We start from the raw sequence: 57,671 nt of genomic DNA on the forward strand, positions 1-57,671 counted from the left end.
GAAAAACAATTAGTACTAGAAGAGTTAGGATTTGATAAAACATTGCCAACTATTTTGATGATGGCAGGTAGCTTTGGTGTAACTAATGTTTTTGATGTATATGAAAATATAATAGATATTGATTTAGATTTTCAAATTATTTTAGTTACAGGGAGAAATCAAAAACTATATAGCCATTTTGAAAAGGTAGTAGATGATAGTCCTAAAAAGACTAAATTAATATATTTTACTGATGAAATCAATAAGTATATGCAGGCCTCTGATATAATCATTACTAAACCAGGGGGATTAACTGTTACAGAAGCTTTAGCATGTAACATACCAATGGCTGTGTTTGATGCTATACCAGGTCAAGAAGAAGAAAATGCAGAGTTCTTATTAAAGCATAATATGGCAGTAAGAATTAAGGATGGAGATAGCTGTAGAAATTCTATAGTAGAATTGTTAAAAGATGGAGGGAAATTAGAAAATATGAAAGAAGCTTGTAAGTCTTTTGACAAAAATGATTCTACTAAAAATATATTCTTGTTAATAAATGAACTTATAGAAAATAATAATTTAATAGAAAATGATGATTTAATAGAAAATGATAATTAGCTTATATAAATTTAATATTCCTCTGTTGAGCAAACAGAGGAATATTTATTTTTATATTATTTTTATAAAATATTTAAAAAGTTTATTTTAGTTTTATTTAGATTGTAACTTGTTTGAAATTAATATTTTGATAAAAATAAGATTAGGATAGTGGAAAAGTTAAAAAAAGAAGATAAATAAATATATTTATATGGGAAATATAAGTAAAATAGTGTAATATTATAATTGGTAGTAAAATTTTAAGGGGGTAAACTTATGACAGGAAAAGAATATGTTTTAAGTGTATTAGAACAAGTAGAAAAGAGAAATAGTAATGAAAAGGAATTTTTAGATGCAGTAAAAGAGGTTGCACTTTCTTTAGTACCAGTATTTGATAAACACCCAGAATATATCAGAGAGGGTTTACTAGAAAGAATTGTAGAGCCTGAAAGACAAATAATGTTTAGAGTACCTTGGGTTGACGATGCTGGAAATGTACAAGTAAATAGGGGATATAGAATTCAATTTAATAGTGCAATAGGGCCTTATAAAGGTGGATTAAGATTCCATAAAAGCGTTAATGCAAGTATAATTAAGTTTTTAGGGTTTGAACAAATATTTAAGAATTCATTAACTGGTTTACCTATAGGTGGAGGAAAAGGTGGATCTGACTTTGATCCTAAAGGAAAATCAGATAGAGAAGTAATGAGATTCTGTCAAAGCTTTATGGCTGAATTATATAAACATATTGGTTTAGATACGGATGTACCAGCAGGAGATATTGGTGTTGGTGGTAGAGAAATTGGTTATATGTATGGATATTATAAGAAGATAAGAAATGCAAATGATCAAGGTGTTTTAACAGGAAAAGGATTATCTTATGGTGGAAGTTTAACAAGAACCGAAGCGACTGGATATGGTTTAGTTTACTTCACAGATGAAATGATGAAGGATAATGGACTTTCTTTAGAAGGAAAAACAGTTGTAATTTCAGGATCAGGAAATGTTGCTATATATGCAACTCAAAAAGCAACAGAATTAGGGGCAAAAGTTGTTGCGTTAAGTGATTCAAATGGATACATTTATGATGAAAATGGAATTAACCTTGATGCTGTGAAAGAAATCAAGGAAGTTAAAAGAGGAAGAATAAAAGAGTACTTAGATTATGTTCCTACAGCAAAATATACTGAAGGATGCAGAGGAATTTGGACTATTAAATGTGACGTGGCTCTTCCTTGTGCAACACAAGGCGAAATAGATGAGGAATCAGCTAAAATATTAGTTGAAAATGGAACTAAAGTTGTTGCTGAAGGTGCAAATATGCCATCAACATTAGATGCTATTGAAGTATTACAAAGCAATGGGGTATTGTTTGGACCAGCAAAAGCTGCTAATGCAGGTGGAGTTGCTTGTTCGGCTTTAGAAATGTCTCAAAATAGCATGAGAATGTCTTGGACATTTGAGGAAGTAGATGCTAAGCTTAAGAATATTATGATTAATATTTATAATAATTCTGCAGCTGCAGCTAAAGAGTATGGGCATGAAGGCAATATCTTAATGGGAGCTAATATAGCAGGATTTAAGAAAGTTGCTGATGCTATGATGGCACAAGGAATTGTATAATAATTTGAGTTTATAATATGTTTTTAAAAATCAAACTTTCATTTAGTGAAAACTATAAGAAAGTTTGATTTTTTGCGTAAATAAAAAATATATTAAATTGAATGAGATAGAAAAAAAGTAAAGACATATTAGAAAAATGAAAATAAAATTTTTGAAATATTTATAATAAAAGAAAAAAGATTTTATGGGAAAGCCTGATTTTAATTTTAAATTATTTACTATAAAGTTTGTACTTATAGCTTTTTTGAAATATAATGCATTAGTGTAAGTAAAATGCGTTGTATTTTTAAATAATAAGGATAATATATAAATAAGTTAAGCAAATGAATTAAATTAATTTTTTGTAATGGCTAATTACTACATAATAGATTATAATTAAATACCGTAAAATATAAAGGATTTGAAATTAAATAAATAAAAAATTTCTTTTAAATAAGAAAATATGATAAAATTATAGGGTTAATAAAGAACATTAGTTTGATTTTGATATTAGGAAACTATATAATTATATCTAAATTATTACTTAAATGTGAATAGGTTATAATTTTGGAGGTTTATATGAATAATGAAGTTAATAGTAAATATGATGTAACAGATTTGACATCTTTAGAAAAACTGGAACCTGTAAGAGTGAGACCAGGAATGTATATAGGGTCAACTGGAACAAAGGGATTACATCATTGTATATGGGAAATTTTAGATAACTCTATAGATGAAATATCTAATGGGTTTGGAGATAAAGCAACTATAATTATAAATAAAGATAAAAGTGTAACTATTATAGATAATGGTAGAGGAATACCTACAGGAATTCACCCTGTTAAAAAGAAATCAGGGGTTGAAATGGTATTTACTGAATTACATACTGGTGGTAAGTTTGATAATAAAAATTATAAAACTTCTGGTGGATTACATGGTGTAGGTGCCGCAGTTGTAAATGCATTATCTAAATGGTTAGAAGTTGAAGTTCATCAAAATGGGAAAGTTTATAAGCAAAGATTTGAATATGCTTATGATAAAGAATTAAAAAAAGATATGCCAGGTACAGCAGTTACAGCATTGGAAGTTGTAGGAAAGTCTAGAGATACAGGTACAAGAGTAACATTTAAGCCAGATAATGAAATATTTTCAACAACAGATTTTAAATTCGATATCATTGATGAAAGATTACAAGAATTAGCATTCCAAAATAAAGGAATAAAATTAGAGCTTATTGATAATAGAAAAGATGAAGAAGTTAGAAAGGAATATTATTCAGAAAGAGGATTACTTGATTTTATCGATTATTTAAATGAAAGTAAGACACCTATTCATGCAACTCCTATTTTATTTGAAGGAGAAAGAGCAATAAATAATATTTCAATGTATGGTGAAGTTTGTATGCAATTTACAGACTCTACAACTGAATATATTGCAAGTTATGTTAATAATATTCCAACAACAGAAGCTGGAACTCATGAATCAGGGTTTAAGACAGGGATGACTAGAGCATTTAAAGAATGGGCTAAAAAGTTAGGGCTTGTTAAGGAAAAAGATAAAGACTTTGAAGGTGATGATTTAAGAGAAGGTATGACAGCAATTGTTAGAATAAAAATAACTAATGCTGTTTTTGAAGGGCAAACTAAAACTAAACTTGGAAGTTCTGAAGCTTATACTATGATGAATGATTTAGCTTATACTAAGCTTTGTGAATGGATAGAAGATAATAAAGAGGTTGCTTCAAGTCTTATAAATAATGCACTTGCAGCTGCGCAAAGAAGAGAAAAAATTAAGAAGATTAATGAAGCTGAAAAGAAAAAAATAGGTAAAGGTACTGCACCATTAGCAGGAAAAGTTGCTGTATGTACTTTAAAAGATAATACTGTTAATGAATTTATCGTAGTTGAGGGAGATTCTGCGGGAGGATCGGCAAAGCAAGCTAGAGATAGAAGATTCCAAACTATTATGCCTTCTAAAGGTAAGATAATGAATACTGAAAAGCAAAAGCTTGAAAATGTACTAGCATCTGAAGAACTTAAAATATTTAATACAGCTATTGGAACAGGAACTTTAGATAATTATAAAGAAGAAGATTTAAAATACGATAAAATAATTATTATGAGTGATGCCGATGTAGATGGATTCCATATTAGAACTTTATGGATGACGTATATTTATAGATATATGAGACCTTTAATATCAAATGGTCATCTTTATTTGGCACAACCTCCTTTATATAAAGTTTATAAAACTACTAAAGGAAAAGAAATATCTAAATATGCATATAGTGATGAAGAACTAGAGAAAGTTAAGAAGGAAATAGGAAAAGGTGCTTTAATACAAAGATATAAGGGATTAGGAGAAATGAATCCAGATCAGCTTTGGGACACAACTTTAAATCCAGAGACAAGAACACTTTTCCAAGTTACTATTGAAGATGCTGCGAAAGCAGAGAAAATGGTATCACTTCTTATGGGAGATGTAGTTGAGCCAAGAAAGAATTATATGTATAAGTACGCAGAGTTTTAAGGCAAGGAAGGAGATAAATTATGGCTAAGAAGGTACATAATATACCAAAAGATAATAATATTTTACGAATACCAATTGAAGAGGCAATGCCAGACAATTATCTTCCATATGCTGTTGAAGTAGCAAAAGATAGAGCACTTCCAGATGTAAGGGATGGGTTGAAGCCTGTTCATAGAAGAATTCTTTATGGATCATATTTACTAAAAGCTTTTCCAGATAGACCATATTATAAGTCAGCTAGAATAGTTGGGGATGTATTAGGTAAATTCCATCCTCATGGAGATTCATCTGTTTATGATGCAATGGTACTTATGGCCCAAGACTTCTCTACTAGAGAGCCGTTATTTGATGGGCATGGAAACTTTGGTTCTATGGATGGTGACGGAGCTGCGGCTATGCGTTATACAGAAGCAAGGCTTTCACCAATAGCTATGGAAATGCTAAAAGATATTGAAAAAGAAACAGTAGATATGGTTCCAAACTATTCAGATAGTGAAATGGAACCAAAGGTTTTACCAGCAAGATATCCTAATCTTTTAGTTAACGGTACTTTTGGAATAGCAGTTGGGCTAGCTACTAATATTCCACCGCATAATTTAGGGGAAGTTACTGATGGGGTTTTAGCATATATAGATAATCCAGAAATAACTACAAAAGAGCTTATGGAGTATATAAAAGCACCAGATTTACCAACTGGTGGTGTGCTGATAGGTAAAAATTCATTATTATCTGCATATGAAACAGGAGAAGGTAAGGTTACATTAAGAGCAAAGACAGAAATTGAAAAGCTTGAAAATGGACGATATGGAATTGTAATAACAGAATTCCCTTATAGAAGAAATAAATCAAAAATTCTTCAAACGATATCTGAAATGACTGGAGATAAAAGACATCAAAAGGCTTTAGAAGCAATTACAGATATTAGAGATGAATCAGATAGAACTGGTATTAGAGCTGTTGTTGAATTGAAAAAGGCAGCAGATTATGATACAGCAGATAAAATATTAAAATATTTATTTAAAAAGACTGATTTACAGTGTAATGTAAGCTTTAATATGGTGGCTTTAGCAAATGGAAAGCCACAAACTATGGGATTAAAGACAATAATAACTCATTATGTTAATCACCAAAAGGATATAGTTACGAGAAGAAGTATAAAAGAGCTTGCAATGGCAGAAAAAAGATTCCATATAGTTGAGGGGTTCATTAAAGCAATTGATGTTTTAGATGAGATAATTAAGACTATTAGAGAATCAAAATCTAAAAAGGATGCAGGAATTAACCTAGTTGAAAAGTTTGAATTTACAGAAATGCAAGCAGAAGCTATTTTAGAACTTATGCTTTATAGATTAACAGGTCTTGAAATAAAGGTGTTCCAAAAGGAATATGCAGAACTAGAAAAAATTATAAAGAGATTAAGAAAAATATTATCTGATGAAAAGACTCTTTTAAATGTTGTAAAAACTGAATTAAAAGAAATAACTGATAAATATAGAAATCCTAGAAGAACTATGATAGTTGAAGATGATAGCGAAGCTAAAATTGATTTACAAGAGCTTATTGTAGTTGAAGATGTTATGGTTACTTTATCAAAAGACGGATTTATTAAGAGAATTCCAGTTAAGACTTATCAAAGATCTAATGCAAAGGCAGAAGATATTGAATATAGAGAGGGAGATGAACTTAAATTCTTATTTAAGTCTAATACTACTGAAAATATTTTATTGTTTACTGATAAGGGAAATATGTATCAAGTTAAAGGTATAAATATTCCTGAAGGTAAGTGGAAAGAAAAAGGAGAAAGAATAGATTCTATAATTAAAACTTTAAATTGTGATGATGAAAAAATAGTTGAAGCTATATCAGTAGGAGTTTTAGATTCTAATAAGAGTGTTCAGTTTATAACTAATAGAGGTATAATTAAAAAGAGTACTTTAGATAAATTCCAAACTAATTACAGTAAAATTCAAGCTATTAAATTAAAAGAAAATGAGTTTGTATTAAATATTGAGATTTTAGATAATAATGAAGAAAAAGAATTCTTAAAAGTAGAAAGTAAGTTAGGGTTAAAATTTAGTTTAGAACTTCCTAAAATAGAAGATACTCCTAGAAATATTTTAGGCACACAATTATTTAACCTAATAGAAAATGATGAAATAATTAAAGTTGAATATGTAAATGAATTTGAGTTTATAACATTCAGTGTTGGGGTAACGGCAAAAGGAAACTTAAAAGGTTTTGCAAGAGCAAAATCTAGTGATAGATTAAAGGTAAATACTGATTCAGTAAGTACATTGTTATTATTCACTAATAAGGGGAATGTTTATAAAATACCATCATTCTTAATATCCAATGTTGTTAAAGAAGAAATTTCGCTAGAAAATATTATTGATGGATATTCAAAGAATGAAAAAATAGTTGATGTACATTCAATAAAGAATTTCGATGAAAGAAAGATGGTTTATTTCTTTACTAAAAAGGGAATGATAAAGAAGACTTCGTTAAAAGAATATGATGGAAATTATTTAATATGGCAAGCATATAAATTTAAATATGAAAATGATGAAGTAATCTCTGTATGTATTGAAGACTATTCTGAAAGTGAAGTATTAATAATAAGTAAAAAAGGAATGGCGATTAGATTCCTAAGTGATAATGTTAATCCAATGGGAAGGATAGCAGCTGGAGTTACTGGAATAAGTTTAAAAGAAGATGATGAAGTAATTTATGGAAAAATAATTGATATAGTATCTAATGAGAGTGATGAAATAGCCATAGATACTAACAGAAGTCTTGAAGTTGTTTTAATTACAAGCAGCAAAGAGAAAAGGACTATTTCTACTGAAGAAATAAGAGTTCAAAATAGGGCAGGAAGAGGTACTAATGTTATGGTCATTAGTTTAGATGATGAAATAACAGAAGTACAATTTAGTTAATAGTTTTGAGTTAGGAGTTAGAAGTTATATATGATGGATACTTGTTACAAGAGCAAGAATTTTTAGGCATTATATAACAAGCAGGTATTCCTATATAACGAATTACATTTATAACTCCTAACTACAAATTAATATAAAGAGGTGTTTTAAAATGAAAAAAGTTGCAGTTTTATTAGCAGAAGGATTTGAGACTATTGAAGCGTTAACAAGTGTTGATATTTTAAGAAGAGCAGGTGTTACTTGTACTACTTTTGGAATTAATGAAGTAGAAGTAACAACATCTCATTCAATCACAATAAAAGCTGATGAAGTTTTAAGTGATGAAATTTATAATTATGATGTAGTTATATTACCAGGCGGTATTCCAGGTGCGATTAACTTAAGAGATAATGAAAAAGTGAATGAAATTGTAAAGAAATTTTATGTTGAAGGTAAGATAGTTGCAGCAATTTGTGCTGGTCCAATTACATTTGGAAAATTAGGTATTGTAAATGGTAAAAATGCTACATGTTATCCTGGATTCGAGGATCAATTAGTAGGATGTAACTATAAAAATGAACTTGTGGTTGTAGATGAAAATATAATTACAGGAAGAGGGCCAGCAGCAGCTATTCCATTTGCATTTGAAATATTAAATAATATAGCACCGGAAAAGGTAGAAGAAATTAAAAAAGCAATGCTTTTTAATAGTTAGCAGTCGAAATTGCAAGAGTAGTAAGTGAAAAATTTCAAGTGATAAGTGACAAGTTAAGGATGAAACTCCTTAGGAAGTTTTTGTAATATGTTTTTTAAAAAAGTCAGCGATAGCTGACTTTATTCATTAACTTGAAAGTTGTTACCTGTCACTTGTCATTCACCGACAAATGGGGGTGTTTTTTTTGGAAAAGTGGATGGTTAGAAATGTTAAGTTTGATTGCGAAGGATTTGCAAGACAACTAGAGGTCAGTCCTATAGTTTCTAAGCTTTTAGTTAATAGAGGGATATATAATGTAAAAATGGCAAAGGAATTTTTAAGTTCTTCTTTAAATGATTTTTATAATCCAAGAGAAATGTATGGTATGGATGGTGCTGTTCAATTAATGAAAAGCAGTATAATCAATAATGAAAAAATACTTATTGTAGGTGATTATGATGTTGATGGAGTTATTAGTACCTATATACTTTATTCAGCTATTAAAAAATGTGGAGGAAATGTTTCTTTCCATATTCCAGACAGAATTAAAGAAGGGTATGGAATAAATGAAAGTATAATAAGAAAAGCAAGTGATGAAAATATTGACATAATAATTACTTGTGATAATGGTATAGCAGCTATAGATCAAGTTAATTTAGCAAAAGAATTAGGATTGAAGGTTATAATTACAGATCATCACGATGTGCCTTTTATTGAAGAAAATGGCGAAAGGAAATATGTGGTGCCAAATGCTGATTTTGTTTTAAATCCTAAGCAAGAACAATGTGAATATAAATTTGATAAGATATGTGGAGCTGGAGTAGCTTACAAGTTTGTAGAATGCCTTTATGATGAGTTTGATATAAATAAAGAAGAACTTTATGATTTACTTCAATACACAGCAATTGCAACTGTTTGTGATGTAGTTGATTTAGTATCTGAAAATAGGATAATAGTTAAAGAAGGATTAAGAAGAATAAATAATACTAATAATATAGGATTAAAAGCATTATTTAAAGAAACAGGATTGGAAGACAAAGAAATAACTGTATATTCATTAGGGTTTGTTATAGGACCTAGTATTAATGCTTCAGGTAGACTTGAACAAGCAGAGTGGGCATTAAAAATGCTTCTAAGTAATAATGAAATAGAAGCTAAAGAGTTAGCAGAAAAGCTTAATGATTTAAATAAAGAAAGACAAGAGCTAACAAAAGAAGGATTAGAAGAAGCAATTGAAATAATAGAAAAAAATAATATGACTAAGGATAAGGTATTAGTTGTATATTTAGAAGATGTTCATGAAAGTATTGCTGGAATAATCGCTGGTAGGGTAAGAGAAAGATATAACCTTCCTGCAATTATTTTAACAAAGGCACATGATGGAGCTAAAGGATCTGGAAGATCTATTGAAGAATATAATATGTTTGAAGAATTACTTAAATGTAAAGATTTATTAGGTAAGTTTGGTGGGCATCCAATGGCAGCTGGAATGTCTATACCAAATGAAAATATAGATGAGTTTAGGAATAGATTAAATAATGTTACGACATTAACTGATGAGGATATAATTCCTAAAGTTTCAATTGATATGGGCTTAAACTTAAGTCAAATAAATTATGAGCTAATAGATCAAATATCATTGTTAGAACCATATGGAAAAGCAAATCCTAAGCCTACTTTTGGAATGAAAAAGTTAAAAGTTGTAGATGCAAAGATATTAGGTAAAAATAGAAATGTACTTAAGCTTAAATTAACAGATGGAAGGCTTTATATTGAAGGTATATATTTTGGAGATATAGAAGGATTTGAAAATTCCATAAAAGATGAGTTAGGTGAAATTGAGTATAATAAAGTCTTTAATGGTATATCTAATAATCTTTACTTAGATATAATTTGCATGCCAGAAATCAATGAATTTATGGGGAATAAAAAAGTTCAGCTGCAGATAAGTAATTATAGAATAGCAAAATAAAAAACTATAATGGTATAGCCATATAATAGAGCAAGATATCTATTATATGGCTTTTTTTATTCAGAAATTAAAAAAGTTTTGTGAAATATTCCAAAAAAAATTTTAATATATGAGCCGAAAAAAAGTTTTGTGAAATCAGACAAAAATAGCTTAAGTGTATTGATAAAAAGTTTTGTATAATATTCCAGTAAGAATGTTAAGTAATATTTTAATCACAAATTATATACAACTAAAGAAATAATTGGAAGATAAGAAAAAATATTTATTATGGAGAAATATAAATTTGATAAAGGTGATAAATGTAAAATTTATTTGGGAGTGTTACTAAAGAAATAGATTAAGATAAGTGAAAAGGTTAGTTTGTCAATAGATATTAATGTATATTGGTTTGGCTATTATTACAAAAAAGTTCAGTGATATGACTTATAAAAGTTTTTTTATAGATTATTCCAAAAATGTTTACTATATATTTACATAAAAATAAATATATGTAACACTTGGAAGTAGCCCGGGTTAAAATAAATTAATTAAAAAGGAGAAGACATTATGAAAAAAAATGAAGAAAATTATTACTACTATGCTTATTGGAGGAATTATAGCTGGAAATGCAACAAATGTATATGCAACTACATGGCAAAATTGTGTGAATAAATCAACGGTTATTAATGATGCTGGAAAAACTATAACAACAACTTCTAGTAGTTCAGGGGAAATCAAAAATGGTAAAAGATCAACGGTTCATCAAGCAAAAATAAAGACATACAATACTTATAATTCATCTCAAGCAAATTATTTTATAGCACCTATGAAGGTTTATGGAGATACATCAAAAGTAACAAAGACAAACAATTATATGAGAAATGTTAGACAAGTATGCTTTAATCTTTAATTAGAAAAAAACACTAAAACTAGATAACTACTAGTTTTAGTGTTTAATTAATGGGGGAAGGAGAAAGTTAAAAATATGACTTTAAAAAGAACAATAGGATTATTAAGTACAATAGGATTATTATTTAATTTAATATCTTGCACAGAAAAGCAGGAAGTTGAAATATATGATATGGCATTAAGAGGCTTTGTTGAGGAAAAAGTTGATTTAAGTGAGGATATAAATATCCAGGATATTAAGATGATTAATGATAATACTATAAAAATGATATGTTTAAATTCAAATTCTCAAGAAATTATATTAATTTCAGAAGATGGATTGGAAAATTGTAGAGAAGAAGAGGTTAAAGCTACTGATTTTAACAGAGATAAAAGCTTTTTTTGTAGTATAACTAATAACGGAGATATAGTGGCAGTTGATGGTAGTGAGAATACAAATAATTTTATTTTAATAAAAGATAATGATTCAATAGAAAATATTAATATAGAGAATGATTATTTTTCTAATATAAAGGTATCGGCAAGTAATGATGTTTTAATATATGATATGAACAATGTTTATTTATACAACTTAAAAGATGGAAATTTAAAAAAAGAAATTTGCTTATATGAAATCATGAATGTATGTACTACTAAAGAATATTTTATTGTACAAACTGTAGATACAATAAAAAAATATAGTTTAGATAATGGTGAATTTATAGAAGATATTAAAGAATTACAACAATTCGTAGATGATGATTTATACGGAAAATTAAAATTATTTGAAAGTAATAAAGATAATGAATTTTTTATTGTAGATTCTACAGGAGTATATACTATAAATGATGAAAACTACAATAAAACCCAAGTAATTGATGCTAATGCTTATTTATTTAATAATAATGAGATGTGTTTAGAGAATTTTTTACAACTAGATGATAAAAATTATTTAGCAGTATATTATAATTATAATGAAGATATTAAGAATATATATACATATTCTTATTCAGAAGAATTGGCTAATAAGGAATTAGAAGAAATAACTATTTATTCTTTATATGAAAACACTAGTATAAGGCAATATGGTGCAAGATATCAAAATGACAATCCACATATAGTTATTAATTATGAAGTTGGAATAACTGAAGGAAGTGGACAAACAGAAAATGATGCTATAAAAACTTTAAATACAGAATTGATGTCGAATAATGGGCCAGATATATTAATATTAGATAATCTGTCATCGCAAGATTTAATAGAAAAGGGAATGTTAGAAGATATAACAGATGTAATTAATAATAAAAAAGAATCTTTATTTGAAAATATTTTAGATTCATATTTTATTGATGATAAAATATATGCTTTGCCTTTAAGAGTTAAAATTCCTGTTGTTTTTGGAGAAGAAAATAAAATAAATGAATTTAGTAAATTAAATAATAGTTTAATTAATAATGAAAATAGCAACAATAGAATATTTGGTGCTTATGGACCTAGAGATATATTAAATTTAATGTATAATATAAATAGTGATAAACTTGCTAATGGTAAGAATATTAACATAAATGAAATAAAATTATTCTTAGAAAATATGAAACTGCTATATGAAAATGAGAGAAATAATATAGGTGAAGATGAGCATAATAATTATTTAGAGCATATGGGACAAATGTCAAGTGATGATGTAAAAGAAATGTCAGAAGGTATGTATTCAGAAAAGAATATTGATCCAATAGAAATTTTAAGACCAGAATATTCTAGCTTGCAGATTGGATATATATCAAGTTTTGATAATATAGCTGAGATATATACTGTTATGCAAGAAGAGGAAAATTTGACTTATAATACTTATGAAGGTAATAATAGATTTTTGGCAAAAGATATTGTTGGAATAGCTTTGAGGAGCAATAAAAAAGCAATTTCAAGAGATTTTATTTCATATTTAATTGATGAAAAAATGCAAAAAATTAATAATGGAACAGGTATTACTATTAATAAAAATGCTCTTTTAAGTATTTATAATAGTAATGTAGGAAATGATAATTTAGGTGGAAAAGGTATAAGTGGAGAAGATTATTATATAAGTTTAGATACGAAATGGCCATCAGAAGATGAATATAATAAATTTTTAAACATCGTTAATAGTTTGACTTCGCCTATTAATATTAATTGGTATATTTCTGAAGTGGTTATTGATGCTGGTGAAGAATATTTAATGGATGAAATATCATTAGACGAAGCTTTAGATAAAATAAATAGTAAGTTAGAGGTGTATTTAGTAGAATAAGTATGAGAAGTGGGAAGTGTAGGTGCTTGCCACTTTATTTTTTTAAAATCAGTTAACTTAAAATAATTTACCACTTAGTAATTATAATTAACCTGTTACTTAAGGTCAGTTTACATAGAAGAATGGTTAGAATATAATTTAACCATGGAGGGCGGAGAGAAGATGAGAATACGAATAGAGTTAGATAATGCAATAGAAGAAAATGAAGTTATTATTAAATGTAGGGAATTAAGCGAAGAAATAACCAAAATTCAAAAAGTTATTTCAGAGTTAATTGCTGAAAAAAAAGAAATGATATTTTATAAGGATAATACAGAATATTATATATGTATAGATGATGTGTTATTTTTTGAAACTGAAGAAAGTTCAATTTATGCACATACATTGAATGAAGTATATCAAGTTAAGTATAAGCTTTATGAATTAGAGGGGATTTTACCAAATAACTTTGTCAGAGTATCTAAATCTACAATATTAAATAGTAATCATATTTATTCAATAACTCGTAACATAACATCTTCTAGCTTAGTAGAATTTAAAAGCACACATAAAAAGGTATATGTATCTAGGTCTTATTATAAGGTGTTAAAATTAAAATTATTAGAAAAGAGGAGATAAGATGAGGGAAAAAAATATATTTTGGGGATTATTATTAATTTTAGGTGCAGTTGGCTTGGTAATAGGAAAATTAGGGTTTCTTTCTGATTTTAATCCTTTTAGTTTAGGATTTTCAGTAATTTTAATTACTATTATTATAGATAGTTTATTTAGATTAAATTATGCAGGAATATTATTTTCAATAGCTTTCCTTTGTATAATATATGATAAACAGCTGGGAATAACAGAACTTACACCATGGACAGTTTTAATTGCAGCCTTATTTGGAAGTATTGGTTTATCAATGATTTTTCCTAAAAAAAATAAGTTTTTTGATAAGAAAATGCAATGGAACGTGGAAGAAGGGGAAAGTATAAATATTGAAGATGAAGGGAATATAAAAATATCAGCAGCTTTTTCAGGAGGAGCTAAGTATATAAATACTGATAAATTTGTTAGTGCAGATATTAGTTGTAAATATTCAGGGCTTGAAATATATTTTGATAATGCAGTAATGGCAGAAGATAAAGCAATTATTAGGTTGAATGTATCATTTTCAGGATTAGAGTTGTATATTCCAAGAAGCTGGAGAGTTGAAAATAGAACTAATGTATTTTTAGGTGGAGTTGAAAATAAAAAGTATGAAGAGAAAGTATATACTAATACTTTAATATTAACTGGAGATATTAGACTTTCAGGGGTAGAGATACATTATATATAGTTTTTTAATAAATAATAGGATGCTTTTTAAAGCATCCTATTATTTATTTCAAAGTTATTATTTCATTCCATTTTCGTATTGTTCAACCATACGTTTAACCATTTCTCCACCAACGCTACCGCATTGTTTTGAAGTTAAATCACCATTGTAATCAGTAAATGGAACTCCCATTTCAGTTGAAACTTGATTCTTGAATTTTGCTAATTTATCTTTAGCTTCTGGAACTAATTGTGCCATTTAAAATCATCTCCTTATATCTTTATGTTAATAGCTTATCCAATAAAAGAGTTTGTATAATATTTAATTGAAGGAAAAGGTGGAAAAATACTGGGTTAGTGGTAGAATATATATTGGCGAATGAGAAAATTAAATATAAATAAAAAAATAAGGAATTAAGATATATAATTTGGTTAAGAATTAAAATAAATGATTTATTTTTTTATTTTATTTCTCTTAAAATATTAATTGTATAAATTTACGAGGTTTTAACAATTAAGATTCATAGTATAAATAATTAATGAGGTGTTTTAATGAGTAAGTATAAAATCATAATGACTGGTGGAGGTACTGCAGGGCATGTAACTCCTAATTTAGCTTTAGTTCCAAAGCTAAAGGAAAAAGGATTTGAAATAAAATATATTGGAAGTTATGAAGGCATTGAAAAAGAAATTATTGGAGATGCAGGTATACCATATTTTGCGATTTCATCAGGGAAATTAAGAAGATATTTTGATATGAAAAACTTCACTGATCCATTTAAAGTTATGAAGGGAATAGCACAAGCAAATAAAATATTATCTAAAGAGAAGCCAGATATTATTTTTTCAAAAGGTGGATTTGTAGCAGTTCCAGTTGTTATAGCTGCATCAATGAAAAAGATACCTGTAGTATCTCATGAATCAGATTTAACGCCAGGTCTTGCAAATAAACTGTCAGCCCCATTTTGTGATAAATTATGTGTTACATTTAGAGAAAGCTTAAATTATGTTAAAGATGGAAAAGGTGAATTAACAGGGACACCAATAAGAGAAGAAATATTAAAGGGAAGTAGAATTACTGGAAAGAAGATTTGTAATTTTGATAATGAAAAAGAGGTGATTTTAGTTATTGGGGGAAGTTTAGGTGCTAAAAGTATAAATGATGAGATACGATATCATATTCAAGAAATATTAAAGGACTTTAATGTAATTCATATTTGTGGAAAGGGAAATTTAGATAAGTCATTAGACGGATTAGATGGATATAAGCAATTTGAATATGTAAAAGAAGATTTACCACATTTACTTCAGTATGCTGATTTTATAATATCAAGAGCAGGGGCAAATGTAATATTTGAATTATTAGCGCTAAGAAAACCTACTTTATTGATTCCGTTATCTAAAAAAAGTAGTAGAGGAGATCAGATATTAAATGCTAATTCATTTGCTAAGGAAGGCTATTCGTTAGTATTAGATGAAGATGAGATGATGGAAAAACATAACTTGCCAGAAAAATTATCAGAATTAAGAAATAGAAAAAGTGAGCTTATAAAAAATATGACAAATAGTGAAATGAAAAATGGTGTTGATGCAATTTTAAATGTTATCATGAAAAGTATAAATAAAAAATAATTTGCTTCTTTAACCGTTTTCAATTAAAATATTTTAAAAATATGAAGGCAAAGAACTTGAAAAAAAAAATCACTGCTATATAATGAGAGTGATGGAAAATTTAACAAAAACAAAACAAAAGTGTAAGAGGTGCTGAAAATGAAAAAAGTTTCAATAATATATTGGAGTAATGGTGGAAATGTAGAAATTTTAGCAAATGCTATAAGTGAAGGTGTAAACTCTAAAGACGTTGATGTTGAAGTAAAACATGTTGCAGATGCTACTATTGAAGATATATTAGAAGCTGATGCTGTTGCATTAGGAAGTCCAGCAATGATAAACGATGAAATAGAAGAAATAGATATGAAACCTTTTGTTAATAGACTAAGTGAATTAAATATTAAAAATAAGCCTTTGGTATTATTTGGATCATGCGGATGGCGTGATTCTAAATTTATTGATAAATGGGCGAATTTAATGGAAGATTATGGATTTAAGGTTTTGTCAAAATTTACTGTTAAAGATTCCGTTGAAAAAGAAGATTTAAAAATCGCTAAAGAACTTGGCAATGTATTAAGTCAACAATAGTTTTATAAATTTTTATTGTGAAATAGTGTTTGGGTATGTGATAGATTTCACAAAGTGCAAACAAAGGATAAAAAGCAGAGTATAGATTTTATCTATTAAGCTTAGGGTATATTAATAATTGCAAGCAACAATGGTATTAAAAAATACCATGATTTATATGCTTAATTTTTTTTTTGGGAAGCGAGGTAGACGAGATGAGAAAAATGAAAACTATGGATGGTAACACAGCTGCTGCACACGTGTCATATGCGTTTACAGAAGTAACTGCTATTTATCCAATTACTCCATCATCACCAATGGCAGAACATGTTGATGAGTGGGTTGCACAAGGTAGAAAAAATATTTTTGGACAACCAGTAAAAGTTATGGAAATGCAATCAGAAGGGGGAGCAGCAGGTGCTGTTCATGGATCATTACAAGCTGGAGCTTATACAACTACATATACAGCTTCACAAGGTTTATTATTAATGATTCCTAATATGTACAAAATATCTGGAGAAAGACTTCCAGGAGTTATACATGTATCAGCTAGAGCATTAGCAACATCTTCATTAAATATTTTTGGAGATCATCAAGATGTTATGGCAGCTAGACAAACTGGTTTTGCTATGCTTGCTGAAGGCTCAGTTCAGGAAGTTATGGATTTATCTGCTGTTGCACATTTAGCTGCAATAAAGACTAGAATTCCATTTATGAACTTCTTTGATGGATTCAGAACATCTCATGAAATTCAAAAAATAGAAGTTTTAGAATATGATGAATTAGCTAAGTTAGTTGATTGGGATGCGGTTAAAGAGTTTAGAGCAACGGCTTTAAATCCAGATCATCCAGTGACTAGAGGTACTGCTCAAAATCCAGATATATATTTCCAAACAAGAGAAGCTGTAAATAGATTCTACGATGATATACCAGAAGTAGTTGAAGGTTATATGGCTGAAATTACTAAGTTAACAGGAAGAGAATACCACTGTTTTGATTATTATGGAGCACCAGATGCAGATAGGATAATTATTGCAATGGGTTCAGGAACAGACGTTGCTGAAGAAACAGTAGATTACTTAAATGCAAGAGGAGAAAAAGTTGGGGTTGTAAAGGTTAGACTTTATAGACCATTCTCAATAGAAAAATTATTAGCTGCAATTCCAGATACAGTAAAGAAAATTGCAGTATTAGATAGAACTAAAGAACCAGGCTCAATTGGTGAACCTTTATACTTAGACGTAGTAAGTGCATTTGCAGGTAAAGAAAATGCTCCTTTAATAGTTGGGGGTAGATATGGATTAGGTTCTAAAGATCCAAATCCATCAGATATAGCAGCTGTTTATGCAAATCTTTCTAAGGACGAGCCTAAGAATGGATTTACAATTAGTATAGTTGATGATGTTACTAATACATCATTAGAAACAGTAGAAGATATTGATGCTACTCCAGAAGGAACTAAAGCATGTAAGTTCTGGGGATTAGGATCAGATGGTACTGTTGGTGCTAACAAGAGTGCTATAAAAATAATTGGGGATCATACAGATATGTATGCCCAAGGATATTTCTCATATGACTCTAAGAAGTCAGGTGGTATTACAGTTTCTCACTTAAGATTTGGTAAGAAACCAATTAAATCACCATATTTAATTGATAAAGCTGATTTCGTAGCATGTCACAATCAATCTTACGTTTATAAATACAACGTATTAGATGGATTAAAGGAGAATGGTAAGTTCTTATTAAATACAATTTGGACTCCAGAAGAAGTTAATGAAAAATTACCAGCAGAAATGAAGAGAACTATAGCTAAAAAGAATATAGAATTCTACACATTAAATGCTGTAAAGATAGCTCAAGAAATTGGTCTTGGGGGAAGAATTAACATGATAATGCAAGCTGCATTCTTCAAGCTAGCTAATATAATTCCTGTTGATGAAGCAGTAGCATATTTAAAACAAGCTGTTGTTACTTCATATGGTAAAAAAGGTGAAAAAGTTGTTAATATGAACAATGCTGCTATAGATGCAGGTGTTGACGCTATCGTTAAGATAGATGTTCCATCAGAATGGACTAATGCAGTAGATGAAGAAGTAGTTGCAACAAAAGAAATTCCTTCATTTATTAAAGAAATAGTTGAACCTATGAACAGACAAGAAGGATTTGGATTGCCAGTTTCTACATTTGTTAAGCATGGTATGGAAGATGGTACATTTATGGCTGGTACAGCTGCATATGAAAAGAGAGGAATTGCAATTAATGTTCCTGAATGGGTTCCAGAAAATTGTATTCAATGTAATCAATGTGCTGTAGTATGTCCACATGCTGCAATAAGACCGTTCCTATTAACTAGTGAAGAAGCTGAAAAAGCTCCTGTAGCAATGAAAACTACCGATGCTAAGGCATTAAAGACAGAAACTCCATATAAGTTCTCAATAGGTGTTACACCTCTTGACTGTACAGGTTGTGGAAACTGTGCTGAAATATGTCCGGCTAAGAATAAAGCTTTGGTTATGAAACCACAAGATACTCAACACGATCAAATAGAAGCTTGGGATTATGCAACAACAGAAGTATCTCCTAAGAAGAACCCAATGAATAAGAATACGTTAAAGGGAAGCCAATTTGAACAACCATTACTTGAGTTCTCAGGTGCTTGTGCTGGATGTGGAGAAACTCCATATGCTAAACTTGTAACTCAATTATTTGGTGACAGGATGATGGTAGCAAATGCTACAGGATGTTCTTCAATTTGGGGAGGATCTGCTCCAGCAACTCCATATACAGTTAATCATAATGGACATGGTCCAGCTTGGGCTAATTCATTATTCGAAGATAATGCTGAATATGGATTAGGTATGTTCTTAGGGGTTCAAGCTATAAGAGATAGAGTGGCTGATAATGTAAAAATTGCATTAGAAAGTGATTTATCAGATGATATTAAGGCAGTTTTAAAAGATTGGTTAGATAATAAAGAAGAAAGTGCTGGAACTAGAGAAAGAGCAAATGCTTTAGTAGCTGCACTTGAAACTTCTGAAAATGAAATAGCTAAGACTATATTAAATGATAAGGAATTCTTCGTTAAGAGATCTCAATGGATCTTTGGTGGAGACGGTTGGGCATATGATATCGGATATGGTGGACTTGACCATGTTCTTGCATCAGGAGACAACGTAAATGTATTAGTATTTGATACAGAAGTTTACTCAAATACAGGTGGACAATCTTCTAAAGCTACACCAACAGCTGCAATTGCTAAATTTGCTGCTTCAGGTAAGAGAACCAAGAAGAAAGATTTAGGAATGATGGCTATGAGCTATGGTTATGTATATGTTGCTCAAGTATGTATGGGTGCAGATAAGAATCAAGTTCTTAAGGCTATGGCAGAAGCTGAAAGCTATGATGGACCATCATTAATTATTGCTTATGCTCCATGTATAAATCATGGTATTAAGGCTGGAATGACAAATTCACAAGCTGAAGCTAAGAAAGCTGTAGATTGTGGATACTGGGCATTATACAGATATAATCCAACATTAAAGGGAACTAAGAATCCATTTACTTTAGATTCAAAAGAACCTAAGGGAGACTTCAAGGAATTCCTAATGGGTGAAGTTAGATATGCTTCACTAGCTAAGGCATTCCCAGAAGCTGCAGAAGCTTTATTTGAAAAGACTCAAGCTGATGCTATGGAAAGATTAGAAAATTACAAAAAACTTGCTAATCAAGAATAATTTTTAAATTTAAAGAGCAATGTATTATGCATTGCTCTTTTGTAATTTTAAAACATAAATTCTAAGATTATGAATATAAAAAATAATTATATGAATTATTAATAAAATTTTTATTAAAATGAAGATTTTTCTTTTATTTTCTTAAGAATAAGAGTACAATTAGAAGGACCACTTAAGTTAAGCAAAATTAAAAATACAGTTTTTTACTGGTGTATTTTAATTAGAAATTGTTTAACTTATTATTAAGGAGGAATGTAAAATGGAAAAAGAATTAAATAAATGCGGTGAAGGCTGCGGATGCGGACACGACCACGATCATGATAGCCACGGATGTGGAGAAAACTGCGGGTGTGGAGAACACGAACATGAACACTTCGTTGTTGATTTAGAAGACGATAACGGAAATGTTTTATCTTGCCCAATAGTTGATGCATTTGAATTTGAAGAAAAGGAATATGTATTAGCTCAAAATCCAGAAGATGAATCAGTATACTTATTCAGATCAACTGAAGAAGGAGAACTTATAGTTCCAGAAGAAGCTGAATTTGATAAGGTAACAGAATATTACACTAATGTTTTAGCTGAAGACTAATATTTTGTGAAGATTATGCAATTTTAATTGCATAATCTTTTTTTTATATGGATTAATTGATAATTAAATTCAATGTTTTCAATTTACATTTTAATGTGAAGATGATATATTTTTATTATGGAAAAAATTACTTGAAATTATAAGGAAATTAGTAAAGTGTCGAGAATAGTTGATTTAAGGAGTTTTTATAGAAAATTTATATAACAATTATACAGTAGAAAAGATTGACTGATTAAATTAAAAATTAGAATTTTGCTTATAATGGAATAACAATGTGCTTAGTAACTTAAACTAAGTAAAAGTGGTTTTATGTTATATAATAAAATTTCACTTATAGAGAAAAGGTGAATAAAATGAAGTATGCAGATTTACATATTCATTCAAGTTATTCTGATGGTTCAAAAAAACCAGAAGAGATAATTGATTCAGCAATAGAAAATAATATAAAATGTATTTCAATAACGGATCATGATTCTATAGCATCGCAATATGTGACAAAAAATAATTATGATAATTTATTAATAATCCCGGGAATTGAACTTAGTACAGAGTATAATAATATGGAACTTCATATGCTTGGATACTTTATAGATATTGAAAATAATGATCTAAAATCACTTGTTAATGAGTTAAATATACAAAGGATTAAAAGAGTTGAAAGTATATTATATAATTTGAGAAGATATCATATAAATTTAGAATTAAAAGATTTAGAAGTAGATAATGAGTCAACGGTAGGCAGAAGTCACATTGCAAATGCAATGGTTAAGAAAGGCTATTTTGACAATTATAAAAGTGCATTTAGAAGTTTTCTAGTACAAGGAAAGCCGGGGTATGTAAAAGGATTTAGATTGAATTATAGAGATTGCATAGACGTGATTAATAACTCTGGTGGAGTGCCTATTTTAGCACATCCTGGACAAATATATAGAAAACTTGAAGTAGAAAATATATTAAAAGAACTAAAATGTTTTGGATTAAAAGGCGTTGAGGTATATCACCCTAGTCATACACAAGGAGATGTTAATAAATTTTATAACTTATCTAAAAAATATAAACTATGTGTAACTGGAGGAAGCGATTATCATGGAAGACCTGTAGGTAATGAATGTATATCTATTGGTAGTTGTGGATTAAATCAAGAGTGTTTAGAGAAATTTATTAAATTTAATAATAAAAGATAATGGGGGCAAACAAATGGAATTATCAAAAAAAGCACAAAAAATTGAACCATCAGTAACTTTAGCAATTACAGCAAAAGCTAAAGAAATGAAAGAAAATGGAGTAGATGTTATTAGTTTTGGAGCTGGGGAGCCAGATTTTAATACACCTAAAAATATAATTGATGCAGCTATCAAAGCAATGAGTGATGGGAATACTAAGTATACTAGTGTAAATGGAATATTATCATTAAGAGAAGCAATTTGTAAAAAGTTTAAAAAGGATAATGGATTACTTTATAAGCCATCACAAATAGTTGTTTCAACAGGAGCAAAGCAAAGCCTTGCTAATACTTTTTTAGCTATATTAAACCCTGGTGATGAAGTAATTGTACCAACCCCTTATTGGGTTAGTTATCCAGAACTTATTAAATTAGCTGATGGAAAACCTGTATTTGTAAAAAGTGATGAGAAGTCGGATTATAAATTTACTAAAGAAAACTTAGAAAAAGTAGTTAGTGATAAAACAAAAGCTATTGTATTAAATACACCAAACAATCCTACTGGAACTATATATAGTGAAAGTGAATTAAAGGTAATTGCAGATTTTGCTAAAGAGCATGACCTTATAATTATATCTGATGAAATGTATGAAAAGCTTATTTATGATGGAGAAAAGCATATAAGTATTGCAAGCCTTTCACAAGATGCATATGAAAGAACTATTGTTATAAATGGTTTATCTAAATCATATGCAATGACAGGATGGAGAATAGGATATTGTGGTACAAGTGAAAAGATAGCAAAGTTAATGACGAGTATTCAAAGTCATGTAACTTCAAATGTTTGCTCAATTACTCAGTATGCAGCAGTTGAAGCCTTAAATGGTCCACAAGATAAAGTAAATGAGATGATTATTGAATTTGAAAAAAGAAGAAATTATATGATAGATACGATTGAAAGTATTGATAATTTAAGTATAATTAAACCTAAGGGAGCCTTTTATATTATGATTAATATAGAAAAGTGTTTAGGAAAAGAAATTAATGGACAAATATTAAATGATTCTATGGATTTTTCAGCTATGTTATTAGAATGTGAAAAGGTAGCAGTTATTCCAGGGAAGGCTTTTGGATTGGATCATTATGTAAGGGTGTCTTATGCCACTTCTTTAGAAGTAATTAAAGAAGGGCTTATTAGAATTAAAAATTTTGTAGATAAACTGAATTCTTAGCTTTAGATGGAACTTTAACTTCAATTGAATGTTAGAATTCATTGCACTTTAAGAGTGAATAAAAATTGTTACCTTTTGTCTTAAAAAACAAGAGTGTTACAACATCTAGCTATCAGAAAAATTAAATTAGATAATTGGGGCTGTAGCAGATTTAAATGCTCAGCCCTTCATATATGATGGAGGATAAACGTGGAAAAACTAGCGATATTTGATATAGATTATACAATAACAAGAAAAGAAACATTAATGGAGTTTTTTAAATATCTTGTTTTGAAGGATATTAAAAATATTAAATTTTTACCAAGGGCTTTATATTCAGGGCTTATGTATGGAATAAAAGTATATGATGAAAGAAGAGTTAAGGAGTGTTTCTTGAAGTTTATAGAAAATATAGATGAAAAAGATTTAGCAAAACTTACAAAATCGTTTTATGATGAAAGATTAAGTAGCATACTTTATAAAGATGCCATTGAGATGATAAAGAAGTTAAAAAATGAAGGATATATGGTAATTCTTATATCTGCATCACCAGAGTTTTATATTAAAGAATTTTATGCTATTAAAGAAGTAGATTTAATAATAGGAACTAAATTTGCTTTTGAGGGTGGAAAATTTGTAAGGAAAATGGATGGGAATAATTGCAAAGGGCAAGAGAAGGTTAAAAGATTAAATGAAGTTTTAAAAGAAAAAAATATTAAAGCTGATTTTAAAAATTCATATATGTTTTCAGATTCCCTTTCAGATAAGCCATTATTAGATTTAGTTGGAAACCCGTATTTAATTAACTATAAAAAGCATCATGAAATTGAAATATTAAAATGGAAGTAAAAATCTTCAAAGGAAGTGAAATTTTTATGGAAGCTATAAATAAGTTTTATTTAAATAATGAAAAAATAGAAGCTATAAATGAATTTACTGAAGATAGTGAAAAAGGTAGTATAATATATGAAGTTCTTAGAGTAATTAATGGAAAAGCTGTATTTTTAAGAGATCATATTGAAAGAATGAAGAAATCTTTTGCACTTATAAACATGGAATTTCCATTTGAGATTGAGGCTGTGGAAAAAAAGGTTAATGAAGTTATTAAAAATAATGATAATGTATTAGGAAATATTAAAATAACTTATAATACTGCTTCAAATAATTTAAAGATATATTATATAAAGCATTCTTATCCAAATGATGAATTATATAATAAGGGTGTAAAAACTATTCTTTATTATGGAGAAAGAGAAAATCCAAATGCAAAAATAGTAAATACTAGTTTTAGAGAAAAGGTAACTGAAGAAATAAAAAAATCAAATGCTTTTGAAGCGATACTAGTTGATAGAAATGGATTAATAACAGAAGGTAGTAAATCTAATATATTTGCTATTAAGGATGGAAAGATTATTACTGCAAAGGCGGAAGCTGTTTTAAAGGGAATAACAAGAGAGAAAATAATAGGCATTGCCAAGTCAATAGGAATAGAAGTAGAAGAAGCTGATATTAAGGCAATAGATATTGATAAATTAGATGCAATGTTTATTTCGGGTACTTCTCCTAAGATATTACCAATATCATTTGTTAATAATATAAAACTTGATGTTAATAATATTACTTTAAGAAAGCTTATGAAAGCATATAATGAGCTTTTAGAAGGAAAGTGATAAAGTAAGTTGGTTTTATATAAAGTTTATTAATGGTCAATACTAAGATATTTAAATAAATTGATATAAACTTTAGTAGTTACAGGTTAGAAGAATTAAGTTAAGAAATAAATTCAGCATTAGGTTGAATAAAAAAATATATTTTTTCAGAAACTCCTTAAGGAGTTTCGTTCTTAACTTGTAATTTATTATTGGTTAGTTATCATTCAAAGAAGGATTGGGCTATGGAATTAAATTTAAAAAAAGAAGTTAATACGTATTTGGTCATTTTATTCAAACTTATGGGAGGATTTTTTTTAGCATCTCTAGGAATAGTATTTATGATAAATGCTAATTTAGGATTATCGCCATGGGATGTTCTACATAAAGGAATAACGAATGTAATTCCCATGACAATGGGACAAGCCAATATAATAGTAGGAGTAGTTGTTGTTATTGTTAGTGTGTTTTTAGGAGTGAAGATAGGAATAGGAACAATATTAAATACTATTTTTGTTGGAGTATTTATAGATTTAATAACAATGAGTAAATTAATACCTGTTGTACATAATTTATTTATAGGAATAATAATGCTTATAATTGGAATGGTTTTATTAAGTCTTGGTACTTGTATTTATTTAAGTTGTGAATCAGGATGTGGGCCAAGAGATGGATTGATGACAGCATTAACTAGAATTACTAAAAAACCAGTTAAGGTAATAAGGGCAAGTATTGAAGTAGGTGCTTTGATTTTAGGTTGGATATTAGGGGGAGATGTTGGATTAGGAACTATAATAACAGCATTAGGATTAGGGTATTTTGTACAAATGTGGTGTAAGCTACTTAAAATAAATATAGCAGATTTAAAACATAGAAGTATAGTATCTGTTTTAAAATACATTAAAGGAAGTAATTTTAAATAGCGGTTTAAAAGTTGAGATGAAAATAGAGTATCAAAAAAATGGTACTCTATTTTTATTTTTTTTATGAATAAAAGCAGAAGAATTTTGATAGTTTTTAAAAGAATTTTGTATGGGTTAAGAATTATGAAAACGTTATAATAAAGTTGTAAAAACGAATACACAAAAAATTATATATTTAGGGGGATTAATATGATTAAATTAAAAAAATTATTACCGATGATTGTTATTGCAACTATGGTTGTAGGTTCTATGGCTGGATGTAGTAGTTCAGGAAGTGATAGTAATAGTGACAATTCTGATACAGCAAAAAATGAATCTACAGATGATTCAAAGAGTGAAAATACTAGCAATATATTAGTTGGGTCTGCAATATATAAATTTGATGATACATTTATGACTGGTGTACGTACTGCAATGGAAAATCAAGCAGATTCTGAAGGTGTAAAAATTGAATTAGTTGACTCTCAAAATAAGCAACCAACTCAAAATGAGCAAGTTGATACATTCATTACTAAAGGGGTCAATGCTTTAGCTGTTAATCCAGTTGATAGAACAGCAGCTGGACCAATAATAGAAAAGGCAAAGGCTAAAGATTTACCAATAGTATTTTTAAATCGTGAGCCAGAAGAAGCTGATATGCAAAGCTATGATAAGGTATGGTATGTTGGGGCAAAGGCTGAGCAATCAGGAACTCAATCAGGTGAAATAATAGCAGATTATTTTAAAAATAATGCAGAAGCTGATAAAAATGGTGATGGTGTAATTCAATATGTAATGTTACAAGGTGAACCAGGGCATCAAGATGCTACATTAAGAACAGAATACTCTGTGAAGGCAATAGAAGATGCTGGATTTAAGACTGAAAAGCTTGCAGCTGATACAGCAATGTGGGATAAAGCTAAGGCTACTGACCTTATGAAAGCATTTATAACTGGACAAGGGTTAGATAAAATTGAAGCAGTACTTTGTAACAATGATGATATGGCATTAGGTGCAATTGAAGCATTAAAGGCTGAAGGATATAACAAAGGGGATGCGTCTAAATATATACCAGTAGTCGGTGTTGATGCAACTGCACCTGCACTTCAAGCCATGAAAGAAGGGTCTTTATTAGGTACAGTTTTAAATGATGCAGAAAATCAAGGTAAAGCGACTGTAAATGTAGCAGTTGCTGCAGCTCAAGGAAAGGAAATTAATAAGGATACAGTAGGGTATGATGTAACTGATGGCAAGTATATTTGGATTGACTATGTAAAGATTACTCAAGATAATTATCAAGACTACATGAACTAGTTAAGAGTTAGGAGTTAGAGGTTAGGAGGTTATTTAGAAATTCAACTCAATTGAATTTATTTATTAACTACTAAATACTTGATTCTAACTCCTAATTAAAATATTGTTTTGTAATATCTTTCGATTATTTGTGTAAGGGGGGGAGTTTTATGGGAGAGTATATATTAGAAATGAATAATATAACTAAGGTTTTTCCAGGGGTAAAGGCTTTAGATAATGTAACTTTAAAAGTGAGAAAAGGTACTGTTCATGCTTTGATGGGTGAAAATGGTGCAGGAAAATCAACTTTAATGAAATGTCTTTTTGGTGTTTATCAAGAAGATGGTGGAGAAATAATATTAGATGGAAAAAAGGAAATTATAACTTCATCTAAGCAAGCATTAGATTTAGGAATATCAATGATACATCAAGAATTACATCCAATTAGATTTAGACCAGTAATGGAGAATATATGGCTTGGTAGATTTCCAATGAAAGGTATAGCTGTTGATAGAAAAGAAATGATAAGAAAAACAGAAGAGTTGTTTAAAGAAGTCGGATTAGATATTAATCCAGAAATATTAGCAGGAAATTTATCAGCATCAACATTGCAATTAGTGGAAATTGCAAAAGCTGTTAGCTATAATTCCAAAATAATAATTATGGACGAGCCTACATCCTCTTTAACAATAAATGAAACTGAGCATTTATTTAAAATAATAAATCAATTAAGAGCAAAGGGATGCGCAATTATTTATATATCACATAAGATGGAAGAAATTTTAAGGATTTCAGATGAAGTTACCATTATGAGAGATGGGCAATATGTTGGAACTTGGCATTCAAGTGAGCTTACAACAGATCTTATTATAAAACGTATGGTTGGACGTGATATGACTAATAGATTTCCAAACAAAGATTATAGTGTGCAAGAAGAAGTGATACTTAAGGTTGATAAATTATGTGCAGGTGACCAGAGATCATTTAAAGATGTAAGTTTTGAGCTACATAAGGGCGAAATATTAGGAATTGGTGGTCTAGTAGGTGCACAAAGAACAGAGCTCGTAGAAGCAATATTTGGGTTAAGAAAAATAGAATCTGGAGCTATTTATAAAGATGGCAAGGAAATTATTATAAATACTGTTAAAGATGCAAAAAAGCAGGGGTTTGCATTATTAACAGAAGAAAGAAGAGCAACAGGGATATTTGGAATACTTTCAGTTTTAGATAATACTGTTATTGCAAATCAAAAGCAATATTCACACTTGGGTATATTAAGTGAAGGTGCAAGATATAAGGCAGCTAAACAATCTAATGAGAATTTAAAGACAAAGACACCGACTTTAAATGAAGAAATGCAAAATCTTTCTGGGGGTAATCAACAAAAGGTTTTAATTGCAAGATGGCTTTTGACTGAACCAGATATATTGATATTAGATGAACCTACTAGAGGAATAGATGTAGGTGCTAAATATGAAATTTATTCTATTATGATTGAATTAGTTAAAAAAGGAAAAGCAATAATTATGATTTCATCTGAAATGCCAGAACTATTAGGAATATCAGATAGAATAATGGTTATGTGTGAAGGTAGGGTTACAGGAGTTTTAGATAAAGATGAAGCAGATGAAGTAAAGATTATGAACTATTCAACTAAATTTATTAAGTAAATAAGGTGGGGTATATATGGAAAGTGCAAAGATTATTTCTAATAAAAAATATTCAGAAATATTTTTAATAATGGGAATAATAGTATCAGTATTAGGAGTAATACTAAAATTTGTTTTGGATAGGGCTGTATTTTATGATTTACCTATTTATATAATATGTGTAGGAATTGCATTATTAATATATGGGGCAAAAAAATTTTTAGATAAAAAAAATCATGGAGTAGAAGTTGAGATTTCTGTTAAGACAGCAAAGAACTTTTTAACTAATAATGCTATTATTATAGCTCTTTTAGCATTAGTAGTAGTTATTATGATAATACAACCAAGATTCATGCAATATCAAGTTGCATTAGATATTTTAACACAATCATCAACAAAAATGATAATTGCTCTTGGAATATGTTTTACACTGTTAATTGCAGGGACAGACCTTTCAGCTGGACGTATGGTTGGTCTTGCGGCTGTAATATCAACATCGATGTTACAGACATCTGATTATGCAAATAGATTTTTTCCAGATTTGCCACAATTAGCGGTTATTATTCCAATAATTGCAGCAATACTTGCATGTATGGTATTTGGATGTATAAATGGATTTTTAGTAGCTAAGTATGATATGCATCCTTTTATTGCAACATTAGCAGTTCAAGTAATAGTATATGGTGTTTGCTCATTATATTTTGATATGGCACCAAATAGATCACAACCAATAGGAGGAGTTAGATCAGACTTTATAGCATTAGGACAAACTAAGTTATTTCAATTTGGAGATTTTCCAGGTATATCGATATTAGTACCAATAGCATTGCTTTTTGTAATATTAGTTTGGTTTATTTTAAATAAGACTGTTTTTGGTAAAAATGTTTATGCTATTGGTGGAAATAGAGAAGCAGCTATAGTATCAGGAGTAAATGTATTTGCTACAATAATGGGAATATTCATATTTGCTTCATTATTATATGGTGTTGGAGGAATTTTGGAAGCAGCAAGAACTGCAGGAGCAACTAATAACTACGGTAATGGATATGAATTAGATGCTATTGCGGCATGTGTTGTCGGTGGAGTATCTCTTAATGGAGGAGTAGGTAAAGTTGGGGGAATTGTAAGTGGTGTTTTAATATTTACAGTTATTCAATATGGTTTACAATTTATAGCTGTAAGTCCTATGTGGCAACAAGTTATAAAAGGTGTAATTATAGCAGTGGCAGTTGCAATAGATCTTTCTAAATATAGAAGAAAATAATTTAAGAGGTATATATAAGTTAAAGCAGTCGTCATAAGACGACTGCTTTTTTATAAGAAAAAATTAAGTTTACTTATTTTTACAAGTAGAGAATAAAATGATATAATAAGTAAAGGATTACAATAAGCTTATAGAAGGGTGATTTAATATATGGAATTATATAAAATTCTTATTGTTGATGATGAAGAAGAAATTAGGCTTGGAGTTATTAAAAAAATTGATTGGGAAAGTTATGGATTTAAAGTTGTAGGAGATGCTGCAAATGGTATAGAAGCTTGGGAAAAGGCTAATATATTGCAACCTGATATAGTGATGACTGATATTAGAATGCCTTTTATGGACGGGTTGGAATTAGGGAAAAAAATACAAGAAGTTATGCCTGCAACTAAAATAATAATTTTTTCAGGATGTGATGATTTTGAATATGCTCAAAAGGCTATACGAATAAATGTTTTTGAATATGTATTAAAACCAATTAATTCGGAAGATTTAATAGAAATATTAAAAAGATTAAAGTATAGACTTGATGAAGAGTATGATGAAAAAAGAAATATTGAAGTATTACAAAAGCATTATTTAGATAGTATACCAATAATGAGAGAACAATTTTTAGCAGCTGTAATTGAAGGTAAGGTAAGTAATGATTCTATAGCTGAAAAGATAAATAGGTTAAAAATAAACTTTAAGTTTGATTATTTTACTGTTGGGGTTATTAGTTTAGAAGTATTAAATAAAGATAGCTCTATATTTAAAGCTGAAAATATGCTATTACCTATTTCAGCAGAAAAGATATTGCAAGATATAATGAAAAATATATGTGAATTTACCAGTTTTTTATATTTGGATAATGTTATAGTTATTGGTAATTTAAAGGATAGGATGGAGATTAAATATTTTATAAATGCTCTTAATGAGGTTTGTAGAAGTTTCAAGAAAATTATTAATGAAAGTATGGTAATTGGATTAGGAAGGGTATGTGAGAAATTTAGCAACATAAGTTTGTCATATAAAGATGCAAAAAATGCATTAGAATATAAGGCTATATTAGGAAGGGAAAAGGTAATTTATATAGAAGATGTTGAACCAGATACATCATTAACCTTAAGCTATGATGAAAATTTAGAAAGAAGATTTGTTGAAGTCGTAAAGGTAGGAAATAATGATGATATAAATAATATTTTAGATGAATTATTTAATATAAGTTATAAAGGGGTATTACCTATAAATCAATATAGACTATATGGAATAGAGGTATTAACTTCATTAATTAAAATTATTAAATCATATAAATTAAATATTTCAGATATAATAGGTGAAAATTTTAGTGAGTATTTATCTTTAGATAATTTAAATTCAATTAATGAAATAAAAGAGTGGTTTAGAGAACGGACAATTAAAGCTAATGAAGCAATAAGAAATGAAAGAATAAATTCAGCGCAAATTTTAGTAGATAAGGCCAAAAGATATATAGCAGAAAATTATAATGATGATGAACTTTCTGTAGATAAAATGTGTTTAGTATTACATTTGAGTCCCGCTTATTTTTCTACAATATTTAAAAAAGAAACAGGTGTAAGCTTCATTAATTATTTAACTGATATTAGAATGGAAGAATCTATTAGGTTATTAAATACAACAGATTATAAGACAAGTATAATAGGGCAAAAGGTAGGTTATATGGAACCAAATTATTTTAGCTATGTGTTTAAAAAGAAGTTTGGGATGTCGCCTACAAGATATAGAAAGAGATAGCTATTATGTTTAAAAAGTTAAATGAATTAAAACAATGGTATAAGTTAAATAGTATAAAAAAGGTTATATCTACATCATTTACAGCTATAGCGGCAATTGGAATACTAACTTTAGGTGGAATATTATATTTAAGATATGTTGAATCTACAGAGGAAGTGATTTCTAAGAATAATATACTTTTTATAGATCAAGTAAATCAAAGTTTAGATAATTATTTACGTAATATGATGAAGGTATCTAATGCAGTATATTATCAAGTAATAAAGAAGGCTAATTTTTCTACAGATGATATTAGTGGAGAATTAAATTTATTATATGAAGCAAATAAAGATTCATTAGTTAGTATAGCTGTATTCTCAGAATATGGACAAGTTATAGCAGCACAGCCATTAACACAAGTGAAAAATTATGTTGATCCACGGCAAAGTGATTGGTTTATAAAAGCGAAAAATAAAAGTGAGAATTTACATTTTTCTACTCCACATGTTCAAAATTTATTTATAGATTCAGATTATAGATATAGATGGGTAGTTTCTTTAAGTAGGGCCGTTGATATAACAAACAATGGAAAGATAAGTTCAGGAGTACTATTAGTTGATATGAATTTTACTGGAATAGAACAACTTTTTAAAAATGTTTCAATGGATAATTCTTCTTATATTTATCTTATAGATGGAGAGGGAGAAATAATATATCATCCAAGGCAACAATTGATTTATGCAAATTTAATTGATGAAAATAATATTAGAGCATCAGAGTATGAAGATGGAAACCATAAGGAAAAGTTTAATGGAAATAGTAGATTAGTTACTGTTAAAACCGTAGGATATACGGGATGGAAGGTAGTATGTGTAACCCCTATGAATGAAATTATTTATAGTTATAGTGAAATGGGTATATTCTCTATATTTATTATATTATTATTTATAACAATAATTGCATTTACAAATATTTTTGTATCTACTAGAATAACTAATCCAATAACAGAACTTGAAAGAAGTGTTAAGAAGCTTGAAAGTGGGGAAAGTAACATAGAAATATTAGTCGATGGTTCTTATGAGGTTAGGCATTTAGCAAAGGCAATAAAATCAATGGTAAACCAAATGCATTTACTTATGGATAATATAGTTAATGAACAAGAAGCAAAAAGAAAAAGCGAGTTAAATGCGTTGCAAGCTCAAATAAATCCTCATTTTTTATATAATACTTTAGATTCTATAATATGGATGATAGAAAATGAAAATTATGATGGAGCAATAAAGATGGTAACGGCTTTGGCAAAGCTATTTAGGATAAGTTTAAGTAAAGGTAAAAATATAATTGCATTAAAGGATGAAATTGAACATGTTAGAAACTATTTAACAATTCAAAGCATACGTTACAAAAATAAATTTGAATATTTTATAGAGTGTGATGAAAATACCTTAAACCTTTGTAGTTTAAAACTAATTATACAACCATTAGTTGAAAATGCTATAAAACATGGTATGGAATTTATGGATGGTGAAGGGGAAATCACAATAAAAACGTATACACGGGAAAAGGATTTATTTATAGATGTAATTGATAACGGGTTTGGAATGACTCAAGAAAATGCTGAAGCAATTTTAAGTGGAATTCCTAATGGAAAAAGTAGGGGCTCTGGAATTGGATTGAAAAATGTTAATGAAAGAATAAAAATATGTTTTGGAAATGAATATGGATTAAGTATATTTAGCGAGCTTGATGAAGGAACGAACGTTAGAATACATATGCCATGTATTTTAGTTGAAGATTATTTGAATGGTGGAGATAGCAAAGATGAAAAAAAGTAAAAAAATAAAGTTATTAGTTTTGATAATATTACTTTTAATATCTTTTATATTGCTTTTTTATGAATTGTTATTTAGTGAAAAAAATAAATCTTATCAAATTTCTGTTATAGCTTCAGGTAAAAGTGATGAAAGTTTTATGATATTAAAAGAAGGGGCTGAGCAAGCTGCATTGGAGATGAATGCCAATATACGATTTTTATTTTTATCTAAAGATAATAATGAAGAGGAGCAAATAGAACTTATTAAGAGAGAAAGTGAAAATGCAGTAGATGCATTATTAATAAGTCCTATAGAATCTGAGGTTGTTGAAGAGGTTATTGAAGAAGCAGAAAAGAAAATACCAATTATATTAATTCAATCTTTATTAAATGTAAAAAGTGATATTAAAAGAGTTGTATGCGATGAATATCAGTTAGGAAAAAGTCTTGCGGAAGGGGCATTAAGCAATGTAAGCAAAGATACGGCTGTAATGGTGATTACCAGTGACAATAATAGCACAAGTAATAATGAGAGGTATAGAGGGATCATAGAAAAGTTAGATGAAGTAGATAGTAATTATTTTATATCAGATATTAAAAATTATATTGATTATACAATTTTAGGCAATGAGATAAAGTTAAATAATATAGGAGTAATAATCTGTGTTGATAGGAATATTACAGAGAAGGTAGCTGAATTAAAAAAGAAAATAATAAGTGAAGGTAGTAGTGACAATGTGTTAATTTTTGGGGTTGGAAATACAAATAAAATAATTTCATTATTAGAAGAAGAAATAGTAAATGCAACGGCAGTTCAAAATGAATTTAATATTGGATATATAGCTGTAAAAAATGCAATTGAACTTAACAATGGTGAAAAAGTCGAAGATGTGAAGATGATAAAATCTACTGTAATAGCAAGTGAGGATATGTACTCGCCTAAAAATGAAAGAATTTTATTTCAATTTATTAGATAAGAGGAGGAATAAAATTTATTGTGTTTAAGAGGGTTAGTGGGATAATTTTAGTTATTGTAGTTATTAGTGTTAATTTAACAGAATGTGCTTATAATATTGGAACTGTGTCTAAAAATAATGATGAATTAAAGATAGGAATAACTGTGTACAAACAAGAGGATAAATTTATATCTTGCATGGTAAATGCAATTGAGGAATATGTAATAAAGAAGGAAAATGAAACAAAATCTAAGATAACTGTAAATATTGTTGATGCAAAAGGAAATTCAACATCTCAAAATAATCAAGTAGATAAATTCTTAAGTGAAGATTACGATATTATATGTGTTAATATAGTTGACAGAACTGCAGCTTCTGTAATAATAAATAAAGCTAAAAAGTATAATACTCCAGTTATATTTTTTAATAGGGAACCTGTAGAAGAAGATATCAACTTATGGGAGAAGGTTTATTACGTTGGTGCTAATGCTGAAATATCAGGTGATATTCAAGGTGAAATAGTGCTAGATAAATATAATGAAGATAATTTTAGTGTTGATATTAATCAAGATGGAAAGATACAATATGTTATGCTTGAAGGTGAACCGGAGCATCAAGATTCACTTATTAGAACTGACTCAACTATAAAAAAGATAACGAATTTAGGAATTGAAGTAGAGAAGTTAGCAAGTGATAGTGGAAATTGGCAAAGTTCACAAGCTTATGAAAAAACAACACAATGGATTAATGAATTTGGTAATAAAATTGAAGTAATATTTAGTAATAATGATGATATGGCATTAGGAGCTATATCTGCATTTGAAAATGAAAATATTAATATTGAGGATAGACCAATTATAGTAGGAATTGATGGGATACCAGAAGCATTAAATTGTATTAAAAATGGTACGTTAAAGGGAACTGTTTTTAATGACTATATAAGACAAGCTAAAATAATAGTAGATATTTCTTATGATTTAAAATACAATGAAGATTCTAAATTGATGGAAGAAGTTAATGAAACACATGAATTTAAGACATCATACAAAAAGATAACAAATGAAAATGTAGATAAGTATATAAAAGAAGCAGGGTTAGAAGAGTTTAAATAAGATTTATAACAAAAAACAATAGTTACTGGATATATATTAAGTGTAATCAAATTTTAGGAGGAGAGTTTATGGATATAAGTGAACTTATTAATTTAATTGCAAATGTTGGATTTCCAGTAGCTATTAGTGCATATTTACTAATAAGGCTAGAAAAACAAATACTTACATTAACATTTTCAATAAATAAACTTAACACTATAATTTCAACTAAACTAGGTGTTGTAATTGATAATGAGTAAAAAATAAGGTGTATCTTTTAAGATACACCTTATTTTCTATTTAAACTATATAAAATTATGTTAATTAAGATGTTATAGCATTAGTTATTGGTGGTACAACTTGTTTCTTTCTTGAAAGAACTCCTGGAAGGAATGCACCCTTATCTTTTAATGTAACCTTGAAAGCTTTTTCAACTATTTCAGGTTTGTTACCAGTAACTAGTATTTCAGAACCTTCGTTTAATATGTCTGTTAATAATAACATAACCATATCTAATCCAGCTTCTTTAGCCTTTTGATCCATGTAGTTTAACATTTCTTCTTTTAAAGGCATGAATCCTTCAATATCCATTGTATTAACTTGAGCTATACCAACTTTAGTATCTTCGATAGTAAATGGTTTAAAGTCAGAGTTAAAGATTTCTTCAACTGTCTTACCTTTTAATGAAGTACCAGCTTTAAACATTTCTTTAGCAAATTCTTCTATGTTTATATCAGCAATTTCAGCAAGTTTCTTGCAGATATATTGATCTTGTGGAGTACAAGTTGGACTTCTGAATAATAATGTATCAGAAATTATTGCACCACATAAAAGTCCTGCAGCTTTTCTTGAAGGTCTTATTCCACTTTCAAAGAAGCATTTAGCAACTATAGTTGATGTACTTCCAACTGGTTCGTTTCTAAAGTAAATTGGATTATTTGTTTGAATATCAGCAACTCTGTGGTGGTCGATGATTTCTAAAACTTCTGCATCTTCTAATCCATCAACAGATTGACCTCTTTCATTGTGGTCAACTTGAATAACCTTTTTCTTATGGTTAGAAATTAAGTGGTATCTAGAAACAGTACCAACAACTCTTCCGTTTTGATCTAAAACAGGGTAGCTTCTAAATCTAGTTTCACTCATAATTCCCTTTATATCATCAACTAAATCATCAGTTGTAAAAGAAACTATGTTTTCTTTAACCATAACATATCCAACAGGGATACTTTGAACTATAAGTCTTGAAGCAGTAAATGAATCATGTTGAGTTACTATAACAGTTACACCATGTTCTTTAGCCAAACTTACTATTTTTTCAGATGGAGCATATCCACCAGTTACTATCATTAATGAAATATTAAGATTTATTAATGCTGCTTGAGCTTCTTCTCTATCACCAACTATAGCAATGTCACCTTCGTCTATATGACCAGACATTGTATCAGGTTGCATAGCTGTAACAACTATTTTACCAGGGAAGTGATTTGTCTTTTCATTAACGTAAGAAACTTTAGCAGATAAAGTATCAATAATATTATCTAATGTTGTATTACTTTTAGCTAAGATTCTGTTATCCCAGATATCCATATAACAAGATGTAAGATTAGATACTGCTAGCACTCCTAAAAGATGATCATTTTCATCTGCCACAGGTAAAGTTTTAATATTTTTATCTCTCATTATACTCCAAGCTGTTTTTAATGAGATTTCAGGAGATACAGGACTTATGTTATCGAACTGTAAGTCTTCTACCTTTAATTTAACAGTTTTTAAAAGTCTTGGAGCTTCAGCATTGAAGTAATCTAATATATATTGAGTTTCTTGATTAGGATTACCTAGACTGCAAGCAACAGTTTCAACGTCACCAATTTTGTTTTTGAATTCAGCATATGCGTAAGCTGCACATATTGAGTCTGAGTCTGGATTCTTATGACCAGTTACATAAATTATATCTTTCATGCAATACGCCTCCTAAGTATATTTAAGTATAAAAGATTTTATCTGATGGCTAGCCGTTGTAAAACTCCTACCTTTTCAGATGGAATATAACAACGTACATGCCCATAGATAACGAATTCTAGTCTTAAAACAGATTTAAAAAGCCATCTTAAGCTAAGAATTAAATTTATACATATTTTCGCATACTACTATTCTATATTTCTGAGGGGAATTTGTAAATAAAAATGTTATGTATAGAAAGTATAAATTTTACTTAAATATTCATAGTATTACATAAACATTAATATATATATACAAGAGTTCTTAAAGAGGAGGAAAAAGGGTGATACAGGAAAAAGAATTTACTAGAGGGTTAAGTACTAGAGAAGCGGAGAAAAGAATTAAAACTTACGGGTTAAACGAACTTAAACATAATAAGAAAAAATCACCGATTTTAATTTTTTTATCTCAATTTAATGATTTCTTAGTATGGGTATTAATAGGTGCAACTATTATATCAGGCTTTATAGGGGACAAGGCTGATGCAGTAACAATACTTATCATTGTAATTGTAAATGCAATATTAGGATTTGTTCAGGAGTTTAGAACTGAAAAGTCATTAGAAGCGCTTCAAGAATTGGCGGCTCCCACTTGTAAAGTTATTAGAGATGGGAATATTAAAGTTATTAATTCAAAAGAATTAACAATAGGTGATTTAGTTGTATTGGAGGCTGGTGATAGAATTCCGGCTGATGGAACATTTATTGATGCAGCTAATATGGTAGTTGATGAATCATTGTTAACCGGGGAATCAGTTGGTATTTCAAAGGATACAGTTAAGGGTAAAAATACTGGATTTATGGGAACGATAGTTCTAAAAGGTAGAGGACTAATAATAGTGGATGCTATTGGAATGAAAACTGAGATGGGAAAAATAGCTAACCTTTTGGATAATATAGAAGAAGAAAAGTCACCACTAAGGGAAAGATTAGATTCTTTAGGGAAAATTCTTGTTGTAATGTGTATTGTGGTATGTGTAATAGTTACTGTTTTAGGAATAATAAGAGGAAATGATATAACAGAAATGTTCCTTTTAGGAGTTTCATTGGCAGTTGCAGCTATACCAGAAGGATTGGCAGCAATAGTTACCGTAGCGTTAGCATTAGGTGTTAGCAGGATGTTAAAGAGAAATGCATTAGTTAGAAAATTACCAGCTGTTGAAACATTAGGATGTACATCTGTAATTTGTTCAGATAAAACAGGAACGTTAACTCAAAATAAAATGACGGTTAAAGAGATATTAGCTAATGGAAAAATATATGAATTAGATAAGGAAAAACTTAGTGATTGTGAAAAATTAAAAGAAGCATTTATTTATTGTAATGATGCAAATTATAATTACGAAATAAAAGATATTGAAAAGGCTGTTATGGGAGACCCTACAGAAACAGCGTTAGTTAAGGCATTTTATAAAGACACTAAGGAACTAGAAAAATTTATAGCAAAAAGTAAGAGAGTTTATGAGATTTCCTTTGATTCTACAAGAAAGATGATGACTGTTATAATGAACGAACATGGAAAAGAAACTTGTTACATGAAGGGCGCTCCAGAAAGGGTATTAGAGAAATGTAACTTTGTATTAGAAGGTGGTAAAATAAAGCCATTAACAGCTCAAAAGAAAAAGCAAATATATAACTATATAGAAGCTATGTCTAATAGAGCATTAAGATGTATAGCTGCTGCATATAAGGAAGAACATATAGTTAAAAATGAATCTGTAGAAAGTAATTTAGTATTTTTAGGTGTTGCAGGTAGCATGGATCCTCCAAGAGTAGAAGTTAAAGATGCAGTTTTAAAATGTAAGATGGCAGGAATTCAACCTATTATGATAACAGGAGATCATAAGAATACAGCTTTGGCTATAGCTAAAAGTATTAATATTTGTAATTCTGATGATCAAGCAATAACTGGTGACGAATTAGAAAAAATCTCTGATGATGAATTAGTTAAAAAGGTAAATAAAATAAGGGTATTTGCTAGAGTATCTCCTAATCATAAGTTAAGAATCGTTAGAGCATTTAAAAAGAATAACAATATTGTTGCCATGACTGGTGATGGTGTAAATGATGCTCCAGCCATAAAGGAGGCTGATATTGGTGTTGCTATGGGTATATCAGGTACTGATGTAACTAAAGAAGCAGCAGCGATGGTATTAATAGATGATAATTTTGCTACTATTGTTTCAGCAGTTGAGGAAGGAAGAGTAATTTATGATAATATAAGAAAGTTTATAAGATATTTATTATCATGTAATTTAGGTGAAGTTTTAACAATGTTCTTAGCTTCATTATTTTATTTACCAAATCCACTTACACCTATTCAAATTTTATTTGTAAATTTAGCTACTGATGGATTGCCTGCTATTGCTTTAGGGGTTGATCCTCCTGATAAGGATATAATGAGACAAAGACCTAGAGATAAAAATGAAGGTATTTTTGCTAGAGGGCTTTGGGAAAAAATAATAGTAAGAGGATGCTTAATTGGTATTTGTACTTTATTATCATTTATGTCAGGAAGATATTATGGTATGGATTTAGCAACTTGTAGAACTATTACATTATGTACATTAGTTATGTCACAGCTTTTACATGTATTTGAATGTAGATCAGAAAGACATTCAATATTTGAAATAAATATATTTACTAATATATATTTATTAGGAGCTGTATTAGTTTCTATAACAATGATATGCTGTATATTATATATTCCTTTATTGAGTAGTATTTTTAATACTGTAGCATTAAATTTAGGACAATGGTTATTAGTATTATTCTTCTCAGGAGTAATTTTCTTAATTAATAGTGTATATTTATTAATTAAGTCTAAGAAATAATAATAGCATACAATTTCCTGATTATATAATTTATAGTCAGGAAATTTTTGCTTAAAAATAATATATTTAAACAAAAAAAGTGAAAAATATTAAAATTAAAATGTTTATAAGAAAAAAACACTTGTACATCATAGAGACACATGGTAAAATTTTCTTATGGTAATTCTTGCTTTAAAATAAAAAATTAAGGGTGAGTACATAAATAAAAAATAGGGGGTGCAAAAATGAATTTTATAAGTACAAGAGGAGAGGAGGGAGCAATTTCATCCTCCAAAGCAATTATAAAGGGTATTGCGAATGATGGTGGATTATATGTTCCCAATGAATTTCCTAAAATATATGACAGATTAAAAGAGAAAATGGGGCTTTCTTATATTGAACTGGCATATGAAATTATAAAAGAATTTTTTGGAGACATAGGAGAAGAAAATTTAAAAGGGGCTATAGACAGGGCTTATAAAGGCAAATTTTCAGTAAGAGAAGAAAATGACTTTTTAGAGTTATATCATGGACCGACATCTGCATTCAAGGATGCCGCACTTCTTTTCTTACCACAAGTAATGAAGGAAGCAAAAAAGTTAAATAATATTAAGGATGAAATAGTAATATTAACTGCAACCTCAGGAGATACAGGGAAAGCAGCATTGCAGGGGTTTAGTAATGTTGATGGATTTAAAGTTGTAGTTTACTATCCAGAGAATGGCGTAAGTGCTATTCAAGAAAAGCAAATGGTAACTCAAGAAGGTAATAACGTAAAGGTAATCGGAATTAGGGGAAATTTCGATAATGCACAAAGTGGAGTTAAGAAAATATTTGGGGATATTGAATTTAAAGAAGAATTAAAAAATAGGGGCTTTTTATTATCTTCAGCTAATTCAATTAATATTGGAAGACTGGTACCACAAATAGTTTATTACTTTTACGGTTACTTTGATTTAGTCAATAAGCAAAAAATAAAAGAGGGCGATGAAATAAATGTAGTAGTTCCAACAGGGAACTTTGGAAATATATTAGCAGCTTATTATGGTAAAAAAATGGGGCTACCAATAGGCAAATTAATATGTTCATCTAATGAGAATAATGTATTAACAGACTTCTTGAATACGGGGCTATATGATAGAAGAAGGGAGTTAATATTAACAGAATCTCCATCAATGGACATTTTAGTGTCTTCAAATTTAGAAAGATTAATATTTGAAGCAAATGATAGAGATGCTAAAAAAACTAAAGTGCTTATGGAAGAATTGAATGAAAAAGGGGCTTATTCAATTTCCAGTGCAAGCAAAGCATTTTTAAGTGATTTTTATGGAAATTATGCTGATACAGATGAAGTGTATGAAGCAATTAAAGAAGTTTATAATAATGAAAATTATCTTATGGATACACATACTGCAGTTGGGTATGTAGTTCTTAATAAGTATAGAAAAGAAACTGGGGATAGCAGACAAGCGTTAGTAGTATCGACTGCAAGTCCTTATAAGTTTCCAAGAAGTATCTGTAAGGCTTTAGAATTAAATGTTAGTGATAAGGATGATTTTGAAATATTAAATTTATTAAATGAGTATACTAATGTTGAAATTCCAAAGAATTTAATGGGGCTAAACAAGAAAAAAGTTCTTCACAGCACTGTATGTGATAAAGAAAAAATGAAAGATAGTTTACTTGAATTTTTAAAGGAGAGTAAAAGTGATTAGGGTAAGAGTACCAGCGACATCAGCCAATTTGGGGCCTGGCTTCGATTCGTTGGGAATCTCCTTAAGCATATACAATGAATATGAATTTTCACTAAAAGATGAAAATAGATTATTTTTTGAAGGTGTTGAAGAAGAATTCCAAAATGAAGATAATATAATTTATATGGCGATTAAAAAAGTTTTTGATAAATATAACTTTAAATTTACGGGATTAGGGATTAAAATAATAAGGCAGGATATCCCAATATCTAGAGGCTTAGGTTCTAGTTCAAGCTGTATAGTAGCTGGATTAATGGGGGCATTTGCATTAATGGGAAAAGAAATAGATAAAGATGAAGTATTAGCTTTAGCTGTTGAAATTGAAGGTCACCCAGATAATGTATGTCCAGCTATTTTCGGAGGACTAGTTTCTACAGTAATGTCTGATGATAAGAAACCATTATATAACTGTATAAATGTTAAAGATGGTGTTAAGTTTGTAGCATTAGTTCCGAGGTTTAAGCTTTCAACTGAAAAAGCAAGGTCAATATTGCCTAAGGAAATTTCATTTAAGGATTGCGTTTATAACATAGGAAGGGCTGCCTTGTTAATATCTGCATTTGCAAATGGAAAGTATTCCTTATTAAGAGAAGCAACTAAAGACAGACTTCATGAAAAATATAGAAGCAAACTTATAGATAATTTTGAAGATTTATACAATAAAGCGATAGAGTTAGATGCATTTGCATGCTTTTTAAGTGGTGCAGGTCCAACTTTAATGTCAATAGTAGATAAAAATGATTTAAATTTTATAAATGAAATTTCAAAATTTATTAATGAAAATAATTTAAGTTGGGATATCAAAGAATTAATGATTGATAAAAATGGGGCAAAAATTTTGAAAGGTGAATAAGCATGAACGGAGACTATTTGGTTATTGATAAAAAGGTTTTGCCAGAAGTATATGAAAAAGTGATTGTAACTAAAAAGATATTACAAGAAGGTAAGGTTAAGGAAATTACTGAAGCTACTAAGTTAGCTGGAATAAGCAGAAGTGTTTATTATAAGTATAAGGATTATGTATTTGAATTTTCTCAAATGTCTAATGGAAGAAAGGCAACTTTTAATATGATAATTGGTCATCAAAAGGGAGTTCTTTCAAATATACTTAACTTTATTTCAGAACACGATGGAAATATACTAACAATTGATCAAGGTATTCCAATTAACAATTTAGCTAATTTAAGTTTAACTATTGATATATCATCAATGAAAATTGAATTAAGTGAAATGCTAGAAGATTTAAAAAGTCTAGAATATGTAGATAGAGTAGAATTTATAGCTATGGAATAAAATATAATAACCTCTTAGGCCATTCTAATTATTGGATTGACCTAAGAGGTTTATTTTGATAGAATGTAAAATTAATATGAAATAACTTTTCCTAATGTCAAAATTGTAAGTTCAATTTATAAACTGAATTCTTATATTAAGATGGAGTGCTACAATAGCTAGCAATGAGATAAAATTAAGATTTTAAATTTTACCTATGATGTAAATACTAAAAGAAAGGAGTGATTGTCAATGAATGTATATTTTGATAATAGTGCTACTACTATGCCTTATGATGAAGTTATAGATGAAGTAAGTAAAGGTATGAAAGAGTACTTTGGCAATCCATCATCATTACATAAAATTGGAATGAAGTGTGAAAAGCGATTAAATGAAGCTAGGGAGTATTTTGCATCTACCATTAAATGCAATAAAGATGAGATTTATTTCACCTCTGGCGGAAGTGAGGGTAATAACCTTATTTTAAAAGGCTTATTAAAGCCAGGTCATCATCTAATAACAACTGCTTTTGAGCATCATTCAATAATTAGTACATGTAAGTACCTAGAAGAAAAAGGTGTTAAAATTACATATTTAGATGTTGATAATGAAGGAAGAATTTCATTAGAAGATCTAGAAGAAGCTATTAATAAAGATACAGTTTTAGTATCAATTATGCATGTTAATAATGAAATAGGTGTTGTCCAAGATATTGAAGCAATAGGGAAATTAATTAAAGAAAGAAGTTCAAGAGCTAGATTTCATGTAGATGCAGTTCAAGCCTATGGAAAACTACCTATTGATGTTAACAAAGCTAAAGTTGATTTTTTAACAACAGCAGCTCATAAAATTCATGGTCCAAAGGGTGCAGGATTTGTTTATATAAAAAGAGGTATTGTATTAAATTCTTTAATTTCTGGTGGTGCACAGGAAAAAGGTTATAGAGCAGGAACGGAAAACTTACCAGCAATAATAGGATTTGAAAAAGCAGCTAAAATAACTTTTGAAAATATGGACGAAAGATATAATCAAACTTTACAATTAAAAGAATATTTCATTAAGCGATTAGAAGAAATAAAAGATATTAGAATAAATAGTAAAATTGATAAATTTAGTCCTTATATTTTAAATGTTTCTTTTTTAGGAGTTAGGGCTGAAGTATTATTACATTTATTAGAAGAAGAAAATATTTTTGTTGCAACAGGATCTGCATGTACTTCCAAAAGTAGTGCAGCTCATGGAAGTTATGTAATAAAAGCTTTAGGGTTAAATAATAGAGAAGTAGAGTCAGCTATTAGATTTTCATTTTCAAATGAAAATAAAAAAGAAGAAGTAGATTATACAATTGATGTTCTGAAAAAGTCATTAATGTTTTTAAGGAGAGTAAAACGATGAATAATAAGTTAATTTTAGTGAAGTATGCTTCAGAAATATTTTTAAAAGGATTAAATAGAGGAAAGTTTGAAAGAAAATTAAAAGAAAATATAGAAAAAAAGCTTTCAGGATTACAATTTGAATTTGTAACGGATCAAGGAAGAGGATTTATAAAATGTGATGATATAGAGGCAGCAGTAGAAAGAGTAAGAAAAGTATTTGGTGTTGCTGAAGTTTGTGTAGTTACTCAAGTTGAAAGAGATTTAACTGCAATTAAAGAAGAAGCATTAAAAAAAGTTAAAGAAGCTAATCCGAAGACCTTTAAAATTGAAACTAATAGAGCAAATAAAAAATTCCAATTAAATTCTATTGAAACATCAAGAGATGTTGGAGGCTATGTACTTCATCACTTTGGTGAAGGTTTAGATGTAGATGTTAAAAATCCAGAATGCTTAGTGAATGTTGAAATAAGGGAACATGCTTATGTATTTACTAGTAAAGATAAGATAAAAGGTGTGGGTGGATTACCATATGGAATGAATGGTAGTACTATGTTAATGCTATCAGGTGGAATTGATTCTCCAGTTGCAGGGTACTTAATGGCTAGAAGAGGTGTAGAGTTAAATTGTGTTTATTATCACAGTCATCCATATACTTCAGAAAGAGCTAAAGATAAGGTTAAGGAATTAGCTCAAATACTTTCAAACTATACAGAAAGAGTTAATTTATACATAGTTCCATTTACAGAAATTCAATTAGATATAATGGAAAAATGCAGACAAGATGAATTAACTATATTAATGAGAAGATTTATGATGAGATGTGCATGTGCTTTAGCAGAAAGGTATGGAGTACAATCAATTGCAAGTGGGGAAAGTATTGGGCAAGTGGCAAGTCAAACTATGGAAGGTTTAATAGTTAGTACTGATTGTGCTGATAGACCTGTATTTAGACCATTAATTGCAATGGATAAGGGAGATATAATGGATATTGCCAAGGAAATAGGCACATATGATACTTCAATATTACCATATGAAGATTGTTGTACAATATTTGTTCCAAAGCATCCTAAAACTAAGCCTCAATTAGAAGCTATGAGAAAAGCAGAGTCTGTTCTTGATGTAGAAGCAATGGTTAATAAAGCTATTGAAGAAACTGAATTAGTAGTATTTTAATTTGCTTTGAATATAAATTTCAATAAGAATAGAAAATGTAGTCATTTGTAAAGTGATAAAAAGAATATATGAATAATATTAAAGGAACTACTTTAGGGTAGTTCCTTTAATATTTAGTAGATATTAAGATATTTATAGCGAAAAGAAAGAAAAAACTATTCAAAAGTATTATATATTTTATATAATAATAATAGATAATGATTTAAATTAATGACGAAGTAGATTTTATAAGATGATTATGTTAGGAGAAGAGCATATGGCTACATTTATAATATTTTTAGTAATAGTACTAATTGTTATGGTTATATATGGAAAAGAAATATTTAGAGGCGGTTTTGAAGTAAAGGTAGTAAAGTTTTTACCTTTGGGAATTTTTAAAGAAGACAAAAAGAAAGATATCAAGGCATATGGTGGAGAAGATAGTAAGATAGGTAATAGCCAAGATAGTATTAAAGAAGAACATATTAATAAAGAAAAAGAGAATTTACATAATAATATATCAAAAGAAAATGAGGTAGAGATAAAAGGGAATGAAATAGAAGTAAAAGAAATTGATAGTGATGAAAGAAACGTAGAAATTCATGAAAAAGAGGAAGAGAAAATTTATGTAGAGGATGAGGCTATCAATATAGCTGATTTAATAGAAGAAAAAGATAATAATTTATTAAATAAAGATGAAATTGTGTATTGGACACCTAATGGAAAAACATATCATTCTAAGAGTACATGTAGAACCTTATCAAGAAGTAAGATAATTAATAGTGGAACAGTAAATGAAAGCGGAAAAGATTTTAAATGTGAAAATTGTAAATAAATGGTTACAAATTGATAACTTCCTTGAAATTATTATGCTATAAAGTTAAAATTAACTTAATATGCCAATATTAGGAGGAAATAATGCTTTCAAAATTTAGTGTTAAAAAACCATTTACAGTTTTTGTTTCAGTAATATTAGTTGTATTACTAGGAGCAATATCATTTACAAAAATGACTACAGATTTATTGCCGAGTATGGACTTACCATATGTTGTTGTTATGACAACATATCCAGGGGCAAGCCCTGAAAAGGTAGAACTTGCAGTTACTAAGCCCCTAGAGCAATCACTTGCAACAACAAGTGGAATTAAAAATATAAATAGTATTTCTAGTGAAAATTCAAGTGTTATAATTTTAGAATTTGAGCAAAGTGTTAATATGGATAGCATCTTAATTGAAATGAATAGTTATATTGATTTAGCTCAAGCACAGTTTGATGATGATGTTCAGTCACCTATGGTAATGAAGATGAATCCAGATATGTTACCTATAATGGTTGCTAGTATAGATGTTAATGGATTAGATACAAAGGAAGTAACTAAGATTGTAAATGAAACAGTTATTCCCGCCTTTGAAAAAATTGATGGGGTAGCATCAGTAAATTCAACAGGATTAGTGGAAGAAAAAATAAAGATCCAATTAAATCAAGAAAAGATTGATTCTATTAATAATAAGGTACTTGCTAGTGTTGATGAAAAGTTAGCAGAAGGAAAGGCACAATTAGATGATGCAAAGAATCAATTAGAATCAGGAAAGAATAAATTAGAGACTCAGGGAAAAGAGCAAACAGCACAGCTTGCAGAAGCAAGTGCAACTTTGGAAAGTGGGAAAACACAATTAATTGAAGCAATTAATAGCTTATTATTAGCTCAAAATGATTTAGAAAATCAAAAGGCTGATATAGAACAGAAAAAGAACTTGTTGGACAAGTTCTTAGAAGCACAACAAGGAGTAGGAATTGAAATATCTGAAAAGGAGCAAGAATTATTAAATGAATTAACTAGTGGGTTAGAGGCAATTAATTCAGGAATTTCAGAAATTACTACTAAAAAGGGTGAATTAGAAACACAACTTACAGGATTAGCTGATAAGGAAAAAGAACTAGAATTAGGGAAGTTAACTTTAAATCAAGAATTAAGTAAAGCTTCTGCACAACTTACAAATAGTGAAACTGAACTAAATAAAAGCATAAAAGAATTCGAAGCATCAAGGGATGAAGTATATAAGAATGCAGGAATAGGAGAAGCACTTTCGGCTTCAACTATATCAAATATTTTGAAGGCAGAAAATTTTTCAATGCCAGCTGGATACATTCAAGAAGAGGAAGAAAAATATTTAGTTAAAGTAGGAGATGAATTAACTTCACTAGAGGAGTTAGAAAATCTTTTATTATTTAATATTGATGTTGAAGGAGTAGGAGATATATATTTAAAGGATGTTGCTGAAGTTTCATATACAGATAACTCGGATGAAATGTATGCTAAGATAAATGGCAATGATGGAATAATATTATCTTTTCAAAAGCAAAGCACCTATTCTACATCAGAAGTATCCAATAAAATTAATGATACTATAGAGGAATTACAAAAAAACAATTCGGATATGCATATTACAGCACTGGAAGACCAAGGAATATATATTAATATTGTTATTCAATCCGTATTAAGCAATTTAATCTTAGGTGGTATATTAGCAATAATTATATTATTACTGTTTTTAAGAAATATAAAACCAACAATAATTATAGCTTTTAGTATTCCAATAAGTTTATTATTTGCATTAGTAATGATGTATTTTAGCGGTGTAACAATGAATGTTATATCGTTAGCTGGTTTAGCATTAGGTGTTGGTATGCTAGTTGATAACAGTATTGTTGTTATAGAAAACATATATAGGTTAAGAAATGAAGGTATGCCAGCAATTCAAGCAGCTGTTAAGGGAGCAACTCAAGTTGCAGGAGCAATTTTAGCATCAACATTAACTACTATTTGTGTATTTTTACCTATAGTATTTACTGAAGGTATATCTAGGCAGTTATTTACTGATATGGGATTAACTATAGCATATTCGTTAATAGCGAGCTTAATTGTAGCATTAACATTAGTACCTACTATGTCATCTACGTTGCTTAAAACAACAGTGGAAAAAGAGCATAAATTTTTTAATAAATTTATAAACATATATAGTAAATCACTTAAATTTGCATTAAGATATAAGCCAATATTTTTAATTTTGGTTGTTGTATTACTTGTTAGTAGTACAGTAATTTCAATATCGCGAGGAAGTTCTCTTATGCCTGAAATGGATAGTACTCAAATTTCTGTTAGTATGACTATGGATAATGATACAAAAACTACTGATTTAAGAGAGATGAGCAATAATATTATTGATAGGATTTCTGAAATTGAGGATGTTGATACTATAGGAGCAATGCAAAATTCAAGTTCTATGAGTTTAATGGGTGGAGGAGATAATAAATCAATTTCACTTTATGTAATTTTAAAAGATGATAAGAAACTATCAAGCAAAGAGGTTGGGAAATTAATTGAGGATAAAACAAAAGATTTAAATTGTGAGATTAATGTGACCACTTCAACTATGGATATGTCTGCTTTGGGGGGATCTGGAATAAGTCTTTCCATTGAAGGTGATGATTTAGATAAGATTAAAGAAATAGCTAATGATATAGCAGATATAATTAGTAAAGTAGATGGTGCAATTGAAGTATCTAATGGTCAAGAAGATACTTCCTTAGAAACAAGGATAACTGTTGATAAAAATAAAGCTATGGAATATGGATTAACAGTAGCACAAGTTTATCAGGCTGTAGCACAAGAGATATCATTAGAAACAACTTCAACTTCATTAAGTATAAATTCTAGTAATTATCCAGTAATAATAGCAAAAGATAGTAATAATACCTTGAAAAGAGATAATATTAAGGAGCTTGAAATTAAGGGAACTAAGAATGGCAATGAAGAGAAAGTTGCATTAAGTGAAATTGCAACAATTAGTGAAGAAAATGGATTATCTTCAATTAATCATATTAATCAAACTAGAGCTATTACTGTAAGTGCGTCTGTTGATGCAGAACATAATGTAGGAAATGTGAGTAAGGCTGTAGAAAAAGAAATAGAAAAATATGAATTGCCGCAAGGATATACTATTGAAATTGGTGGAGAAAGTGATTCAATGAAACAAGCTTTTGGAGATTTAATACTTATGATTGCAATGGCCATAGTATTTATATATTTAATCATGGTAGCACAATTTCAATCTTTACTATCACCATTTATAGTATTATTTACTATTCCACTTGCATTTACAGGAGGATTTTTAGCATTAATTATTACAGGGTTTGAATTAAATATGATTGCAATCTTAGGATTTTTAATGCTTGCAGGGATAGTTGTTAATAATGGGATTGTTTTTGTTGATTATGTAAATCAGTTAAGATTAGGTGGAATGGAAAAGAAGGAAGCATTAATTGAAGCAGGGAAATCAAGAATTAGACCAATATTAATGACTGCATTAACAACTATTTTAGGATTATCTACCTTAGCTATGGGAATTGGAATGGGAGCAGATATGATTCAGCCAATGGCTATAGTTACAATTGGTGGATTAACTTATGCTACTGTTTTAACTTTATTTATAGTTCCAATTATGTATGATATTTTACACAGAAGAGAGTTGAAACCAATAATAATTGAGGAATCAATTTAGTTTTATCAGTGTAAAGGATAAAAGAATATTATAAGAAATAAAAAAAGAGTCGTATATACGACTCTTTTTTTATTATCTAGTTCTCATTTTAGTAGCTTGTTGTCTTGCTTTTTTTATTTGACTATGGTCAAATGGATGAAGGTCTTTTCTAGTAGTTAAGTTAGCAATGTTTGAAGCTATAACAACTTCAGAATTTGATTTACCTTTTTCACCTTTAATACCCATAACAATTATTTTGTGACCTTGGTTTATGTCAATAAATTCTGGCTTTTTAAACCATCTATTTCTTTTGTATTCACATTTAGCTATTTGCTTACCAGCATCAGATTTAACAACTAGCCAAACATGTAATCTATTAAAAATACCAAGAAAGCTCTTAGCTTCAGTTTTAACTGATAAAACTGTACCAGATACACTTGTCATTCTATCTCCATATTTATTCATATATGCATCAGAGTAGTATTTTGTCATTTTATCTTTGAAACCCATTGCAAAAACTCCTTTTATTATAAATTATACTATATTAACAATAATTATATTGTCATTATAGCATAAAAATTATAGATATAAAACAAAAAATAGAATTAATAATTTAAAGAAAGATAATATAAAATAAAATCTAAAAGCCATGAATATGATATTAAAATAAGGGGTAAATTTTTGTATAATATAAGGTGAACATATGTAATAATTAAACAAAAATATAAAAATATAACTTTGATTAAGGGGAGGTGTCTTATGAATAAAATTACAATAGAAGAGATTACTAAAGAAGAAATTATCTCAAAAGTGAAAGAGATTAGAGAAAAGCAGGGTAGATTAGTAGCTATAAATGGATATGTAGATAAAGATAAAAATAATATTGTAGTGTACACGCTAGAATATGATAACTTTAGGAAACATTATTACATTAAAGGTGAGACTATATTACCAACTGTGACTAATATATATAAAGGTGCACAGTGGTTCGAAGAAGAGATTCAAGAAATGATGCCATTAAAATTTGAAGGATTAATATTTAGTGGAAGATTATTCTTGCCTGAAGAGTTTAAAGAAGGTGAGGGGCAAATATTAATAATGCCATTAAATGAATTGAAAAAGTTAAAAGATAAATAAGAGGGGGAAGAAGGGATGAGTTATATTTTGCCATTAGGTCCTTATCATCCAGCTTTAGAAGAGCCGGTTCATGTTAAACTTCTCACTGAGGGAGAACTTATAAAGGATTCTGAGGTATTCATAGGTTATAACCATAGAGGAATAGAAAAATTAACGGAAACTAGAAATTTTATTCAAACAATAACGTTAGTTGAAAGGGTATGTGGAATTTGCTCTCATTCGCATGCAATGACTTATTGTTTAGCTATAGAAGATATTTCAGGTATGGAAGTACCTAAGAGAGGTCAATATATTCGTGTTATTATGAGTGAACTAGAAAGGTTACATTCACATTATTTATGGTTGGGATTAGCTGCACATATAATTGCATTTGATTCCTTATTTATGATGTGCTTTGCGTCAAGAGAAAAAATTATGGATATGCTAGAGGTTATAAGTGGTAATAGGGTTAACTATGCTATGAATATTATTGGTGGATCCCGTAGAGATATAGAGGAAGAGCAAAAACAAACATTAATAAAGATGATAGCTGAATTAAGAAAAGAATATAAGAATATTTATAATATATATGCGAAAGATTCAAGTATAGCAGCTAGGACTAAAGGCGTTGGGATTTTATCAAAAGATGATGCTTTAAATTATGGTGCATGTGGTCCACATGGAAGGGCATCTGGAGTTGATTTTGATGTAAGAAAAACTATGCCATATAACTCTTATGAAGATTTTGAATTTAATGTAGCATTAGCAAATGATGGGGATGTATTTTCTAGGGCTGTAGTAAGGTTAATTGAAATTGAAGAAAGTTTAAAAATTATTGAGCAAGCTTTAAATAAAATGCCTAAAGGTCCTATTAATTTAGGAAATAAAATACCTAAGGTGCCAGCAGGTGAGTATATGAGTGTTACTGAAGCACCAAGGGGCGAGGTAACTTATTATGTAGTAACAAACGGTGGACAAACAAATGGAAGGGTTAATATTCATGTACCGACATTTAAAAATTCAATGACAGTACCGGTTATGTTAAAAAATAATACGATTGCAGATGCTGGGTTAATAGTTGCAAGTATAGATCCATGTTTCTCATGTTTAGATAGATAGGAGAAAAAATATGCATGAATTAGCTGTAACTAAGGGGTTACTTAAGATATGCCTCGAAGAAGGGGAAAAGCATAAAATTGAAAGGATTAATAAAATAAATATTAAGGTTGGAGAGTTAACAGACTTAGTTCCAGATTGTATATCATACTATTTTAGTATTGTAGCAAGAGGAACAATAGCTGAAAATACAGAAATTAATGTTGAAAAAATACCAGTAGAAATTAAATGTAATAAATGTGGGTATAAAGGCATTATGGGTAAGAATGACTATAAATGTCCTAAGTGCAAGGGTTTGAAATATGAAATTACAAAGGGAAGAGAGTTTTATTTGGATACGATGGAGGTTGATTAATATGGAAATAAAAGTTGTAAGACAAATTTTAGAATGGAATGAAGATTGTCACAAGGAAGTTCAAAAAACACTTAATGATAACAATGTAAAAATGATCAACATTATGGGGGCGCCAGGAGCAGGAAAAACAACATTTATATTAAATTTGATTAATGAACTTAAGAAGAAAGAGGTAAGGGTTGCCGTTATTGAAGGGGATATTGAAGGAACTATAGATGCAAAAAGAATTCAAGAGGAAGGAATTCCTGTTGTTCAATTAAATACTCAAGGGGCCTGTCATATTGAAGCTATGTCAATAAAGAATATTATTAATAAATTCGATTTAAATGAATTAGATTTAATAATAGTTGAAAATATAGGGAATTTGGTATGTCCAGCAGAATTTGAGATTGGTGAGGTATTAAAGATTGCATTATTAAGTATTCCAGAAGGGGATGATAAAGTTGTAAAGTACCCGTTAATGTTTTCAAAAGCAGATGCCTTGGTACTTACAAAATATGATATGATAAAATATTTTAACTTTAATGAAGATGAAGTTAGGGAGCAGGTATTATTAAGAAACCCTAATTCCAAGATATTTAAAATAAACTCATTAGAAAAAGGTGAAGCAAGATCTTTTGCAGAATGGGTAGTTAAAAAAATATAATATAGAAGGTGATAATTTATGAAAAGGTGGACAGCGTTTTTAGGAACCTTTATTTTATCATATTTGTTTTGGATTTTATTTTTAATGCAGGATTTTAATATTTTAAAATTAGGAGCACAAGAGATTATTGTAGGAGCTATTGTTGCCGCAATAGTTAGTTTATTTTCAAGTCAGTATTTTGCAAGAGAAGATGGAATGTGGTTGTTTAAAAAGTTTAGAATAATAAACTTAATAGCATTTATTCCGGTATATTTATGGGAATTGATTAAAGCAAATTTTAGTGTTGCAATTAAATCATTATCTCCTAAGATAGATATAAACCCAGGTATTGTAAAAATAACTACAGATTTAAATTCAGATTATGGTTTAGCTATGTTGTCAAATTGCATAACATTAACCCCTGGAACTATAACAATGGATATTTATGAAGATGAAGATAATAAAAATGCAATGTATATTCATTGGATAGATGCGACAACAGAAGATACTAAAGAAGCATCGGAAATAATAAAAGGCAAATTCGAATATTTTGTAAGGAGGCTTTTTAAATAATGAATATTAATTCTATATTTTATATAGTGGCAATATTATTAGCTATCCTAGCATTAGTTTTAGTATATAGAGTTTTTAAAGGACCTAATGTAATAGATAGAGTTTTAGCAGCTGATTCTATAGATATAATTTTAGGTATTGTAATGATTTTATTTGGTGCAATTGAAGAAAGAGCTATGTATTTAGATCTTGGACTTATTATAACTCTTTTAGGCTTTATTGGAACAGTTTTAATTTCTAAGTATATAGAGGGGGAATTATAATGTCTATACTAGAAGTAATAATTTGTATATTACTAGTAATAGGAATCTTTTTTACACTAGCCGGAGTTGTTGGAGTAATTAGAATGCCTGATACTTTTTGTAGACTTCAAAGTGCAACTAATATAGCAACTATGGGAGCAATGCCAATAGCTTTAGCATGTAGTATATATGGCTTTAGTGAATCAAATACATCATTAGGAATTAAGTCATTGATAATAGTTGTATTTTTATTAATAAGTAATCCAGTAGGAGCACATGCCATGGCAAGAGCAGCATATAAAAATAAGGCAGAGTTAAGTGATAAAACGAAGTTTGATCATTATAGGAGGGATATAAATGGGTAGTTTTGAAATACTTAATTTTTTAGTTATATGTGGATTAGTTATTGCTGCTCTTTGTATATTTTTTTTAGACGATATGCTTCAATGTATTATTGCGATGGCTGTTCTTGGTACATTTTTAGCATTAGAATTTTTAATACTTAAAGCACCAGATGTAGCACTTGCAGAAGCGGCAGTTGGAGCAATATTAACACCTGTAATCTTTATAATAACTTTAAATAAGGTTAAGACTAAGGAGGAAGAAAAATGCAAAAAAGAATGACATATATAATTTTAATTTTATTACTTGCAATTTTTTCTTTTGTTGGATTTAAGATGGGGTCAAAGCCGGAAGTATTTGGAGATGCATCACAAATAATTATTGATGAAACTATGAGTAAAACTGGAGCTATAAATTCAGTAACAGCAACAGTATTTGATTTTAGGGGATATGATACATTAGGAGAAGCAATAGTATTGTTCACTGCAATTTGTGGTGTTGCAGCAGTATTAAGAGAAGAGAAGAAAGCAAAGGAGGAGAAATAATATGAAAAAGAGGAGAGACTCAATATTAATTTCTTGTACAAATTTAGTTTTGCCTATTTTGCTTACTTTAGGGCTTTATATTATAATACATGGACATTTATCACCTGGTGGAGGATTTCAAGGAGGTGTACTAATTGCTGGAGCTGTTGCATTGATTTATATTGGATATGGATTTAAAAAGGTTAAGAATGGAATAGCTTCTAATACATTTAAAATTGCAGAAGATTTAGGAGCACTTGGATTTATAATATTAGCATTTATAGGATTAATAGGTTCAGGAGTGTTTTTTGGAAATATACTTGAAAAGGGAACTCCAGGAGAATTATTTTCGTCAGGAAGTATATTTTTAATGAATTTTGCAGTAGGATTTAAAGTTTTTGCAGGAATTTCTTTTTTGATAATCATTATGTTGAGCAATTTAAATAAAAAGGGGGAGGAGTAGATGACAATTAATTATATTGGAGCTTTTCTATTAATAGTTATAGGTTTAGCCATAATTGTATTGAAGAAAAATCTAATAAAGATAGTAATTGGGATGGGAATTTTAGATTCAGGAATAAACCTATTATTAATTTCAATTGGATACAGAACTAATGGAACGGCACCTATATTTAGTGATAATAGTACTTATTTTGTAGATCCTATTCCTCAAGCACTAACTCTTACCTCCATAGTAATAGGAGCTTGTGTTACTGCACTTGCTTTATCAATAGTTATTAAAATTCATAAGCATTATAACAGTATAGAAAGTGATGATATAAGGAGGATTAGAGGGTGAGTACTAAATTTATTAATAGTCTTCCAATAATTGCGATAATGATGCCGTTTATATTAGCTTTTGTACTTGGGCTTTTTAAAGAAAAATATATAAAAGTAAAAAAGGCATTAACAGTTATAGCAACTACAGTATCGTTTATATGTGTATTATTATTAATTAAGCCAGTGTTAGTAGAGGGTGGAGTAATAGTAACTTGGATGGGAAATTGGCTTCCTATAGAAGGAAAAGCTTATGGGATTTGTCTTGAAATAGATTCATTAGGTGTATTTTTATCGTTAATTATTACAGGGGCATCATTATTATCAGCAATTTATTCATTAAAATACATGAGTCACGATAATGGGTTAGAAAAATATTATGTATTATTTTTATTATTAACTTCAAGTATGATTGGTTTTGTATTTACTGGTGATTTATTCAATATGTATGTAATGCTAGAAATAATGACTTTTGCAGCTATTGCTTTAACTGCATTTAGAAATTATAAGGACAAGTCAGTTGAAGCAGCATTTAAATATATAGTAACAGGATCATTAGGATCATCTTTAATTTTACTAGGAACTTGTTTGATATATAGTGAAACTAAAACATTAAACTTGGCTGAAATAGCTGTAAGTTTAAATATATCACAAGGTATGAGTTCTACTATGATAGTTGCATTTGCGCTTATGATGGTTGGATATGCAGTTAAGGCATTTATGGTTCCATGTCATACTTGGCCAACAGATGCTCATATGGCAGCACCTTCATCAATATCAATGATACTATCTGGTGTAATGAGTAAAACAGGAGTATATGCAATTATAAGATTGGTATTTATGATTTTTGGACTAGCATCTAACAAGCCAGTAGGATATTTAATTTTAATATGGGGATTAGTAACAATGGTAATAGGAGTTTCTATGGCATTGTTACAACATGATTTTAAGAGGCTTTTAGCATTTCATTCAGTTTCGCAAATTGGATATATAATTACAGCATTAGGAATTGCAATTATAGAAAGTGGAGAAATAAGCATAATGGCTTTAACTGGTGGAACTTATCATATGATAAATCATGCTATATTTAAAGGCTTATTATTTTTAGTTGCAGGTGCAGTTTTGTATA

50 protein-coding genes (2 of these 50 running past the window's edge) are annotated in these 57,671 nt (G+C 28.9%); 47 read left to right on the forward strand and 3 right to left on the reverse strand.

Annotated elements, in window-relative coordinates:
• The 10 genes from I4V63_RS05240 to I4V63_RS05285 all read left to right on the forward strand — a co-directional run.
• Positions 1-597: the 3' portion of a glycosyltransferase gene (locus I4V63_RS05240; RefSeq protein ID WP_196000245.1), read on the forward strand. Its footprint begins 561 nt before the window's first position; the window shows 597 of its 1,158 coding nt (coding positions 562-1,158); its start codon lies beyond the left edge, outside the window; its stop codon occupies positions 595-597.
• 255 nt (positions 598-852) lie between these two features.
• Positions 853-2,199, forward strand: coding sequence for an NADP-specific glutamate dehydrogenase (gdhA, locus tag I4V63_RS05245; protein WP_196000246.1), 1,347 nt, complete (start codon positions 853-855; stop codon positions 2,197-2,199).
• A gap of 558 nt (positions 2,200-2,757) precedes the next feature.
• Positions 2,758-4,707 carry a DNA topoisomerase IV subunit B gene (locus I4V63_RS05250; protein ID WP_196000247.1) on the forward strand — a complete coding sequence of 650 codons (1,950 nt, stop codon included), beginning with the start codon at positions 2,758-2,760 and terminating at the stop codon, positions 4,705-4,707.
• A gap of 20 nt (positions 4,708-4,727) precedes the next feature.
• Positions 4,728-7,643 carry a DNA topoisomerase IV subunit A gene (locus tag I4V63_RS05255; protein WP_196000248.1) on the forward strand — a complete coding sequence of 972 codons (2,916 nt, stop codon included), beginning with the start codon at positions 4,728-4,730 and terminating at the stop codon, positions 7,641-7,643.
• A gap of 151 nt (positions 7,644-7,794) precedes the next feature.
• On the forward strand, positions 7,795-8,337 hold the full coding sequence (locus I4V63_RS05260) for a DJ-1 family glyoxalase III (protein ID WP_196000249.1): 543 nt from the start codon (positions 7,795-7,797) through the stop codon (positions 8,335-8,337).
• Positions 8,338-8,533: 196 nt separating this feature from the next.
• On the forward strand, positions 8,534-10,288 hold the full coding sequence (recJ, locus tag I4V63_RS05265; RefSeq protein WP_196000324.1) for a single-stranded-DNA-specific exonuclease RecJ: 1,755 nt from the start codon (positions 8,534-8,536) through the stop codon (positions 10,286-10,288).
• Between the two features lie 556 nt (positions 10,289-10,844).
• A complete protein-coding gene (locus I4V63_RS05270; protein WP_196000250.1) occupies positions 10,845-11,177 on the forward strand; it encodes a hypothetical protein in 333 nt (110 codons plus the stop codon).
• A 75-nt stretch (positions 11,178-11,252) separates the two neighbouring features.
• Entirely contained in the window at positions 11,253-13,442 is a 2,190-nt protein-coding gene (locus I4V63_RS05275) for an extracellular solute-binding protein (RefSeq protein WP_196000251.1), read from the forward strand.
• 162 nt (positions 13,443-13,604) lie between these two features.
• On the forward strand, positions 13,605-14,060 hold the full coding sequence (locus I4V63_RS05280) for a LytTR family DNA-binding domain-containing protein (protein ID WP_196000252.1): 456 nt from the start codon (positions 13,605-13,607) through the stop codon (positions 14,058-14,060).
• Between the two features lies 1 nt (position 14,061).
• Positions 14,062-14,760 (forward strand): hypothetical protein, encoded by a 699-nt coding sequence (locus I4V63_RS05285; RefSeq protein ID WP_196000253.1) that lies wholly within the window; start codon positions 14,062-14,064, stop codon positions 14,758-14,760.
• Between the two features lie 57 nt (positions 14,761-14,817).
• On the opposite strand, the gene I4V63_RS05290 is transcribed toward I4V63_RS05285, so the two are convergent.
• Positions 14,818-14,997: an alpha/beta-type small acid-soluble spore protein gene (locus tag I4V63_RS05290; RefSeq protein WP_196000254.1), complete on the reverse strand. Its 180-nt coding sequence runs from the start codon at positions 14,995-14,997 to the stop codon at positions 14,818-14,820.
• Positions 14,998-15,290: 293 nt separating this feature from the next.
• On the opposite strand from I4V63_RS05290, the gene I4V63_RS05295 reads away from it, so the two are divergent.
• From I4V63_RS05295 to I4V63_RS05375, 17 genes are all read left to right on the forward strand, one after another.
• Complete coding sequence (locus I4V63_RS05295; RefSeq protein WP_196000255.1) at positions 15,291-16,370, forward strand: undecaprenyldiphospho-muramoylpentapeptide beta-N-acetylglucosaminyltransferase; 1,080 nt, start codon at positions 15,291-15,293, stop codon at positions 16,368-16,370.
• Positions 16,371-16,508: 138 nt separating this feature from the next.
• Positions 16,509-16,937: a flavodoxin domain-containing protein gene (locus I4V63_RS05300; RefSeq protein WP_196000256.1), complete on the forward strand. Its 429-nt coding sequence runs from the start codon at positions 16,509-16,511 to the stop codon at positions 16,935-16,937.
• Positions 16,938-17,131: 194 nt separating this feature from the next.
• Entirely contained in the window at positions 17,132-20,650 is a 3,519-nt protein-coding gene (gene nifJ / locus I4V63_RS05305; RefSeq protein WP_196000257.1) for a pyruvate:ferredoxin (flavodoxin) oxidoreductase, read from the forward strand.
• A 259-nt stretch (positions 20,651-20,909) separates the two neighbouring features.
• On the forward strand, positions 20,910-21,242 hold the full coding sequence (locus tag I4V63_RS05310; protein WP_196000258.1) for a DUF1292 domain-containing protein: 333 nt from the start codon (positions 20,910-20,912) through the stop codon (positions 21,240-21,242).
• 353 nt (positions 21,243-21,595) lie between these two features.
• Positions 21,596-22,426: a PHP domain-containing protein gene (locus I4V63_RS05315; protein WP_196000259.1), complete on the forward strand. Its 831-nt coding sequence runs from the start codon at positions 21,596-21,598 to the stop codon at positions 22,424-22,426.
• Positions 22,427-22,439: 13 nt separating this feature from the next.
• Positions 22,440-23,636 (forward strand): pyridoxal phosphate-dependent aminotransferase, encoded by a 1,197-nt coding sequence (locus I4V63_RS05320; protein ID WP_196000260.1) that lies wholly within the window; start codon positions 22,440-22,442, stop codon positions 23,634-23,636.
• Positions 23,637-23,825: 189 nt separating this feature from the next.
• Positions 23,826-24,464 carry an HAD-IB family hydrolase gene (locus I4V63_RS05325; RefSeq protein WP_196000261.1) on the forward strand — a complete coding sequence of 213 codons (639 nt, stop codon included), beginning with the start codon at positions 23,826-23,828 and terminating at the stop codon, positions 24,462-24,464.
• Positions 24,465-24,490: 26 nt separating this feature from the next.
• Positions 24,491-25,285, forward strand: a complete 795-nt coding sequence (locus tag I4V63_RS05330) for an aminotransferase class IV (protein ID WP_196000262.1) — start codon at positions 24,491-24,493, stop codon at positions 25,283-25,285.
• A 224-nt stretch (positions 25,286-25,509) separates the two neighbouring features.
• Entirely contained in the window at positions 25,510-26,187 is a 678-nt protein-coding gene (locus I4V63_RS05335; protein ID WP_196000263.1) for a hypothetical protein, read from the forward strand.
• 189 nt (positions 26,188-26,376) lie between these two features.
• Positions 26,377-27,480, forward strand: coding sequence for a galactose ABC transporter substrate-binding protein (locus tag I4V63_RS05340; RefSeq protein ID WP_196000264.1), 1,104 nt, complete (start codon positions 26,377-26,379; stop codon positions 27,478-27,480).
• Positions 27,481-27,629: 149 nt separating this feature from the next.
• Positions 27,630-29,129, forward strand: coding sequence for a sugar ABC transporter ATP-binding protein (locus tag I4V63_RS05345; RefSeq protein ID WP_196000265.1), 1,500 nt, complete (start codon positions 27,630-27,632; stop codon positions 29,127-29,129).
• 16 nt (positions 29,130-29,145) lie between these two features.
• Positions 29,146-30,372, forward strand: a complete 1,227-nt coding sequence (gene mglC / locus I4V63_RS05350) for a galactose/methyl galactoside ABC transporter permease MglC (RefSeq protein ID WP_196000266.1) — start codon at positions 29,146-29,148, stop codon at positions 30,370-30,372.
• Between the two features lie 150 nt (positions 30,373-30,522).
• Positions 30,523-32,124, forward strand: coding sequence for a response regulator (locus I4V63_RS05355; protein ID WP_196000267.1), 1,602 nt, complete (start codon positions 30,523-30,525; stop codon positions 32,122-32,124).
• A gap of 5 nt (positions 32,125-32,129) precedes the next feature.
• Positions 32,130-33,938: a sensor histidine kinase gene (locus tag I4V63_RS05360; RefSeq protein ID WP_196000268.1), complete on the forward strand. Its 1,809-nt coding sequence runs from the start codon at positions 32,130-32,132 to the stop codon at positions 33,936-33,938.
• Positions 33,925-34,893 carry a substrate-binding domain-containing protein gene (locus tag I4V63_RS05365; protein ID WP_196000269.1) on the forward strand — a complete coding sequence of 323 codons (969 nt, stop codon included), beginning with the start codon at positions 33,925-33,927 and terminating at the stop codon, positions 34,891-34,893. Before I4V63_RS05360 ends, I4V63_RS05365 begins: the two co-directional genes overlap by 14 nt.
• A 20-nt stretch (positions 34,894-34,913) precedes the next feature.
• Positions 34,914-35,984: a galactose ABC transporter substrate-binding protein gene (locus tag I4V63_RS05370; RefSeq protein ID WP_347707723.1), complete on the forward strand. Its 1,071-nt coding sequence runs from the start codon at positions 34,914-34,916 to the stop codon at positions 35,982-35,984.
• 68 nt (positions 35,985-36,052) lie between these two features.
• Complete coding sequence (locus I4V63_RS05375) at positions 36,053-36,223, forward strand: YvrJ family protein (protein WP_082423883.1); 171 nt, start codon at positions 36,053-36,055, stop codon at positions 36,221-36,223.
• A gap of 64 nt (positions 36,224-36,287) precedes the next feature.
• Here the strand turns inward: I4V63_RS05375 and I4V63_RS05380 are convergent, their stop codons facing one another.
• Positions 36,288-37,925 carry a putative manganese-dependent inorganic diphosphatase gene (locus I4V63_RS05380; protein WP_196000270.1) on the reverse strand — a complete coding sequence of 546 codons (1,638 nt, stop codon included), beginning with the start codon at positions 37,923-37,925 and terminating at the stop codon, positions 36,288-36,290.
• A gap of 322 nt (positions 37,926-38,247) precedes the next feature.
• On the opposite strand from I4V63_RS05380, the gene I4V63_RS05385 reads away from it, so the two are divergent.
• The 8 genes from I4V63_RS05385 (at position 38,248) to I4V63_RS05420 (ending at position 50,893) form a co-directional block, all read left to right on the forward strand.
• Positions 38,248-40,797 (forward strand): calcium-translocating P-type ATPase, SERCA-type, encoded by a 2,550-nt coding sequence (locus I4V63_RS05385; RefSeq protein ID WP_196000271.1) that lies wholly within the window; start codon positions 38,248-38,250, stop codon positions 40,795-40,797.
• A 224-nt stretch (positions 40,798-41,021) separates the two neighbouring features.
• The gene (gene thrC, locus I4V63_RS05390) at positions 41,022-42,491 is read left to right on the forward strand and encodes a threonine synthase (protein WP_196000272.1); all 1,470 of its coding nucleotides are present in this window, start codon (positions 41,022-41,024) and stop codon (positions 42,489-42,491) included.
• Positions 42,484-43,383, forward strand: a complete 900-nt coding sequence (thrB, locus tag I4V63_RS05395) for a homoserine kinase (protein WP_196000273.1) — start codon at positions 42,484-42,486, stop codon at positions 43,381-43,383. Before thrC ends, thrB begins: the two co-directional genes overlap by 8 nt.
• 2 nt (positions 43,384-43,385) lie before the next feature.
• Positions 43,386-43,823 carry an ACT domain-containing protein gene (locus I4V63_RS05400; RefSeq protein WP_196000274.1) on the forward strand — a complete coding sequence of 146 codons (438 nt, stop codon included), beginning with the start codon at positions 43,386-43,388 and terminating at the stop codon, positions 43,821-43,823.
• 231 nt (positions 43,824-44,054) lie between these two features.
• The gene (locus tag I4V63_RS05405; RefSeq protein ID WP_196000275.1) at positions 44,055-45,197 is read left to right on the forward strand and encodes a cysteine desulfurase family protein; all 1,143 of its coding nucleotides are present in this window, start codon (positions 44,055-44,057) and stop codon (positions 45,195-45,197) included.
• Positions 45,194-46,351, forward strand: coding sequence for a tRNA uracil 4-sulfurtransferase ThiI (gene thiI, locus I4V63_RS05410; protein WP_196000276.1), 1,158 nt, complete (start codon positions 45,194-45,196; stop codon positions 46,349-46,351). Before I4V63_RS05405 ends, thiI begins: the two co-directional genes overlap by 4 nt.
• A gap of 256 nt (positions 46,352-46,607) precedes the next feature.
• Positions 46,608-47,165, forward strand: coding sequence for a hypothetical protein (locus I4V63_RS05415; RefSeq protein ID WP_196000277.1), 558 nt, complete (start codon positions 46,608-46,610; stop codon positions 47,163-47,165).
• 83 nt (positions 47,166-47,248) lie between these two features.
• Positions 47,249-50,893, forward strand: a complete 3,645-nt coding sequence (locus I4V63_RS05420) for an efflux RND transporter permease subunit (RefSeq protein WP_196000278.1) — start codon at positions 47,249-47,251, stop codon at positions 50,891-50,893.
• Between the two features lie 72 nt (positions 50,894-50,965).
• On the opposite strand, the gene I4V63_RS05425 is transcribed toward I4V63_RS05420, so the two are convergent.
• The gene (locus tag I4V63_RS05425) at positions 50,966-51,382 is read right to left on the reverse strand and encodes a hypothetical protein (RefSeq protein ID WP_196000279.1); all 417 of its coding nucleotides are present in this window, start codon (positions 51,380-51,382) and stop codon (positions 50,966-50,968) included.
• Positions 51,383-51,631: 249 nt separating this feature from the next.
• Here I4V63_RS05425 and I4V63_RS05430 point away from each other — a divergent pair, with 249 nt between their 5' ends.
• The 12 genes in view from I4V63_RS05430 to I4V63_RS05485 are tightly spaced (at most 18 nt apart) and all read left to right on the forward strand, a layout consistent with a single transcriptional unit that may run on beyond the window.
• On the forward strand, positions 51,632-52,009 hold the full coding sequence (locus I4V63_RS05430; RefSeq protein ID WP_196000280.1) for an NADH-quinone oxidoreductase subunit C: 378 nt from the start codon (positions 51,632-51,634) through the stop codon (positions 52,007-52,009).
• 15 nt (positions 52,010-52,024) lie between these two features.
• Entirely contained in the window at positions 52,025-53,107 is a 1,083-nt protein-coding gene (locus I4V63_RS05435; RefSeq protein WP_196000281.1) for a nickel-dependent hydrogenase large subunit, read from the forward strand.
• 10 nt (positions 53,108-53,117) lie between these two features.
• A complete protein-coding gene (hypA, locus tag I4V63_RS05440) occupies positions 53,118-53,459 on the forward strand; it encodes a hydrogenase maturation nickel metallochaperone HypA (RefSeq protein ID WP_196000282.1) in 342 nt (113 codons plus the stop codon).
• A gap of 1 nt (position 53,460) precedes the next feature.
• Positions 53,461-54,105: a hydrogenase nickel incorporation protein HypB gene (hypB, locus tag I4V63_RS05445; RefSeq protein ID WP_196000283.1), complete on the forward strand. Its 645-nt coding sequence runs from the start codon at positions 53,461-53,463 to the stop codon at positions 54,103-54,105.
• 18 nt (positions 54,106-54,123) lie between these two features.
• Positions 54,124-54,657 (forward strand): Na+/H+ antiporter subunit E, encoded by a 534-nt coding sequence (locus tag I4V63_RS05450; protein ID WP_042394263.1) that lies wholly within the window; start codon positions 54,124-54,126, stop codon positions 54,655-54,657.
• Entirely contained in the window at positions 54,657-54,920 is a 264-nt protein-coding gene (locus I4V63_RS05455) for a monovalent cation/H+ antiporter complex subunit F (protein ID WP_042394262.1), read from the forward strand. The genes I4V63_RS05450 and I4V63_RS05455 overlap by 1 nt, the downstream gene beginning before the upstream one ends.
• Positions 54,920-55,264, forward strand: a complete 345-nt coding sequence (gene mnhG / locus I4V63_RS05460; RefSeq protein WP_042394260.1) for a monovalent cation/H(+) antiporter subunit G — start codon at positions 54,920-54,922, stop codon at positions 55,262-55,264. Before I4V63_RS05455 ends, mnhG begins: the two co-directional genes overlap by 1 nt.
• Entirely contained in the window at positions 55,257-55,523 is a 267-nt protein-coding gene (locus I4V63_RS05465; protein WP_196000284.1) for a hydrogenase subunit MbhD domain-containing protein, read from the forward strand. The genes mnhG and I4V63_RS05465 overlap by 8 nt, the downstream gene beginning before the upstream one ends.
• Complete coding sequence (gene mbhE / locus I4V63_RS05470) at positions 55,508-55,786, forward strand: hydrogen gas-evolving membrane-bound hydrogenase subunit E (protein ID WP_196000285.1); 279 nt, start codon at positions 55,508-55,510, stop codon at positions 55,784-55,786. Before I4V63_RS05465 ends, mbhE begins: the two co-directional genes overlap by 16 nt.
• Position 55,787: 1 nt before the next feature.
• Positions 55,788-56,228 (forward strand): MnhB domain-containing protein, encoded by a 441-nt coding sequence (locus I4V63_RS05475; protein WP_042394254.1) that lies wholly within the window; start codon positions 55,788-55,790, stop codon positions 56,226-56,228.
• Complete coding sequence (locus I4V63_RS05480; protein WP_196000286.1) at positions 56,229-56,564, forward strand: cation:proton antiporter subunit C; 336 nt, start codon at positions 56,229-56,231, stop codon at positions 56,562-56,564.
• Positions 56,561-57,671, forward strand: the 5' portion of a protein-coding gene (locus tag I4V63_RS05485) for a proton-conducting transporter membrane subunit (RefSeq protein ID WP_196000287.1). The gene runs 899 nt beyond the window's last position; only the first 1,111 of its 2,010 coding nucleotides appear in the window; it begins with the start codon at positions 56,561-56,563; its stop codon lies off the right edge, out of view. The genes I4V63_RS05480 and I4V63_RS05485 overlap by 4 nt, the downstream gene beginning before the upstream one ends.

It is taken from the genome of Clostridium sp. 1001271B_151109_B4, assembly GCF_015670405.1.
Classification (GTDB): domain Bacteria; phylum Bacillota; class Clostridia; order Clostridiales; family Clostridiaceae; genus Clostridium.

Coding starts and splice junctions, on each gene's coding strand:
- gdhA (WP_196000246.1), top strand. CDS start 853: ATGACAGGAAAAGAATATGTTTTAAGTGTATTAGAACAAGTAGAAAAG.
- I4V63_RS05250 (WP_196000247.1), top strand. CDS start 2,758: ATGAATAATGAAGTTAATAGTAAATATGATGTAACAGATTTGACATCT.
- I4V63_RS05255 (WP_196000248.1), top strand. CDS start 4,728: ATGGCTAAGAAGGTACATAATATACCAAAAGATAATAATATTTTACGA.
- I4V63_RS05260 (WP_196000249.1), top strand. CDS start 7,795: ATGAAAAAAGTTGCAGTTTTATTAGCAGAAGGATTTGAGACTATTGAA.
- recJ (WP_196000324.1), top strand. CDS start 8,534: ATGGTTAGAAATGTTAAGTTTGATTGCGAAGGATTTGCAAGACAACTA.
- I4V63_RS05270 (WP_196000250.1), top strand. CDS start 10,845: ATGAAGAAAATTATTACTACTATGCTTATTGGAGGAATTATAGCTGGA.
- I4V63_RS05275 (WP_196000251.1), top strand. CDS start 11,253: ATGACTTTAAAAAGAACAATAGGATTATTAAGTACAATAGGATTATTA.
- I4V63_RS05280 (WP_196000252.1), top strand. CDS start 13,605: ATGAGAATACGAATAGAGTTAGATAATGCAATAGAAGAAAATGAAGTT.
- I4V63_RS05285 (WP_196000253.1), top strand. CDS start 14,062: ATGAGGGAAAAAAATATATTTTGGGGATTATTATTAATTTTAGGTGCA.
- I4V63_RS05290 (WP_196000254.1), bottom strand. CDS start 14,997: ATGGCACAATTAGTTCCAGAAGCTAAAGATAAATTAGCAAAATTCAAG.
- I4V63_RS05295 (WP_196000255.1), top strand. CDS start 15,291: ATGAGTAAGTATAAAATCATAATGACTGGTGGAGGTACTGCAGGGCAT.
- I4V63_RS05300 (WP_196000256.1), top strand. CDS start 16,509: ATGAAAAAAGTTTCAATAATATATTGGAGTAATGGTGGAAATGTAGAA.
- nifJ (WP_196000257.1), top strand. CDS start 17,132: ATGAGAAAAATGAAAACTATGGATGGTAACACAGCTGCTGCACACGTG.
- I4V63_RS05310 (WP_196000258.1), top strand. CDS start 20,910: ATGGAAAAAGAATTAAATAAATGCGGTGAAGGCTGCGGATGCGGACAC.
- I4V63_RS05315 (WP_196000259.1), top strand. CDS start 21,596: ATGAAGTATGCAGATTTACATATTCATTCAAGTTATTCTGATGGTTCA.
- I4V63_RS05320 (WP_196000260.1), top strand. CDS start 22,440: ATGGAATTATCAAAAAAAGCACAAAAAATTGAACCATCAGTAACTTTA.
- I4V63_RS05330 (WP_196000262.1), top strand. CDS start 24,491: ATGGAAGCTATAAATAAGTTTTATTTAAATAATGAAAAAATAGAAGCT.
- I4V63_RS05335 (WP_196000263.1), top strand. CDS start 25,510: ATGGAATTAAATTTAAAAAAAGAAGTTAATACGTATTTGGTCATTTTA.
- I4V63_RS05340 (WP_196000264.1), top strand. CDS start 26,377: ATGATTAAATTAAAAAAATTATTACCGATGATTGTTATTGCAACTATG.
- I4V63_RS05345 (WP_196000265.1), top strand. CDS start 27,630: ATGGGAGAGTATATATTAGAAATGAATAATATAACTAAGGTTTTTCCA.
- mglC (WP_196000266.1), top strand. CDS start 29,146: ATGGAAAGTGCAAAGATTATTTCTAATAAAAAATATTCAGAAATATTT.
- I4V63_RS05355 (WP_196000267.1), top strand. CDS start 30,523: ATGGAATTATATAAAATTCTTATTGTTGATGATGAAGAAGAAATTAGG.
- I4V63_RS05360 (WP_196000268.1), top strand. CDS start 32,130: ATGTTTAAAAAGTTAAATGAATTAAAACAATGGTATAAGTTAAATAGT.
- I4V63_RS05365 (WP_196000269.1), top strand. CDS start 33,925: ATGAAAAAAAGTAAAAAAATAAAGTTATTAGTTTTGATAATATTACTT.
- I4V63_RS05375 (WP_082423883.1), top strand. CDS start 36,053: ATGGATATAAGTGAACTTATTAATTTAATTGCAAATGTTGGATTTCCA.
- I4V63_RS05380 (WP_196000270.1), bottom strand. CDS start 37,925: ATGAAAGATATAATTTATGTAACTGGTCATAAGAATCCAGACTCAGAC.
- thrC (WP_196000272.1), top strand. CDS start 41,022: ATGAATTTTATAAGTACAAGAGGAGAGGAGGGAGCAATTTCATCCTCC.
- I4V63_RS05400 (WP_196000274.1), top strand. CDS start 43,386: ATGAACGGAGACTATTTGGTTATTGATAAAAAGGTTTTGCCAGAAGTA.
- I4V63_RS05405 (WP_196000275.1), top strand. CDS start 44,055: ATGAATGTATATTTTGATAATAGTGCTACTACTATGCCTTATGATGAA.
- thiI (WP_196000276.1), top strand. CDS start 45,194: ATGAATAATAAGTTAATTTTAGTGAAGTATGCTTCAGAAATATTTTTA.
- I4V63_RS05415 (WP_196000277.1), top strand. CDS start 46,608: ATGGCTACATTTATAATATTTTTAGTAATAGTACTAATTGTTATGGTT.
- I4V63_RS05420 (WP_196000278.1), top strand. CDS start 47,249: ATGCTTTCAAAATTTAGTGTTAAAAAACCATTTACAGTTTTTGTTTCA.
- I4V63_RS05425 (WP_196000279.1), bottom strand. CDS start 51,382: ATGGGTTTCAAAGATAAAATGACAAAATACTACTCTGATGCATATATG.
- I4V63_RS05430 (WP_196000280.1), top strand. CDS start 51,632: ATGAATAAAATTACAATAGAAGAGATTACTAAAGAAGAAATTATCTCA.
- I4V63_RS05435 (WP_196000281.1), top strand. CDS start 52,025: ATGAGTTATATTTTGCCATTAGGTCCTTATCATCCAGCTTTAGAAGAG.
- hypA (WP_196000282.1), top strand. CDS start 53,118: ATGCATGAATTAGCTGTAACTAAGGGGTTACTTAAGATATGCCTCGAA.
- hypB (WP_196000283.1), top strand. CDS start 53,461: ATGGAAATAAAAGTTGTAAGACAAATTTTAGAATGGAATGAAGATTGT.
- I4V63_RS05450 (WP_042394263.1), top strand. CDS start 54,124: ATGAAAAGGTGGACAGCGTTTTTAGGAACCTTTATTTTATCATATTTG.
- I4V63_RS05455 (WP_042394262.1), top strand. CDS start 54,657: ATGAATATTAATTCTATATTTTATATAGTGGCAATATTATTAGCTATC.
- mnhG (WP_042394260.1), top strand. CDS start 54,920: ATGTCTATACTAGAAGTAATAATTTGTATATTACTAGTAATAGGAATC.
- I4V63_RS05465 (WP_196000284.1), top strand. CDS start 55,257: ATGGGTAGTTTTGAAATACTTAATTTTTTAGTTATATGTGGATTAGTT.
- mbhE (WP_196000285.1), top strand. CDS start 55,508: ATGCAAAAAAGAATGACATATATAATTTTAATTTTATTACTTGCAATT.
- I4V63_RS05475 (WP_042394254.1), top strand. CDS start 55,788: ATGAAAAAGAGGAGAGACTCAATATTAATTTCTTGTACAAATTTAGTT.
- I4V63_RS05480 (WP_196000286.1), top strand. CDS start 56,229: ATGACAATTAATTATATTGGAGCTTTTCTATTAATAGTTATAGGTTTA.